The organism is Paraburkholderia sp. BR14312 (assembly GCF_040948675.1).
Taxonomy (GTDB): Bacteria; Pseudomonadota; Gammaproteobacteria; order Burkholderiales; family Burkholderiaceae; genus Paraburkholderia; species Paraburkholderia nodosa_A.
Genome location: NZ_JBFPKI010000004.1, coordinates 335,914 through 393,584, shown reverse-complemented (window position 1 = coordinate 393,584; position 57,671 = coordinate 335,914). Strand labels below are relative to the sequence as shown.

Below are 57,671 nucleotides of genomic sequence, written 5' to 3'. Positions count from 1 at the left end.
CGATCGAGAAGCCGTCGAAGTACTGCAGGAACTCTTCGGCGAGAATCGCGTTCGACGGCACTTCGCACATCATGATCAGCTTGAGGTCGTTCACGCCGCGCTTGAGGCCGAACTTCTCGAGCAGACCGACCACGCGCTCGGCCTGCTTGAGCGTGCGCACGAACGGCACCATGATCTCGACGTTCGCGAGACCCATTTCTTCACGCACGCGCTTGAGCGCCAGGCACTCCATTTCGAACGCCTGCGCGAAGTCCTCGGCGATGTAACGCGACGCGCCGCGGAAACCCAGCATCGGGTTTTCTTCGTCCGGCTCGTAGCGCGAACCGCCGATCAGCTTCTTGTACTCGTTCGACTTGAAGTCCGACAGACGAACGATCACGGGCTTCGGATAGAACGCCGCCGCGATCGTGGCGATGCCTTCCGTGAGCTTGTCGACGTAGAACGCGCGCGGCGAGGCGTGGCCGCGGGCCACGCTTTCCACGGCCTTCTTCAGGTCCGCGTCGACATTCGGGTACTCGAGAATCGCCTTCGGGTGCACGCCGATGTTGTTGTTGATGATGAACTCGAGACGCGCGAGGCCAACACCCGCGTTCGGCAGCTGCGAGAAGTCGAACGCGAGCTGCGGGTTGCCGACGTTCATCATGATCTTGACCGGAATGGCCGGCAGATCGCCACGCTGGACTTCGCTGACTTCGGTTTCCAGCAAACCGTCGTAGATGCGGCCTTCGTCGCCTTCCGCGCACGAAACCGTCACGAGCGCGCCGTCCTTCAGCACGTCGGTCGCGTCGCCGCAGCCCACCACGGCCGGCACGCCCAGCTCGCGCGCGATGATCGCCGCGTGGCAGGTACGGCCGCCACGGTTCGTGACGATCGCCGAAGCGCGCTTCATCACCGGCTCCCAGTTCGGGTCGGTCATGTCGGCGACGAGCACGTCGCCCGGCTGCACGCGTTCCATTTCGGACGGGTCGTGAATCACCTTCACGCGGCCCGCGCCGATCTTCTGGCCGATCGCGCGGCCCGTTGCGAGCACCTGCGACTGGCCCTTGAGCTTGAAGCGCTGCTCGACCTTGCCGGCGGCCTGGCTCTTCACGGTCTCCGGACGCGCCTGGAGAATGAAGATCTTGCCGTCGAGGCCGTCCTTGCCCCACTCGATGTCCATCGGACGCTGGTAGTGCTTCTCGATGATGACGGCGTACTTCGCCAGCTCGATCACGTCTTCGTCGGTGATCGAGAAGCGGTTGCGCTGTTCGTGCGAGACGTCGACCGTCTTCACGCGACCCGGCTCGCCCGGCTGCGTGAATTCCATCTTGATGAGCTTCGAGCCGATCGAGCGGCGGATGATCGGAGCCTTGCCCTGCGCGAGCGTGGTCTTGAAGACGTAGAACTCGTCCGGATTCACGGCGCCCTGCACGACCGTTTCACCGAGGCCGTAGCTCGACGTGATGAAGACGGCGTCCTTGAAGCCCGATTCCGTGTCCAGCGTGAACATCACGCCTGCGGCGCCGCGGTCCGAGCGGACCATGCGCTGCACGCCAGCCGACAGCGCGACTTCGGCGTGGGTGAAGCCCTTGTGGACGCGATAGGAAATGGCGCGGTCGTTGTAGAGCGACGCGAACACGTGCTTGAGGCGATCGAGCACGTCTTCGATGCCGACCACGTTGAGGTAGCTTTCCTGCTGACCGGCAAACGATGCGTCGGGCAGGTCTTCCGCCGTTGCCGACGAACGTACGGCGAACGAGAGCTCGGACGGCGAACCGTTTTGCAGCGTCTCGAAACCGGCGCGGATGTCCGCTTCGAGTTTCGGCTGCAGCGGCGCGTCGATGATCCACTGACGGATCTCCTTGCCAGCTTCGGCCAGCGCCTTCACGTCGTCGACGTCGAACGTCTCCAGACGAGCCGCGATCCGTTCGGTCAGGTTGTTATGTTTCAGGAAGTCGCGGAAGGCGAGCGCCGTCGTCGCGAAACCCGTGGGCACTCGCACGCCTGCCTCAGCCAACTGGCTGATCATTTCGCCGAGCGAGGCGTTCTTGCCGCCCACGATCTCGACATCGGTCATCCGCAACTGCTCGAAAGGCACTACATACGCCTGATCCTTGGCAACGGTGTTAGTCATACAAGCCCCTAAGTGTGAAAAAAATTCACGATTGCGCAAGTGGGCTCGAACGCGGTCCGCCCATTGGGGGCGGATTCACGTCTTGCGCAACCTGTTGGAGAAGCAATCGCTCAAGAGCCGAGCGAATTTCCATTCAATGGAAAAGCACGAAGATGCGCGCGATTACATGGAGTTAGACGGAATCGCTGCAAATTGACACCAGAATGCACCGCGTTAGGCGGCGGTTTGGCGCGGTTGCACTGCAATTGCTTATCCAACAGGTTGCCGCTATTCTACCGTGCCGACTCTCGAATTTGTGCCAGTCGGCGAGAATTGCCCCTCGGTCCCGCCGGACGGGGCTTTCCGGGCGCCCAAGCCTGTCCCGAGCGGCCCTGCAGCTCACGTACCCAGCCTCAACCGATGCCGCCTACCGTATTCATCGTCTCCGACGGTACCGGGATCACTGCCGAAACTTTCGCGCATTCGATCCTGTCGCAGTTCGACCAGAAATTCCGCCTCGTGCGCGTGCCCTTCGTCGATTCGTCCGAAAAGGCCTACTCGACCGCCGAGAAGATCAACGAAGCCGCCGTGCAGGAAGGCCGCCGTCCGATCGTGTTCACGACGCTCGTGGACAGCAACTCGAACGAGATCGTCAAGCGCGCGAATGCGCTCGTGATGGACATGTTCCAGACCTTCGTGGAACCGCTCGAGCAGGAGCTGGAGCTCAAGTCGAGCCACGCCATGGGCCGCGGCCACCAGAACGCCGACACCGACGAATACAAGAACCGTATCGAGGCGATCAACTTCTCCCTCGCGCACGACGACGGGCAGTCCGACCGCAATCTCGCCGACGCCGACGTGATCCTCGTTGGCGTGTCGCGCAGCGGCAAGACGCCGACGAGCCTGTATCTCGCGATGCAGTACGGTGTGAAGGCCGCGAACTACCCGCTCATCCCCGACGATTTCGAGCGCGGCAAGCTGCCGAATGCGCTGCTTTCGCATCGCACGAAGATTTTCGGCCTCTCGATCGATCCGCAGCGCCTGACCGAGATCCGCAACGAGCGGCGCCCGGGCAGCAAGTACGCCGCGCTGGAAAATTGCCGCTACGAGGTCAACGAAGCCGAGGCGATGATGCGGCGCGAAGGCATCAAGTGGCTCTCGTCGACGCACAAGTCGATCGAGGAAATCGCCACCACAATCCTGCAGGAAATCCGCATCGACAAGCCGTCGTATTGAAACGCCCGGCCAGAAACGAAAAGGCCCGCATCTGAGCGGGCTTTTTTATTGCTCTCCGGCGCGAGTGTCAACGTGCGTGACGCTGCTGCCGGCATTGCTCGAACACGCACACCGCCGCCGCCGCCGCGACGTTGAGCGACTCCATGCCGCCCGGCTGCGGGATGGTCACGCGCAGCGCGGCCGCGTCGCGCCAAACCTGCGAGACGCCCGCTCCTTCGTTGCCGAACACCCACGCGACCTGGCCCGTCAGATCGGCCTCGTCGATCGCCTGCGCGCCATGCGAATCGGTGATGACGACCGGCACGCCGAGCATCTCGACGAGCGCTTCGGCCTCCACGTTCTCGAACACCTGCAAGAGGAAATGCGCGCCCATTGCCGAGCGCAGCACCTTCGACGACCACACATAGGCCGTACCCGGCGTGCAGAATACCCTGTCGATGCCGGCGGCCGCCGCGCTGCGCAGGATCGAGCCGACGTTGCCGGCGTCCTGCAATCCGTCGAGCACGAGGCAGGTCGATGCAACGCGTTCGGGCAACGGCGCTTCAGGCATATCGACGAGCAGTAGCAGCCCTACGCCGTGCACGACGTTCGAGAGCTGCCCGAAGAGTGCATCGGGCAGTGTGATGACGCGGCGCTCGTCGACGCGGGCAACGATCGCCTGCGCTTCTTCGTGCGCGAGCGCGCCTTCGGTCACGACGCAGTACTCGGGCTGTGTGCCGCCGTCGAGCCACGCGCTCGCGAGATGGAAGCCTTCGAGCAAGGCCTGATGGCTGCGCCGCTGTTGATGCGTCGAGCCGGCGAGCGCCTTCAGACGCTTGTAGAGCGGATTGTCGCGCGAGGTAATGGCTTTCACGGGCGGCTCAGGCGTGTCAAATGAGAATCGGGAGTAAGAAAAACGGCTGCGCCGGCACCGTGCGAGACGGCGCCGGCTCGCGCGAGACGCCGTCAGCGGCGGCTCAAGGCAGCGGCGCGAAGGCGTCGTCTTCTTCGAGGCCGGCGGCGTCGCTGACCACGGTCGAAGCGTCGGGCAGGACGATGCCGTGCAGCACGTAGGCGTCGCGCACGGGAGCGAACGAGCGCCGGTGATGCTCGCACGGACCATGTACGCGCAACGCTTCGAGGTGCTGCGGCGTGCCGTAGCCCACATGGGCGTCGAAACCGTAATACGGATGGCGTTGGTGCAGATCGATCAGCATGCGGTCGCGCGTAACCTTGGCGACGATCGACGCCGCCGAAATGCTCGGCACGAGCGCGTCGCCGCCGATCACTGCCTCGCTGCGCACCGGCATCACCGGGCAGCGATTGCCGTCGATCTTCGCGAGCGTCGGCACGAGGCTCAAGCCCTCGACCGCGCGCCGCATCGCCAGCATCGTCGCGTGCAGGATGTTGAGCGTGTCGATTTCCTCGACGCTCGCCGATGCGACGCACCACGCGAGCGAGCGTTCGACGATGCGCTCGTAGAGCGTTTCCCGCGCCTGTGCCGTCAGCACCTTCGAATCGTTGAGCCCGCGAATCGGCCGGGCCGGATCGAGAATCACGGCCGCGGCAACCACGGGCCCGGCGAGCGGCCCGCGGCCGGCCTCGTCCACGCCGCAGATCACGTCGTCCGGCGATTCGAACAGCAGTCCGGCCTGGCGCGCCGCCTTGCGACGCGCGGCGAGCTTGAGCGCCGCCTGCGACGGCGGTTTTTTCTCCGCCGGCGCTGTCGTGCGCCTGGCCGTGCGCTTGATCGTGCCCTCGCTCATGCCCGCCCCTTTCGGCCTTCGACGATGCTCGCGACCACCTCGGCCGCGCGCTCCGCTGTGTTCTGGCGCAGGGTCAGATGCATCTGCGTGAACACCTCGGTCAGCGTGCGCCGGTTTGCCTCGTCCTGCAACTGCGTGAGCGTCGCGTCGGCAAGCGCGTCTGGCGTCGCGAAGTGCTGCAGAATTTCCGGCACGACGAAGCGCCCCGCGAGAATGTTCGGCAGGCCGACATACGGCAGGTAAGCCTGACGGCGCATGATCTGCCCCGTGAGCCAGGGCACCTTATAGGAGATGACCATCGGCTTCTTGAGCAGCGCCGCTTCGAGCGTGACCGTGCCGCTCTTCACGAGGATTGCGTCGGCGGCCGTCATGGCGAGTTGCGACTGGCCGTCGATGATCGTGAGCGCGAGACCCTGATGCGCGTTCGCGAGTTCCTGCAGCTGCGCGTGGATGGCCGGCGTTGCCGCCGGCATCACGAAACGCAGCGCCGGCTCGCGCCGCTGCATGATCTGCATCGCGTCGAAGAAGGTCGGCCCGATCAGGTTGATTTCCGAGCGGCGGCTGCCCGGCAGCACCGCGATCACCGGGCCGCTTTCCGGCAGGCCCAGCGTGCGGCGCGCACCGGGCATATCCGGTTCGAGCGGAATCTCGTCGGCGAGCGGATGGCCCACGTACGATGCCGCCACCCCGGCCTTCTCGAGGAGCGCCGTTTCGAACGGAAACACGCAGAGCATGTGATCCACAGCCTTCTGGATCTTCTTGATGCGACCGCCGCGCCACGCCCAGATCGACGGGCAGACGAAGTGGATGGTCGGAATACCCGCGTCGCGCAGCGCGTGCTCGAGACCGAAGTTGAAGTCAGGCGCGTCCACGCCGATGAAGGCGTCAGGCGGCTCGGCCAGCAGCTGATGCTTGAGCTCGTTGCGGATGCGCAGAATCTCGGGAATGTGCCGCAACGCCTCGACGTAGCCGCGCACCGAAAGTTTTTCCATCGGCCAGTGCGCATCGAAGCCGGCGGCCATCATGCGCGGGCCGCCGATTCCGTAGTACTGCGTAGTGTCGGGCAAGCGGGCTTTGAGACCTGCAAGCAGCGACGACGCAAGCAGGTCGCCGGACGGCTCGCCGGCGACCATTGCGAGGCGCAGCGGACGCGTTTGCAGCGCCATCGATCAGCGAATGATGCCGCGTTGCGACTGCTCGACGAAGTCGAGCAGCGCCTTCACGTGCACGTCGCCGTCGCCGCCCGCCTGCGCGAGGTCGGCGAGCTGCACCTTCGCCTCTTCGAGCGAGAGCCCGTTCTTGTAGAGCGTGCGATACGCCGAGCGCAGCGCGGAAATCGCGTCAGCCGAAAAGCCGCGACGGCGCAGACCTTCGACGTTGATGCCGTGCGGCACCGCCTTGTTGCCGGCGGCGATCACGAACGGCGGCACGTCCTGCACGAGCGCCGAGGCGCCGCCGACCATCGAATGCGCGCCGATGCGCACGAACTGGTGCACGCCGGTCATGCCGCCGACGATCGCGTGGTCTTCGACGAACACGTGGCCCGCGAGCTGCGCGTTGCTCGACATGATGACGTTGTTGCCAAGACGGCAGTCGTGGCCGACGTGAACGTAGGCCATGATCCAGTTGTCGTCGCCGATGATCGTGACGCCGGTGTCCTGCACCGTGCCCGTATGCAGCGTCGTGAACTCGCGGATGGTGTTGCGGCTGCCGATCACGAGCTTGGTGGGCTCGCCCTTGTACTTCATGTCCTGCGGACGGCCGCCGATCGACGCGTAGTGGCCGATCGTGTTGTCTTCGCCAATCGTCGTGTGGCCTTCCAGCACGCTATGCGAACCGACCTTCGTGCGTGCACCGATGGTGACGTTCGCACCGATGACCGCGAACGGTCCGATTTCGACCGATTCGTCGATCTGCGCGCCCGACTCGACGACCGCAGTGGGATGGATCCTGCTCATTCGTCCTCGCTCTCCGATTCTGTTTCCGTGCGCCGGCGCCTCGAGGTCAAGGCGCGCTGCGGCATGCGGCGGCGCTGCTTATTGCGCCGCGTCCATTTTCTTGACGGTGCACATGAGTTCCGCCTCGCAGGCCACGGAGCCTTCCACTTCGGCCACCGCCTTGAACTTCCAGATGCCGCGCATGTAGCGCTCGAACGTCACGTTGAGGATGAGCTGGTCGCCCGGCTCGACCACGCGCTTGAAGCGCGCGCCGTCGATGCCCACGAAGTAGTACAGCGTATTCTCGAAGTCCTGCTCTTCCTCCGAGAACGTGAGCAGCGCGGCGGTTTGCGCCAGCGCCTCGAGAATCATCACGCCGGGCATGACCGGACGCTGCGGGAAGTGTCCCGTGAAAAAGGGCTCGTTGACCGTCACGTTCTTCAACGCCTTGATGCTCTTGTGCGGCTCGAGCTCGATGACCCGGTCCACCATCAGGAACGGATAGCGGTGCGGCAGCAGCGTGAGAATCTTGTGGATGTCGAAGTTGAGTTTTTCGATGTTCATGGTGGTTCTGCTCACGCAGGAATTGCGCGTGTGACTTTCGATTTCGATATTCGAGGCGCCGGACCAAACACGCCCGCGCTGACGCGAAGTATGCGCCACGCCCGCGCTCCCGTGCATGCGTATTGCCCCGGGCGGGCAGCCCCGGGGCGGCCAGTCTGGCCGTCCGCGACGCAAAGCGGCGCGCCGCTCCCGCGACACGCCGCCCGCTACCTCGATACTGCTTTCTTATTCGCCCTGCGGCTTCTGGGCTACCGCCGCCTCGAGCGCCTTGATACGGTCGCGCAGCTTGTCGATGTTACGCAACAGCGCGGCGCTCTTGTTCCAGTCGGCATGATCGACCGCCGGGAAAGCGCTCGTGTAGATGCCAGCCTTCGGCAACGACTTCGAGACACCCGACTTCGCGGTGACGATCACGTAGTCGCCCAACGTGACGTGCCCCGCGATGCCCACCGCGCCGCCAATCATGCAATGACGCCCGATCGTCGTGCTGCCCGCAATGCCGGCGCAGCCCGCGATGACCGTGTACGCGCCGATCCGGCAGTTGTGGCCGATCTGCACGAGGTTATCGATCTTCACGCATTCTTCGATGATCGTATCGGCCATCGCGCCACGGTCGATCGTGGTGTTCGCGCCGATCTCGACGTCCGGCCCGATGGCCACGCCGCCCACCTGCGGAATCTTGACCCAGCTACCCGTGCGCGCGGCGCCCTCGCCCGTGAAATCGGGGGCGAAACCAAAGCCGTCCGAACCGATCACGGCGCCGGCATGCACGATGGCGCGCGGGCCAAGCTTGCAGCTGTGGTAGACGGTCACGCCCGGATACAGGTGCGAGCCCTCGTCCACCTGGGTGCCGCGGCCGATGAAGACGTTCGCGTCGAGCCGTACGTTTTCCCCGATCACGGCGCCCGCTTCGACCGTGACGTTCGGGCCGATCACCGCGCTCGCGGCAACCTGGGCCTTCGCGTCGACGTGGGCGCTGGCGTGGATGCCTGGCTGCGCCTTCGGCGCGGCGAGGTCGATATACGCCTGCGCGACACGCGCGAAGTAAGCATACGGATTCGGTGTGACGATGAAGTTGCGTCCTTCGCGCGATGCGAGCTTCTCGAGGTCGCCGGGGCTGATGAGCACCGCGCCCGCCCGGGTCGTCTCGACCTGCGCGAGATACTTCGGATTGGCGAGGAACGCGAGCTGTTGCGGACCAGCCTGGTCGAGCGGCGCCAGCGAACTGACGCGTTGCGTCGCATCGCCCACCACCTCGCCGCCGAACCGCCCGACGATGTCCTCAAGCGTAAATGCCATGCGCGTGCTGCTCCTGCCTAGTTGCTTTTCGTTGCCTTAGTTGCTGCTGCTACCGCCCGCGCTATTCGCTGCGAGCGCCTTCAGCACCTGGTCGGTGATGTCGATGCGCGGGCTCACGTACACCGCTTCCTGCACGATCAGGTCGTAATGCTGCTGCTCAGCGATCTGCTTGATCACCTTGTTCGCGCGATCGAGCACCGCAGCCAGTTCCTCATTGCGGCGCTGGTTCAGGTCTTCGCGGAATTCGCGCTGCTTGCGCTGGAAGTCGCTGTCGAGCGCGGACAGGTCGCGCTGCTTCGACGCGCGATCGGTCGGCGCCATCGACGGACCGTTCTTGTCGAGCGAATCCGACATCGACTTCAGGCGCTGCGCCATGTCCTGCAGATCCTTGTCGCGCTTGGCGAACTCGGCTTCGAGCTTGGTCTGCGCGGCCTTCGCGGGAGCGGATTCACGCAGGATGCGATCGGAGTTCACCGCCGCGATCCTGGCTTCCTGCGCCTGCGCCACGCCCATGCCAAAACCGAGGAGCGCCAGCGACACGGTCATCGCCCCGATCGTCCGTCTGGAAAACATACCCGTTAGCAAAGTCATCCTCTCGTTTCCTGGATTCCGGCGCTGTGCGCTGCGCGCGCAACCATCGCCGGGCAAAACATACGTCAGAACGCCGTCCCGATCTGGAACTGGAACTTCTGGTACTGGTCGCCCGTGTGCTTGGTCACCGGGAAGCCCAGGCTCAACTTCAGCGGGCCGATCGGCGAAATCCACGCGAGACCGAAACCGTAGCTGTAACGCAGGCCGTTGGCGCCAATGCTGTTGCCTTCCGTGCCCCAGACGTTACCACCATCGACGAACGTGAAGACGCGCAGCGTGCGGTCATAGCCCGTACCCGGCAGCGGGAAGGTCAGCTCGATGTTGCCGACCAGCATCTTCGAGCCGCCGATCGGGTCGTTCGTCGTCTTGTCGCGCGGACCCAGCGAGCTCGGCTCGTAGCCACGCACCGAACCGATACCACCGGCGTAGTAGTTCTTGAAGATCGGGTACGGCTTGCCGCTGAGGCCGTTACCGTAGCCGCCCTGGAAGTTCAGGCCCAGCACGAAGCCGCGCGCGAACGAGTAGTAGTACTGCGCCTGAATATCGGCCTTGTAGTACTGCGTACCGCCGACCGGCGTGCCGTACTCGGCGTTCGCCTGCGTGAAGTAGCCCTTGCTCGGTACGAGCGCGCTGTCACGCGCGTCGCGCGACCAGCCCACCGTGAGCGGCACGTTGTTCGACACGCGGCCAAACTGGTTCACGTAGTCGATATAGCTCTGCGGCGTGTTCGAGTCGATGTCGAGCGTGTCCTGCTCGAAGCCGGCGCCGAAGTAGACCGTGTCGACTTCCGAGAACGGGATGCCGAACTTGAGGTCGCCGCCCATCGTGATGATGCGGAAGCTCGAATCGGTCGAGTAGTACAGCGGCTGGTACGTGCGGTAGTAGACGTCGGTAATGCGCTTGATGCCGTCCACCGTGAAGTACGGGTCCACCTGCGTGAGAGCCAGCGTGCGGTACGTCTTCGCGGTGTTCACGTTCAGCGAGAGCGAGGTGCCCGAACCGAACACGTTGTCCTGCGACACGCCCGCCGACAGCACCACCTTGTCGGTCGACGAGAAGCCCGCACCCAGCGTGATCGCGCCGGTCGGCTTTTCAGCGACCTTCACGTTCACGTCCACCTGGTCGGCCGTGCCTTCCACGGGCACCGTGGTCACGTCGACGTCGGTGAAGTAGCCCAGACGGTTGATACGGTCCTTCGAGAGCGCGAGGCGGTTCGAATCGAACCAAGAGCTTTCGAGCTGGCGCATTTCGCGGCGCACGACTTCGTCGCGTGTGCGCGTGTTGCCCACCACGTTGATGCGGCGCACGTACACGCGGCGGCTCGGATCGACCTGCAGCGTGAGGTTGACCGTGTGGTTCGCCTGATCGATCTGCGGCAGCGCATTGACGGTCGCGAACGCGTAACCGTATTCGCCGAGCTTGTCGACGATGGCCTTGGTCGTGGCCTGCAGCTTCTCGGCCGAGAAGGTGTCGCCCGGCTTGATCTTGATGAGCTTCTTGAGCTCGGCCTCACGGTCGAGCAGATTGCCCGACAGCTGGATGCCCGACACCTTGTACGGCTCACCTTCGTGAATGCCGATGGTGAGGTACATGTCCTTCTTGTCGGGCGAGATCGAGACCTGCGTCGAGTCGATGTTGAACTCGAGGTATCCGTGGTTCAGGTAGTACGAGCGCACGTTCTCGAGGTCGCCCGTGAGCTTTTCCTTCGAGTACAGGTCGTTCTTCGTGTACCACGAGAACCAGTTCGGCGTGGACAGCTGCATCTCCGAGAGAAGCGTGCCGCTGCTGTACGTCTTGTTGCCGATGAAGTTGATCTGGCGGATCTTCGCGCTCGGACCTTCGACCACCGAAAACAGCAGACCGACGCGATTGCGGTCGATCGGCGTGACCGTGGTCGTGACCTCGGCGGCGTAGAAGCCGCGCGTGAGGTACTGGCGCTTGAGCTCCTGCTCGGCCTTGTCGACGAGTGCCTTGTCGTAGTAGCGGCCTTGCGAGAGACCCACGGCGCGCAGCGCCTTCGTGAGGTTGTCCTTGTCGAATTCCTTGATGCCCGCGAAGTCGATCGTGCCGATGGCCGGGCGCTCCTGCACCTGCACCACCACTACGCCGCCTTCGGTGGCGATCTTCACGTCGTTGAAGAAGCCCGTCGCATACAGTGCGCGGATGGCCTCGGACGCCTTGTCGTCGGTGAACGTGTCGCCCTGCTTGATCGGCAGGTAGGCGAACACCGTGCCCGGCTCGACGCGTTGCAGCCCTTCGATGCGGATGTCCTGAACCACGAAAGGCGTCGTTGCTGCGTGGGCAACGAGTCCATGTGCGGCGATCGCCGCGGCCGCAACCGTTTTTGGAACCAAGCGATGAGGTCTAAACAACGTGCTTCCCCAATTATGTATAGCTGCATCAGGTCAGGCGGCCCGCCCACGGACGCCGCCAGACATCTTTAAAAATGGATTAACCGAGCCAGATCGTTGAACAACGCGATCGCCGACAGTGCGACGATGCAGGCAAGTCCCGCGCGCTGCAGTACGAGCTGCCAGCGGTCCGAGACGGCTTTGCCCGTTACGGCTTCAACCGCATAATATAACAGATGCCCCCCGTCCAATACCGGAATTGGGAGCAGATTCAATACGCCGAGGCTGATGCTCACGAGAGCGAGGAACGACAGGAACGCCGAGGGACCGAGTCTCGCGCTCTTGCCGGCATAGTCGGCAATCGTCACCGGGCCTGACAGATTCTTCAGCGAGGCTTCGCCCGTGATCATGCGGCCGAACATCCTCAGCGAATACACGGCAATGTCCCACGTGCGATACGCACCGAGCCGCACGCTCTCGAGCGGCCCGTAACGCACGTCCACGGAAGGCGCCTGCGCCGAGAGCGCCGCGCCGATTCGGCCCACTTCCTCACCGGTCTGCGCGTCGCGCTGCAGGGCCGGAGTGACCGTGAGCATGAGCGTCTGCTGCGCGTGCTGGGAAGCGTCGCCGCGCGCGACCGTGAGCCGCACGGGCTTGCCCGCACGCGCCTTCACCCAGGCGATGAAAGTGCTTGCGCTGTCCACGGGCCGGCCATCGACGGCGCGCAGCTGATCGCCCGCCTGCAGCCCGGCATGTTGCGCCGCACTACCCGCCTCCACCGCCGCCACCTTGAGCGTGTTACCGCCCGCCTCGAGGCCGAGCTTCGCCATGAAGTCGTCGTCGATATCCTTGCCGGTCAGTTGCGAGAGATCGAGCGGAAAATCGTAGGTGCCCTCGCCATCGCGGGCGGCAAGGACGACATGGCCCTGGTCGAACGCCGTGGCGAGCAGTTTCCAGCGCAGGTCCGACCACGATCGCACGGGCTCGGTGCGGCTGCCGTTTGCATCGCTCACCGAAAGAATCGTTTCGCCGCCCTGGAAGCCGGCACGCGCCGCTGCCGTTTGCGCGGGCGGCGCCGCGACAATCGCCTTCTGCTCGGTCACCCCGCTCGCGTAGACCACGGAAAAGAGCGCAATGGCCAGCACGAAATTGGCGATCGGCCCCGCCGCGACGATCGCAATGCGCTTGCCAACCGACTGGCGGTTGAATGCATGTGGCAAATCGCTTGCGGGAATCTGATCGGCCGATTCGCGCTCGTCGAGCATCTTCACGTAGCCGCCGAGCGGCAGCGCTGCGATGGTCCACTCGGTGCCGCTCTTTTTGCTGACCCACTGGACGAGCGGCCGGCCAAAGCCGATCGAGAAACGCAGGACCTTCACGCCGCACAGACGCGCGACGCTGTAGTGCCCGTATTCGTGCACGACGACCAGAACGCCGATCGCCACGACGAATGCGACCAGTTCGGTAAGCAGGTTCATGAGCGCCTCCTGGGCTGGAAGCAGCGCACCGGTGCGGGAGCGGCCCCGAGGTCAGGCTCGCGTGCCAGAGGGGCCGCCAGGGCCCTTCCGCAAGCCCCTCGCTGACCTGTCAGGCCGGCACCGGCAGGCTGTCGATGATGGTGTGAGCCGCGCGGCGAGCCGCCGCGTCGGCTTCGAGCACGACTTCGAGACTCGACGCATTGCGGTTCTCGAGCGCGTTCAGTACGGCATCCACCGTCTGGGCGATGGCCATGAAGCCGATGCGCCGGTTCAAAAATGCCTCCACTGCCACTTCGTTCGCGGCGTTCAGTGCCGCGCTCGCCACGCCGCCGGCGGCCAATGCCTGCATCGCGAGTGCGAGACACGGGAAGCGCGCGTAGTCGGGTTTTTCGAACGTGAGCGTCGCGATTTGCGCGAGATCCAGCTGCGCGACGCCGGAATCGACACGGTCCGGATACGCCAGCGCGTGCGCGATCGGCGTGCGCATGTCGGGGTTGCCTAGTTGCGCGAGCACCGAACCATCGGCGTACGAAACCATCGAGTGGATCACGCTCTGCGGGTGAATCAGCACGTCGATGCGCTCGCCCGGCAGGTCGAACAGGTAGTGCGCCTCGATCACTTCGAGGCCCTTGTTCATCATCGTGGCCGAATCGACGGAGATCTTGCGGCCCATCGACCAGTTCGGGTGCTTGCAGGCCTCGTCGGGCGTCACGTTCACGAGCGTCGAGGGCTCGCGGGTGCGGAACGGGCCGCCGGAGGCGGTCAGGATGATCTTCGTGACGCCGTCGCGCTCGGCGTTTTCGCGCGGGAAGCACTGGAACACGGCGTTGTGCTCGCTGTCGAGCGGCAGCAGAACGGCGCCGCTGTCGCACACGGCATCGATGAAGATGTCGCCCGACATCACGAGCGCTTCCTTGTTGGCGAGCAGGATCTGCTTGCCGGCCTTCGCCGCTGCGAGCGTGGGCGCGAGACCCGCCGCACCGACGATGGCCGCGACCACGGTGTCGCAGCCGTCGCTCTTCGAGACTTCGACGAGCGCCTGCGGCCCGTAGGTCACGACGGTCTTCGAGCCGGTCGCGCGCAGCTTGCGCTCGACCTGTGCGGCGGTGTCGGCGTCGCCGACCACGGCCACTTCGGGGGCGAAGCGCAGGCATTGTTCGACGAGCTTCTCGCCGTTGCGATGCGCAGTGAGCGCATAGACCGAGAAGCGTTGCGGATGACGCGCGACGACGTCGAGCGTGCTGTCTCCAATCGAGCCCGTGGAACCGAGCAGTGTGAGTCGTTTTTGCATATTCAAATCTCTAACCTGGCGTCCCGGCCAGACGCCTTTAGCCGAGCAGCAGCATGGCGAGCGGCAGCACGGGCAGCAGTGCGTCGATGCGGTCGAGGACTCCGCCGTGGCCCGGCAGAAGCCCGCTCGAATCCTTCACGCCGGCCTGGCGCTTCATCATCGACTCGAACAGATCGCCGATCACGCTGAACGCGACCAGCACGGTAAGTACGAAAAGCGCACGGCCGAGCCCGATCTGGGCGGCGAGCGCGGAATACAGCGTGGGTTCGAACGCGTGCAGCGCGATTGCCGCTCCGGACACCACCATCACGGCCGCCCAGCCGCCCACGGCGCCCTCCCAGGTCTTGCCGGGGCTGATCGCAGGCGCAAGCTTATGCCTTCCGAATGCCTTACCTGCAAAGTATGCGCCGATATCGGCCAGCCAGACCACGAGCAACAGGGACAGAACAAACGCCACGCCGGCCGTGCGCGCGGCCACCAGGGCGTGCCAGCAGGCCGCGAAAACGACGAGCCCGGCGGCCAGCAGGAAGGCGCGCCAGGCGCCGGCGGCGAGCACCGGCTTGCGCAGCAGCACGTAAGGGCCGGCAATGATCCAGAACACGCCCGCCGCCTGAAAGAGCGGCCGGGGCGCCGGCAGGCGCGTACTGAGCGCCACGGCGGCCGCCGCGATCACGGCGTAGACGATCGAGCCGGTCGCGCCCGCCTTCAGCAGACGCGCCCACTCCCATGCGGCGAAGACGACCACGACGCCGATCAGCGCACCGAACGCCGCCACAGGCGCGAACAGCGTGATCGGCAGGAAGACTGCCAGCAGGACGAGCGCCGTAATGACGCGGGTCTTCAGCATGAAAGCGAATCGGCGTTCTGGGCGACGACCTGCGCGCTCGTGCGGCCGAAGCGGCGCTCGCGCTCCGCATACGAGGCAATGGCGCGGCTGAGCGCTTCGGCGTCGAAATCCGGCCAGAACGTATCGGTGAAATAGAACTCCGCGTAGGCGAGTTGCCAGAGCAGGAAGTTGCTCACCCGCTGCTCGCCGCCCGTGCGAATGAAGAGATCCGGTTCGGGCGCGTAGGCCATGGCCAGATGCTGGGACAGCGTGTCTTCGGTGACGGGAACCGGCTGGCCCGTGGCCGCGGCTTCCTCGACAAGCTTGCGCGTGGCCTGCAGGATATCCCAGCGGCCGCCGTAGTTCGCGGCGATCGTGAGGGTGAGACGGGTGTTGCGCGCGGTTTTGGTTTCCGCGCGGCGAATCAGGTCCTGGATGCGCTCATTGAACATCGACAGGTCGCCGACCACGCGCAGGCGGATGCCGTTCGCGTGCAGGCGCGCCACCTCGCGCTCGAGCGCAGTGACGAAGAGGCGCATGAGGAACGACACTTCGTCGGTCGGGCGGCGCCAGTTCTCGGAGCTGAACGCGAAGAGCGTCACGTATTCGACGCCGCGCTGCACGCACGATTCGACGACCGAGCGCACGGCGTCGACGCCGCGCGTGTGGCCCGCGACGCGCGGCAGGCGCCGCTGGGTTGCCCAACGGCCATTGCCGTCCATGATGATCGCGATGTGGCGCGGCACGGCCGCCACGTCGGGCACGCGAACGGTTGAGCTGGTATAGGTCATGGCCGTCGGACTGTAACTGCGATAAGAAAGGGAAACCGCCTGGAATCTGGCGAATCTGGAGGCCTGAGGCCTCAGACCGTCATGATCTCGGCTTCCTTCGTCTGGACGAGCTTTTCGATTTCGGTCACGAAGCGGTCGGTCAGCTTCTGGACTTCGTCGCCGCCGCGGCGCTCGTCGTCTTCGGAAATTTCCTTGTCCTTGACGAGCTTCTTGAGCTGCTCGTTGGCATCGCGACGCAGGTTGCGCACGGCGACCTTCGCCGTTTCGCCTTCGTTCTTGACGACCTTCGTGAGCTCCTTGCGGCGTTCTTCGGTCAGCGCGGGCATCGGCACGCGGATCAGGTCGCCGTGCGTGGCCGGGTTCAGGCCGAGATCCGACTCGCGGATCGCCTTTTCGATGACCGGCACCATCTTCTTTTCCCACGCCTGCACGCCGATCGTGCGCGCGTCGACGAGCGTGAGGTTCGCGACCTGCGAGATGGGCACGGGCGAGCCGTAGTAGTCGACCTGGATGTGGTCGAGCAAACCGGTATGGGCGCGGCCCGTGCGGATTTTCGCCAGATCGCTCTTGAACGCTTCGATCGAGCGCTGCATTTTCTGCTCGGCGCCCTTCTTGATGTCAGCCACAGCCATTTTGATACCTCCGAACCTTCATAACGGAACGGGCCCGCCGGCGCGCTGATGGGCGGCGCGGCCCGTGTTCGAACCTCTCGTGAAACGAGAGTTTACACGTGGACGAGCGTACCTTCGTCTTCGCCCAGAACGATGCGCTTGAGCGCACCCGGCTTGACGATGGAAAAAACCCGGATCGGCAGCTTCTGGTCGCGGCACAGCGCGAACGCGGTGGCGTCCATCACCTGCAGATTGCGGCCAATTGCCTCATCGAAGCTGATCGTCGAGTAGCGCGTGGCGGTCGGGTCCTTCTTCGGGTCGGCCGAATAGACGCCGTCGACCTTGGTGGCCTTCAGCACGACTTCGGCGCCGACTTCCGAGCCGCGCAGCGCAGCAGCCGTGTCGGTGGTGAAGAACGGGTTACCCGTGCCGGCGGCAAAGATCACGACCTTGCCTTCTTCGAGCTGGCGAATCGCGCGGGGGCGGATGTACGGCTCGACGACCTGGTCCATGCGCAGCGCCGACTGCACGCGCGCCTCGATGCCTGCGTGACGCATGGCGTCCTGCAGCGCGAGCGCGTTCATCATCGTGGCCAGCATGCCCATATAGTCGGCCGTGGCGCGGTCCATACCGGCTGCGCCGCCCGCGACACCGCGGAAAATGTTGCCGCCGCCGATCACGACTGCGAGCTGGGTGCCCAGACGCACCACCTCGGCCACGTCTGCCACCATACGTTCGATCGTGGCGCGATTGATGCCGAAGGCATCATCGCCCATCAGGGCTTCGCCGGAAAGTTTGAGCAGGACGCGTTTATAGGCGGGTGTGGGCATGGAGGTATCCAGGATCGCGCGCAAAGGGCAATAACTTGAAACTGTAGGGGTGAAATACGGCTTCGGGCAAGCGCCGCCAGAAATAGCGAAGATTTCCGACGCCGCGCACGGCGGGGGACTACCATGCGCGTCGCCGCTACGCTGCCCGCCACGGCGGATTGCTCCGCCACGGCTTACCACTGAACAAACTGCGGTGCTGCAACAACTGCAGTCGCCGCCTGCCGCGCTGGGCGCGGCGAGACGGGCTGACCGATCTTTATTGCTGCTTTGCAGCAGCGACTTGCGCGGCCACTTCGGCAGCGAAGTCGTCCTGGCGCTTCTCGATGCCTTCGCCGACCACGAAGAGGGCGAACTTCTGCACCGTCGTGCCAGCAGCCTTGAGCATCTGCTCGATCGTCTGCTTGTCGTTCTTAACGAACGGCTGGTTCAGCAGCGAGACTTCCTTCAGGTACTTCTGGACCGAACCTTCGACCATCTTCGCGACGATCTCAGCCGGCTTGCCCGATTCCGCAGCCTTCTGCTCGGCGATGCTGCGCTCCTTGGCGATCAGGTCGGCAGGCACGTCGTCCGACGACAGCGAGACCGGCTTCATCGCGGCGATGTGCATCGCGACGTCCTTGCCCACTTGCTCGTCGGCACCCGTGTACTCGACCAGCACGCCGATGCGCGTGCCGTGCAGGTACGCAGCCAGCTGGTTGGCGGTTTCGAAACGCGCGAAACGGCGGATCGAGAGGTTTTCGCCGATCTTGCCGACCAGTGCGAGGCGCACTGCGTCGACCGTCGAGCCGTCCAGCGCCAGCGCCGACAGAGCGGCGACGTCAGCCGGGTTTTGCGTGGCGACGAGTTCGGCGATCTTCTTCGAGAAGCCGATGAAGTCATCGTTCTTCGAAACGAAGTCGGTTTCGCAGTTCAGTTCGACGATCGCGCCAGCGCCGCCGCCGATGAACGACGAGATCACGCCTTCAGCCGTGACGCGCGAAGCGGCCTTGCTGGCCTTGTTGCCGAGCTTCACGCGCAGCAGTTCTTCGGCACGCGCGAGGTCGCCGTCGGCTTCCGTCAGCGCCTTCTTGCATTCCATCATCGGCGCGTCGGTCTTCGCGCGCAGTTCTGCCACCATGCTTGCGGTAATTGCCGCCATCATTCGCTCCTTGAGTCTGTCTGGTACACGCCGCCCGCCTTTCGACGCGGCCGGCAGAAATTCGTTTCCGTTTCCGCCTGCGGTGAAACGCTTTTTTACAGCTGCTTCTACAGGGCTACGGTGCCGCTCATATGACGCGGCGACGAAAGTCGCGGCTTAAAAAAAAGGGGCCTATGGAAAGCCCCCTTTTCTTGCCGGACACGGGGCAGCTTACGCCTCCGGGTTGACCTCGACGAACTCGTCGTCGCCGTCGTTGCCGCGCGCAGCGACAACCACGTCGTTGACCGCGTTCGCACGGCCTTCGAGGATCGCGTCAGCCACGCCTTGCGTGTAGAGCGCAACGGCCTTGCTCGCGTCGTCGTTGCCCGGGATCACGTAATCGATGCCTTCCGGCGAGTGGTTCGTATCGACCACGGCGATCACGGGGATGCCCAGCTTGTTCGCTTCCGTCACGGCAATCTTGTGGTAGCCGACGTCGACCACGAAGATCGCGTCCGGAATGCCGCCCATGTCCTTCACGCCGCCGATCGACTTCTGCAGCTTGGCGATTTCGCGTTCGAACAGGAGCGCTTCCTTCTTGCTCATCTTCTCGAGCTCGCCCGCTTCCACGGCTGCTTCCATGTCCTTCAGGCGCTTGATCGAAACCTTCAGCGTCTTGAAGTTGGTCAGCATGCCGCCGAGCCAGCGTGCGTTCACGAACGGCATACCAGCGCGTTGTGCCTCTTCGGCGATCGTGTCGCGCGATTGACGCTTCGTGCCGACGAACAGGATCGTGCCGCGGTTCGCTGCCAGTTGACGCACGTACTTCAGCGCGTCGTTGTACATCGGCAGCGTCTTTTCGAGGTTGATGATGTGAATCTTGTTGCGATGACCGAAGATGAAGGGGGCCATCTTCGGGTTCCAGAAGCGCGTTTGGTGACCGAAGTGGACACCGGCTTCCAGCATTTGGCGCATGGTAACTGCCATGAGAAATTCTCCGCTAGGGTTTGGGTCTGAAGCCGGCTGCCGTATCGGTGCGCCCTCCCATTTCCGGAGATCGACGCGCCCGACACCCTGGGTGCGCCGGCTTGCGAGTGTGCTGCCTGAAGAAGATGCTTCCGAATGTTCTTCGCGCACCCGCCAAAATGCGTTTTTGGCAAAGCGCTCCGCGGCAACGGCGGATTCAGCCACTTCCACGAACTCCGAACGCGAATCCGAAAGATATGGGAAGCGACTTAGCCGAAGAGTATAGCACGCAAACTGCCCCTTACTCAAGACAGCTATTACCCGCGGAATACGGCGCCATCAATGGCAATGCGGCGCGCGGCGCATTTGCCATTGATGGCGCCCCGCCTTCTCAAAAGTCAGCGACCCCTGGCATTAGGTGCGATAATTCCATATTCGACTGCATTTCCGGGCGCATACCATGGCCATTTCGATCAAGAACGAACAAGACATCGCGCAAATGCGCGTCGCCTGCCGGCTGGCGAGCGAGGTGCTCGACTACATCACGCCGTTCGTCACCGCGGGTGTGACGACGGGTGAGCTCGACCGCCTTTGCCACGAGTACATGACCAACGTGCAGGGCACGGTGCCCGCGCCGCTGAACTATCAGCCGCCGGGCTATCCGCCCTACCCAAAGGCAATCTGCACCTCTGTGAACGACGTGATCTGTCACGGTATTCCCGGCGACAAGGCGCTGAAGAACGGCGACGCGCTCAATATCGACATCACCGTCATCAAGGAAGGCTATTTCGGCGACACGAGCCGCATGTTCATCGTCGGCGAAGGCTCGATCCTCGCGAAGCGCCTCGTGCAGACCACCTATGAATGCATGTGGCTCGGCATCGACCAGGTGCGTCCCGGCGGCCATCTGGGCGACATCGGCCACGCCATTCAGCGCTACGCCGAAAGCCAGGGCTACAGCGTGGTGCGCGAATACTGCGGCCACGGCATCGGCACGGTGTTCCACGAAGACCCGCAGGTCCTGCACTACGGCCGCCCCGGCACCGGCATCGAGCTCGTGCCCGGCATGATCTTCACCGTCGAGCCGATGATCAACGCCGGCCGCCGCGACATTCGCACCATGCCGGACCAGTGGACCGTCAAGACGAAGGACCGCAGCCTCTCGGCACAGTGGGAACACACGGTACTCGTGACGGAAACCGGCTACGAAGTCCTGACGGTCTCGGCGGGTACGCCCGCTAAGCCTGCCATCGTCGCGCAGATGGCGGGCACCGCGGCCTGAGCGTCCGAAAGAGTGCCGGAAAGCGCTTCCTGGCGCGATCCGGCGCAGAATGGATAGGCTCGTAGAACATCGGCCTGCGGCCTCGAGGCAGTACGTCCAGCGCGAGCGATGCACCCAATGCGGACGCCGCCCGGCGCCCGCAGCACGATGAGGCAGCCCGCAAAGCAGCCGACGCATTAACCGACGAACCAACGCGGCCAGCCGCCATCGCGAGGCGCGCCGCGCGCACGACCAGCCGCCCGCCCAACCACGCCAGACACGACCCGAGCCCATGAGTGTTCCCGCTGTCGCCGTTCCCGATACGTCGTCGCTGAAGTCCGACTACAAGGCCGCCAAGGCCCAGTTGCTCGAGCGTTTCAAGACCGCGACCAATGTCGACTCGCTGATGCGCGCCCTCGCCCGCATCACCGACGACACCTTGCGCAGCGCCTGGGACTGGTGCGAGCTGCCGGCCACGCTGGCGCTCGTGGCGGTGGGCGGCTTCGGGCGCGGCGAGCTTGCGCCCTGGTCCGACGTCGACATCCTCGTGCTGCTGCCGGACGACGAGCCGCTCGCGCCGCTCGAAGAACGCATCGAGCGTTTTATCGGCCTTGCATGGGATCTCGGACTCGATATCGGCAGCAGCGTGCGCAGCGTCTCGCAATGCCTCGAAGAAGCCGCCAACGACGTCACCGTGCGCACGTCGCTCCTCGAGGCGCGCCGCATCACGGGCAGCGCGACGCTGTTCGGCGACTTCGCGCAGCGCTATCGCGACGCCATGGACCCGCGCGCATTCTTCCAGGCGAAGGTGCTCGAAATGCGCCAGCGCCATGCGCGCTTCCAGGACACGCCCTATTCGCTCGAACCCAACATCAAGGAAAGCCCCGGCGGCCTGCGCGACCTGCAGCTGATCCTCTGGATCACCGAGGCCGCCGCCTTCGGCAGCAGCTGGAAGGAGCTGGACCAGCGCGGCCTCATCACCGGGCGCGAGGCGCGCGAACTGCGCCGCAACGAGGCATTTCTCAAGGCGCTGCGCGCGCGCCTGCATGTGATCGCGGGCCGCCGCCAGGACATCCTCGTGTTCGACCTGCAGACGGCCGTGGCCGAAAGCTTCGGCTACAAGGCGAGCAGCGCGCGGCGCGCGAGCGAACAGCTCATGCGCCGCTACTACTGGGCCGCGAAGGCGGTCACTCAGCTTTCTACCATCCTGATCCAGAACATCGAGGCGCAGCTCTTCCCGAGCACGAGCGGCATCACGCGCACGCTCTCGGAGCACTTCGTCGAGAAGCAGGGGATGCTGGAGATCGTCAGCGACGACGTGTTCGAGCGCGAGCCGCACGCGATCCTCGAGGCGTTCCTGCTCTACGAGCAGGTGCCCGGCGTGAAGGGCCTGTCGGCGCGCACGCTGCGCGCGCTCTACAACGCGCGCGAGACCATGGACCAGAACTGGCGCCGCGACCCGGAAAACCGCCGGCTCTTCATGGAGATCCTCAAGCAGCCGGCCGGGATTACGCACGCCATGCGCCTCATGAACCAGACGAGCGTGCTCGGGCGCTATCTGCTGAATTTCCGCCGCATCGTCGGGCAGATGCAGCACGACCTCTATCACGTCTATACGGTCGATCAGCACATCCTGATGGTGCTGCGCAATATGCGCCGCTTCGCCGTGGCCGAGCATGCGCACGAGTATCCGTTCTGCAGCCAGCTCATCGCCAACTTCGAGCGTCCGTGGGTGCTCTACGTCGCGGCGCTGTTCCACGACATCGCCAAGGGCCGCGGCGGCGACCACTCGCAGCTCGGCATGGCCGACGCGCGGCGCTTTTGCCGCGAGCACGACATCACGGGCGACGACGCGGACCTGGTCGTCTGGCTCGTCCAGCAGCACCTGACGATGAGCCAGGTCGCCCAGAAGCAGGACATCACCGACCCTGAGGTCGTGAAGCGCTTCGCGGAGCTCGTCGGTACGGAGCGGCGTCTTTCGGCGCTCTACCTGCTGACGGTCGCCGACATTCGCGGCACGAGCCCAAAGGTCTGGAACAACTGGAAAGGCAAGCTGCTCGAAGACCTCTACCGCTCGACGCTCGCCGTGCTCGGCGGCGCCAAGCCCGACGCGCACTCGGAGCTCAAGACGCGTCAGGAGCTGGCGCTTGCGCTGCTGCGTCTCGAGACCGTGCCGGAGCACGCGCACCGCGCGCTCTGGGACAAGCTCGACGTCGGCTACTTCCTGCGCCACGACGCCGCCGATATCGCCTGGCAAACGCGCGTGCTCTACCGCCACGTCGAGGCGCCGGAGCCGGTCGTGCGCGCGCGCCCGTCGCCGATCGGCGAGGCGCTGCAGGTGCTCGTCTACGCGCAGGACCGCCCCGACCTGTTCGCGACGATGTGCGCGTACTTCGACCGCAGCGGTCTTTCCGTGCTCGACGCGCGCGTGAGCACCACGCGCCACGGCTACGCGCTCGACAACTTCATCGTCGCCCACACCGAGGGCGACGTGCATTACCGCGATATCGCGAACCTCGTCGAGCAGGAACTCGCGGCGCGCCTGAAGGCGACGGGCAATGCCCTGCCCGAGCCGTCGAAGGGCCGTCTCTCGCGCCTGTCACGCACCTTCCCGGTGACGCCGCGCGTCGACCTGCGGGCCGACGAGCGCGGCCAATACTACATCCTGTCCGTGTCGGCGAACGACCGGCCGGGCCTTCTCTATTCCATCGCGCGCGTGCTCGCGGAGCATCAGGTCGGCGTCCATGCGGCGCGGATCAATACGCTCGGCGAACGCGTGGAAGACGTGTTTCTGCTCGACGGCTCGGGGCTCTCCGACAACCGCCAGCAGATTCATGTCGAAACCGAATTGCTGCGCGCGATCGCAGTGTGAATGACCCAAGCGAAATACCAGATCCATGCGAGCCAAACTGACAGCCAAACATCCGCGCCCGACCACTCCGGAACGCGCCCCCGTCCGCCGCGGCAGTACGACCGCGCGTAAGCCGGTGCGGCCGGCGGAGGTGCGGGCGACGGACGCTCGGCCGACATCGGCCGCGAAGACTTCCGCCGGGAAGCCCGTGCGCGCCTCAACCGGACGCACCGCGCCTCGCACTGGCGATACGCGCCCGGGCGAGCGCCCGGCGCGGCCGGCTCGCGAAGGCGGATTCGGCGACGAGCGCCGCCCAGCCCGTCGCTCCGGCGATGAGGCGCGTGGATTTGCACGCGGCCGTGACGAAGGTGGTGCACGCCCCTTCGCGCGCCGCGCCGAGGGCGACGACCGCCGCCCGCCGCGCAGCCGTGAAGAAGGTGGCGCACGCCCCTTTGCACGACGCCCCGAGGGTGATGACCGACGTCCGCCGCGCAGCCGTGAAGAAGGTGGCGCACGCTCCTTCGCGCGCCGTGCCGAGGGTGATGATCGTCGTCCGCCACGCAGCCGTGAAGAAGGTGGCGAGCGTCGCTTCGAACGACGCACCGAAGGCGATGATCGCCGCACCGCACGTGGCCGCGATGAAGGCGGCGCACGCCCCTTCGCGCGGCGTGCCGAGGGCGACGACCGCCGCCCGCCGCGCAGCCGCGAAGATGGTGGCGAACGTCGTTTCGAACGACGCACCGAAGGCGATGACCGCCGCCCGCCGCGCAGCCGTGAAGACGGCGGTGCGCGCCCCTTCGCACGCCGCCCCGAGGGCGATGACCGCCGCCCGCCGCGCAGCCGCGAAGACGGTGGCGAACGTCGTTTCGAACGACGCACCGAAGGCGATGACCGTCGCCCCGCACGCGGCCGCGACGAAGGCGGTGCACGCCCCTTCGCGCGCCGTGCTGAGGGTGACGACCGCCGCCCGCCACGCAGCCGCGAAGACGGTGGCGACCGGCGCTTCACGCGTCGTACCGAAGGCGATGACCGCCGCCCGCCGCGCAGCCGCGAGGAAGGCAGCGAGCGTCGCTTCGAACGGCGCAGCGAAGGCGATGATCGCCGCCCGCCGCGTAGCCGCGGCGAAGGCAGCGAGGGACGCTTCGAACGGCGCAGTGACAGCGACGACCGCCGCCCCGCACGCACCCGCGACGAGGGCACGGAGCGTCGTTCCGCGCGCCCGGTGAAATCCGCCTGGAGCGATGACCGCGGCGGCGCTGCGCCGCGCGCTCGCCGCAGTACCGAAGAAGGCGGTGGCAGCCGCAAGACCGCCAGCCCTGTCAAACCGGTTGGGAAGCCCCCGCGCCGCACCGACGACGCCGAAACCGCACCGCGCCGCACACCGCGCGAAGAAGTCGATGGCGACAACACCCTGCGCCTTTCCAAGCGCATGTCCGAACTGGGCCTGTGCTCGCGCCGTGAAGCCGACGAATGGATCGAAAAAGGCTGGGTTTATGTGGACGGCGAAGTCGTCGACACGCTCGGCGCCAAGGTCACGCCGAATCAGCGCATCGAAGTCGATCCGGCCGCGCTCGCCGCGCAGGCGCGCCAGGTGACGATCCTGCTGCACAAGCCGGTGGGCTACGTGTCGGGCCAGGCCGAGGACGGCTATGAACCCGCCGCCACGCTCATCACCGGCGAGAATCATTGGGACGGCGACCACTCAGGCATCCGCTTCTCGGCGAAGCATCTGCGCACGCTCGCGCCGGCCGGCCGCCTCGACATCGACTCGACCGGCCTGCTCGTGCTGACCCAGGACGGTCGCGTGGCCAAGCAGTTGATCGGCGAGAGCTCGGACATCGACAAGGAGTACCTCGTGCGCGTCACCTACAACGACATCGAGACCGAAATCGATCAGCACTTCCCGGCCGAGTTGCTCGCTCAGCTGCGCCACGGCCTGTCGCTCGACGACGTGCCGCTCAAGCCCGCGCAGGTGAGCTGGCAAAACGGCGAGCAGTTGCGTTTCGTGCTGCGCGAAGGCAAGAAGCGCCAGATCCGTCGCATGTGCGAACTGGTCGGCCTCAAGGTCGTGGGCCTCAAGCGTGTGCGCATGGGCCGCGTGCTGCTCGGCGCGCTGCCGCAGGGCCAATGGCGCTATCTGGCCGCCAACGAAGCGTTCTAGCGCCACATCGGCGTCGAACGCCGCACTGTATGAAAAACGGGAGCCAGATGGCTCCCGTTTTTCTTGATGCTTCGACTTTCAGTCGTCGCGGTTCGGGTCGAGTTCCGGAAACAGGACCTCCGTAAAGCCGAACTTCGAGAAGTCGGTAATGCGCATGGGATACAGCTTGCCGATCAGGTGATCGCATTCGTGCTGGACGACCCGTGCGTGAAAGCCCTCGGCCACACGTTCGATGGGCGTACCGTACTGATCGAAGCCGTCGTAGCGGATCATCGAATAGCGGCTCACGGCGCCGCGCAGGCCCGGCACCGAGAGACAGCCCTCCCAGCCCTCTTCCATGTCGTGCGACAGCGGATGGATGACCGGGTTGATGAGCACCGTCTGCGGCACGGCCGGCGCCTCGGGATAGCGCTCGTTCTGCTCGAAACCGAAGATCACCACCTGCAAATCGACGCCGATCTGCGGGGCGGCGAGTCCGGCGCCGTTCGCCGCGTGCATGGTGTCGAACATATCGGCAATGAGTTCGTGCAACTCGGGCGTATCGAAGTGATCGACCGGCCTCGCAATGCCAAGCAGGCGCGGATCGCCCATTCTGAGAATTTCGCGAATCATGTCGTTTGCCCCTCCAGGAGCTTGCGCATTCCTTCTTCGTCGAGCACCGGCACGCCGAGTTCCTCGGCTTTTGCGAGCTTGCTGCCCGCGTCGGCGCCCGCCACCACGTAATCGGTCTTCTTCGATACCGAGCCGGCGACCTTCGCACCGGCTGCTTCGAGCATCTCCTTTGCCTCGTCGCGCGAGAGCGTGGGCAGCGTACCCGTGAGCACCACCGTCTTGCCGGCCAGCACGCCCACCGGCGCCTTGGGCGCGGGCGGCCCTTCCGCCCATGTCACTTTGCCCGGCGCGCGCAGTTGCTCGATCACTGTGCGGTTATGCTCTTCCGCAAAAAACTCGTGGATCGCAAGCGCGACGATAGGGCCCACATCGTTGACTTCGAGCAATTCCTCGACCGTCGCGTTCATGATCGGATCGAGCGAGCCGAAGTGCTTCGCAAGATCCTTCGCCGTCGATTCGCCCACGTGCCGGATGCCGAGCGCGTAAACGAAGCGCGCAAGCGTCGTGTTTTTGGCCTTCTCGAGCGAGTCGAGCAGGTTCTGCGCCGACTTGTCCGCCATGCGCTCGAGTTGCGCGAGCGTGCCGAAGCCGAGATTGAACAGATCGGCGGGCGTGCGCACGAGGTTCTGGTCGACCAACTGGTCGATGATCTTCTCGCCCAGGCCGTCGATATCGAGCGCGCGGCGCTGGGCGAAGTGCCAGAGCGCCTGCTTGCGCTGGGCCGGACAGAACAGGCCGCCCGTGCAACGCGCGATTGCCTCGTCGGGCAGCCGCTCGATGCGCGACCCACAGACCGGGCATGCGGTCGGCATGACGAACTCGTGGGCGTCGGCCGGACGGCGGTCCGTGAGCGCACTGACCACCTCGGGAATCACGTCGCCGGCACGCCGCACGATCACCGTGTCGCCGATGCGGATGTCCTTGCGCCGCACTTCGTCTTCGTTGTGCAGCGTGGCGTTGGTCACCGTCGCGCCGCCGACGAACACCGGCTCGAGCCGCGCCACCGGCGTAATCGCGCCCGTGCGGCCCACCTGCACGTCGATCGCCAGCAGCTTCGTGAGCGCTTCCTGGGCCGGGAACTTGTGCGCGAGCGCGAAGCGCGGCGCGCGCGAGACGAAGCCGAGCGCATCCTGCTCGTCGCGGCGGTTCACCTTGTAGACCACGCCGTCGATGTCGTACGGCAGGCCGTCGCGCTTCTCGCCCACCGTGCGGAAAAATTCCAGCAGACCGTGCGCGCCCTTCACGACCGCTCGCTCGGCATTGACCGGCAGGCCCATTTCCGCGTACCAGTCGAGCAGTTCGCTATGGGTGGCCGGCATCGGCTCGCCCTCGAGCACGCCAATGCCGTAAGCGAAAAACGAGAGCGGCCGCTGCGCCGTGATTTTCGGATCGAGCTGGCGCAGGCTGCCCGCCGCCGCGTTGCGCGGGTTCGCGAATTCCTTGTGGCCGGCATCGCGCTGACGCTGGTTCATGCGCTCGAAGTCGCGGCGGAACATCAGCACCTCGCCGCGCACGTCGAGCACCTTCGGCACGCGCTTGCCCTTCAGGCGCAAGGGCAGCGAGCGGATCGTGCGCACGTTCTCCGTGACGTTCTCGCCGGTCGCGCCATCGCCGCGCGTGGAGGCCTGGACGAACACGCCGTCGACGTAGCGCAGCGAGATGGCGAGGCCGTCGAACTTGAGTTCGGCGGCGTATTCGACCTCGACGACTCCGGCGCCTTCGATCTTGCCGAGCGCATCGGCCACGCGCTTGTCGAACGCGACGATGTCTTCGGCGGCAAAGCCGTTGTTGAGCGACAGCATCGGCACGTCGTGGACCACGGGCTCGAAGCCCCCGGCGACTTCGCCACCCACACGCTGCGTGGGCGAATCGGGCGTGATGAGGTCGGGATGATCGGCTTCGATTTGCTGAAGTTCGCCGAACAGCTTGTCGTATTCCGCGTCAGGCAGCTCCGGCTGGTCGAGCACGTAGTAGGCGTGGTTCGCACGCTCGAGTTCGGCGCGCAACCACACCGCGCGCTGTGCAGCGGTGGCTTCTTCGGGGGGACGGGCGGAAGTACGGACCATGCCTTGGGCAACTCGCTGTTGAAAATGATTTCGGACGTCAGATTATCTCAGGAAGCCGCGCGTGTCGCATCGGACGAGCGGCTATCTGCGTGCGCCGCCGAACGGGTCTCGCCAGCGTCCTGGCCGAATGGCCAACGCTGCGTGCGTCGCACTGACACCCAGGGCCCGCAGGGCGACCTTGAATGCACTGCAACACGCGTGCCGATGCCCTCTGCGCTGTACCGCCTGCGCGCAAAAAAGGCGCGGCGCCTTTACGGCGTCGCGCCTTGTCTGCAGGCCCGCTGCACGCCTTCGGCGCTACTGGCTGAACAGTCGCCGCGTGGCCGGCGAGCCCGCCGGAATACCGGCCTGCTCCAGCTTCGCGTAGAGCGTCATCAGCTGCTTGTCGATCGACTGCAGCACCGATTCCGGCAGCGGCCGGCGCTGGTCGTCGACCACGCGCCCGCCAATGCGCTCGGCAAGCGATTTCGCGTAGTCGCACATCAGGCGGAACGGCAGGATGTCTTCGTCGGCCACGGGCACGTCGAGGATCAGCGTAATCAGTTCACCGCCCTTGTACGTGAGGTCGTCGCGCAGGAAGTTGGTGTCGCCGAACTGCAGCATGAAAACGGGGCTCTGCTTCGCATCGAGCTTGACGAAGCGCGTGCCGTCGCGCGAAAGCAGCAAGCCGTCCTGCGCCGCCACCGCCTGCACGTAGTTTGCCGACCACGGCGCGCCGTCCGACATCACGTTCACGGAAAGCTGGGCGTCGCATTGCGCCGCGAAGCCGTCCAGTTCGCGCGCCATGGCGACCGTCTCCATCATGTCCGGAAACTCGGGCGCGGCGTCGAGCGCGTCGGCGAATTGCTGCACGCCGGTCACGAATTCCGAGAACTCGAGTTCGTTGAGCGGGCCGTTGCGATTCGCGAGTTGCGCAGCCGCGCGCAGTTCCTCGTAGCGCACGCCGCTCTGGAGCAACTCCCAGCCGTCGCCCCCTTCGGGTTTGCCTTCGATATGAACCGGCTTGCTGCCCGCGCGGCGCAATCGCTGCGCAAACGGAATCACCCGCTCGCCTGCCACCGGCGCACCAAGCCGGATCGGCACGATGCAGTCGATGCGACGGTCGACCACGGCGGGCGGCGCCGAAGAGATCGTCGTGGCCGCCGGCATGACCGGCTCGATGCGCTCCGCTTCGTCGCCATCGTCCTTTGCGGATTGCGGGGCAGCCGCAGTTGCAGCCGGCGCCTTGTCGGCAGCCTTCTCGGCAACTTCGTGCGCGTCGGATTCAGCTTCCGGAAAGCCGTTGGGTGTCGTCGTTTCCGCCTGGATGTCGGCTGGCGTGTCGAGCGGCGCAGCAGTGCCGAAACCCGGCTCCACGCGCCCGGCTTGCGTGCTACCCGCGAGCGACGGCTCGCGGCGCGACGGAGCATGGGCCGGTTCGATGAACGGGCTCGGCTCCTGGAACTCGTCGCGCTGCGGCGCTTCGACTGCCTCTTCGGGCATCGGGCGCGGCATGCGCCGGCGCACTCTCGCGCCCTGCCACGCGTTGTACACCACCACGCCCCCGACGACCACGGCGCCCGCGCCGATCAACCCGAGAGTCAATTCATCCATGCATGCTCCATCAGCAATTCTTTTTCGACGGCGTGCTCATTGCATGCGCCGTTGCTCTGGCGCGCGCATTGCGCGCGGCGGCTGCCTCACTGATGGCGCCGCCGGCCGCGCATCGCGCGCCGTCCGTTAGGCCGTATAAATCGATTAGACCGTATTTTGGGCGAAACCCGCTGCCGTTTCCATGTCGACCGCGACGATGCGCGAAACGCCCTGCTCCTGCATCGTCACGCCAATGAGCTGCTGCGCCATCTCCATGGCGATCTTGTTGTGCGAAATGAACAGGAACTGTGTTTTGTCCGACATCGCGCGAACAAGGTTCGCGAAGCGCTCGGTGTTCGCGTCGTCGAGCGGTGCGTCCACTTCGTCTAGCAAGCAGAACGGCGCCGGGTTGAGCTGGAACATCGCGAACACGAGGGCCGTGGCCGTGAGCGCTTTCTCGCCGCCGGAGAGCAGGTGAATCGTCGAATTCTTCTTGCCGGGCGGTTGCGCCATCACCTGCACGCCGGCGTCGAGAATCTCGTCGCCGGTCATGATGAGCTTCGCCTGACCGCCGCCGAACAGGCGCGGGAACAGCTCGCCGAAATGACGGTTCACCTCGTCGAAGGTGCCCTGCAGCAGCGTGCGCGTTTCCTGGTCGATCTTGCGGATCGCGTCTTCGAGCGTTTCGATTGCGCTCGTGAGGTCGGCCGACTGCGCGTCGAGGAAGGTCTTGCGCTCCTTCGCCGCGGCCAGTTCGTCGAGCGCGGCCATGTTCACGGGCCCAAGCGCCGTGATCGCGTTGTTGATGCGTGTAACCTCGCCTTGCAGATACGACGGCTTCATATCGGCCGTGAGCTTTTCCTGCAGCGCGGCCTCGTCGACGCCCGCGGCCTGTAGCTGCTCGACGAACTGCTCGCCGTTCAGGCGCGCGGCCTGTTCCTTGAGCTGAAGCTCGGTGATGCGGTCGCGCAACGGCTGCAGCGCGCGCTCCGCGGCGAGGCGGGTTTCGTCGGCGGCCCGCAGCTTCGCGCTCAGATCGTCGAGTTCGGCGCGCGCGGCACGCAGCGTATCTTCCTTCTGGGCGCGAATTTCCAGCGCGTCCTGCAGGCCCGTGTGCGCGGTCTGCTCGTTGATCGTTTCCAGCTCGGCGCGCGCGTCTTCGAGCGACGCGGCCACGCGTTCGCTCTGATCGTGCGCGACCTGAATGTTGCGCTTCAACTCTTCGATGCGGTTCGCCATGTTGCGCGCGGCAAAGCGCGCGTCGGCCGCCGCACGTTCGAGGTCGCGCGCCTCATTGCGCGCCGCGCCGAGTTCCTCGTCGAGCGACTCGAAGGCGAGCTGGTTGTCCTCGAAGCGCGCCTGCAGTTCGGCGAGTTCCACATCGTGGCGCTCGAAGTTCGCTTCCGATTCTGCCCGCAATGCGCGCTGCTCTTCGATCTGCGTGCGGATCTCGTCGAGCTCTTCGCGGATCTGCGTGCTGCGCGCCGTGTAGCGTTCATGCGCCTGCGTCAGCTTGAGCACATCCATCTGCAGCGCGTGCACGCGCTGGGTCGCGCGCTCGGCCTGCTGGCGCACATCCGTGAGCACCTGGGCGGCCTGCGTGTGCGCCGCTTCCGCGCGTACGACAGCCGTGCGTGCATCGTCGGCGAGCAGCGTCTGGGCGCGCACCTGGCGCTCGAGATTCTCGATTTCCTGCTGACGCGCGAGCATGCCGGCCTGCTCGGTGTCGGCGGCGTACAGCTGCACGCCTACGCGCGTCACCGTATGGCCAGCCTTCACGACGAACGCGCCGCTGCCTGGCAGCTGCGCACGCTGGGCGAGCGCTTCGGCGAGATCGTTCGCAACGTAGGTCGAGCCGAGCCATTCGGTGAGCACCGCGCGCAAGCCTGCATCGTCGATACGCACGAGCGAGAGCAGCGGCGTGAGCCCCGCGGCCGCAGCGCTTGCCTGACCCGCGGCCGGCGGCGAATAGAACGCGAGCTTCGCAGGCGGAGCGTCGCTCGCGAATGCCTTCACCCAGTCGAGGTTCGACACCTCGAGCGCGGCGAGCCGCTCGCGCAACACCGATTCGAGCGCCGTTTCCCAACCGGCTTCGACGTGCAGCTTCTTCCATAGCCGCGGCAACGCGCCCAGTTCGTGACGTTCGAGCCACGGCTGGATCTTGCCTTCCGTCTGCACGTTTTCCTGCAGTTGCTTGAGTGCAGCGAGACGGGCTTCGAACTGGTGGATCTGTGCGTTTTCCGCCTGCACGCGCTCGTGTGCGGCGCGGCGTTCCGCGTCGAGGCGCGGCACCGTTTCCTGCGCGTCGGCGAGACGCGCCTGCGCTTCGTGAAGGACTTCCTCCTGCTCGGCCAGCTGCATGCGCAGCTCTTCGAGCTGGGCTTCGTCCGGCGCGTCGAGGCCGCCTTCCTCCGACTTCAGACGCTCGTGGCGCTGCTGAAGCTGCTGAAGCATCTGGTCGGCGTTGCGTTGATGCGCGGCTTCGAGCTTGATGGCCTGCTCGGTGCGCGCGATGCCCGCGCGCTCGTCGTTCAGTTGCGCCTGCGCGTCGCGCCAGCGGTTTTCGAGCGCGGGCAGCGCTTCCTGCTTCGCCGCCGCATCTTCCTCGGCCAGCGCAGCCTTTTCCTCGGCGATCGCCAGTTGTTCTTCGGCGTCCTCGATATCGTCCTGCGCCTTCTGCGCCTGGACCTGCCATTGCTCGCGCTGCGCGGTGAGCGCGGCGATCTGCGCCTGCACGCGGTTGCGCGACTCGACGATGAACTTGATCTCGGCCTCGAGACGGCTCACCTCGGCGTTCGCTTCGTAAAGCGCGCCCTGCGCGCCCTGCATGGCGTCGCTTGCCGAGTAGTGGGCCACGCGCAGCGTTTCGAGCTGCGCTTCCACTTCGCGCAGCTGCGCGGTATGGCGCTCCAGGTCGATCTGCGCCTGCTCGATCGCGCGCTGCTGGCGTTGCTGCTCGCCCGCTGCCTCGTTCTTGCGCAAGAGCCACAGAAGGCGCTGCTTTTCCTCGCCCTCGGCCTGCAGCTCGCGATATTTCGTGGCAACGACCGCCTGGCCCTCGAGCTTTTCCAGGTTGCTGGACAGCTCGCGCACGATGTCCTCGACACGCGTCAGGTTCTCGCGCGTGTCGTGCAGGCGGTTCTCGGTCTCGCGGCGTCGTTCCTTGTATTTCGACACGCCAGCGGCTTCTTCGAGGAACACGCGAAGCTCTTCGGGCTTTGCCTCGATGATCCGCGCGATCATGCCCTGCCCGATGATCGCGTAGGCGCGCGGGCCGAGGCCAGTACCCAGGAAAATATCCTGAATGTCGCGCCGGCGCGCCGGCAGGTTGTTGATGTAGTAGCTCGACGTGCCGTCGCGCGTGAGCACGCGCTTCACGGCAATCTCGGCATACTGGCCCCACTGCCCCGCGGCGCGGCCGTCCGCATTGTCGAACACCAGTTCGACGCTCGCGCGGCTGCCCGGCTTGCGCGCGGTGGAACCGTTGAAGATGACGTCCTGCATCGACTCGCCGCGCAGCTCGGACGCCCGGGATTCACCCAGCACCCAGCGCACCGCGTCGATGATGTTGGATTTCCCACAGCCGTTTGGCCCGACCACCCCGACGAGTTGGCCCGGAACCTGGAAATGCGTGGGATCGACGAATGATTTGAAGCCAGCGAGTTTAATCGAGGTCAGACGCACGGCGATATCGCTGTTTGAATAGTGGTGAACGGGACCGCCCGTGCCGTACGTCGCTTGCCGCCGCGCATCCGGTATCGATCGCGCGACGGCGGAGTGCGCACTGGGCAGCCGCCACGGCTCGCCGTACGAACGCGCATGCACGCGTGCGGCCGGCGGGAATCAGCGGCAATCATACCATCGCACGCGCGCCATTCCGCGCGCGGGAAGGCCCTGGGCCCGTTCCGCCGCCTGCGCTGCCATCGCCATTGCCGCCGCCGTTGCCATCATCGCCGCCGGGGCCGCTGCCGTCGGCGTCGTCCGCGTCATCGGTGCGGCTGGCGTCGGCGTGGGTCATGACGCTCGCATCGGCGCTCGCGTGCGCGCCGCCCTTGCGCGCATCCTGCGCCCGGTGCACCCAGCTCGACAACAGGGAAGCCAGCACGATGCAGGCGCCGCCCGCCCATTCGCGCGGGCCCGGCGTCTCGCCGGCGAAGAGCCACGACGTGAGCGCCGTCACGACGATCTCGAACAGCATGATGATCGAGGCGCGGTTTGCCGGCACGCGGGCGAGCCCGTACTGGACGAGCATGTTGTTGCTGCCGAGCACGATGCCGAGCGCGAGCACGAGCAGCACGACGCGTGCGAGATGCTCGCCCGCCGGTGCGGCCGACATCGGCTCGAAACAGGAGGTCAGCAAGCCGAACAGCGCCGCGCCCGCGAAGATCACGGCCGTGCGCATCTCGGGCTTCATGTGCGGCAGCACGCGGCTCGTCTTTACGACGAGCACGTTGCTCATCGCGAAACCCATGCCGCCGATGAGACCGGCCCATTCGGCCGCGTTGGCGGGCAGCGGCACGCCGAGCCGCGGCGACCAGAGCATCAGCACCGCACCCAGCAGCGAGAGCGCCGCCAGCGCGCCGCCCGCCCAGTTCAGGCGCTCGTGCAGGATGAAGTGCGCGAAGATCGCCGTCCACGCCGGGGTCAGATAAAAGAGCAGCAGCACGCGCATCACTTCGCCGTGGATTGCGCCCCACACGAACCCGACGTTGGTCACGCCCGCGGCGAGTCCGAGCATCGGCAGCACCCAGTGCCAGCGCACGCTCGCGAGCGAGCGCCAGCGCAGCACCAGCACGAAGAGACAGCCGGCCGCGCTCGTTGCCGCGCTCGAGGCCGTACCGGTGAGCCCGGCGGCCGCCAGCATGCGCAGCGGATACCAGACAAAACCCCAGACGGACGCGCCAATCATGATGGCGAGCGTCGGCCAGGCGGCGCGCAAGCCCGTGCTCTGGCTCATGGCTTGCGCTGCCCTTGGCCCGGCCGCGCGTTCGCAGCGCCTGCGCCTTGGTTCGAAACGTCGTTCGAAGATTTCATGCTTTTCCTTTATTTCGTCGCCCGGCAAGCACCGGCCGCGCCAGGGCGGGATCCGGCCGGCGCCCGCAGCAGCAGCAGCGCCACGCTATAATCGACCGCTTGCAGCCGCAAGGCCGCGCCGTGCATCGGTGTTTCTACGCCGAGCGCGGTGCAACCGGCTCGCCGGCCCGCGGTGGCCACCCGAATCCTGCGCGCCATGCCATCCGTCTTTCGCCCACGCCCGTCCAGCCCCAAGTGAATCCGCTACTCGACACCCTTCAGTCCTATCCCTTCGAAAAGCTGCGCGTGCTCTTCAAGGACATCACGCCGAACGCCGGCCTGCGCCACATCAGCTTCGGGATCGGCGAGCCGAAACACCCCACGCCGGCGCTGATCCGCGACGCCATCGTCGCTTCGCTCGACGGCCTCTCGTCGTACCCGGCCACGGCGGGCACCCCGGCGCTGCGCGAGTCGATTGCGAACTGGGTGAAGGCGCGCTACGGGCTGCCGGCCATCGATGCGAACACGGAAATCCTGCCTGTGTCCGGCTCGCGCGAGGCGCTGTTCGCGCTCGCGCAGGCCGTGGTCGACCCGACAGCGGGCGTGAAAGACCCGGCAAAGCGGGCGATCGTACTCTGCCCGAACCCTTTCTACCAGATCTACGAAGGCGCCGCGCTGCTCGGAGGCGGCGAGCCGTACTTCGTAAATAGCGATCCGGCCCGCAACTTCGCCTGCGACTATTCGCAGGTTCCCGAAGAAGTCTGGGCGCGCACGCAGCTGCTGTACGTGTGCTCGCCGGGCAATCCCACGGGTGCCGTGATCACGCTCGACGACTGGCGCGAGCTGTTCGCGCTCTCCGACCGCTACGGCTTCGTGATCGCCTCGGACGAGTGCTACTCGGAGATCTACTTCGACGAGGCCACGCCGCCGCTCGGCGGTCTCGAAGCGGCGCACAAGCTGGGCCGCGGCTTCGAGCGCCTCGTCATGCTGTCGAGCCTTTCGAAGCGCTCGAACGCGCCGGGCATGCGCTCGGGGTTCGTCGCCGGGGACGCCGCCATCCTCAAGCAGTTCCTGCTGTACCGCACCTATCACGGCGCGGCACTGTCGCCGGTCTGGCAATCCGCCAGCATCGCGGCATGGGGCGACGAGGCGCACGTGCGCGAAAACCGCGCGAAATACGTGAAGAAGTTCTCGACCGTCACACCCATGCTCGCCGACGTGCTCGACGTGAAATTGCCGGACGCCGCGTTCTATCTCTGGGCCAACGTCGCGCGCACCGGCCTCGCGGACACCGCGTTCGCCCAGCGTCTCTACGCCGACTATAATGTGACGGTTCTGCCCGGCTCGTTCCTCGCGCGCGAGGCGCATGGCACGAATCCGGGTAAAGACTTCGTGCGCATGGCGCTCGTCGCCGACGTCGAGGAGTGCATCGAAGGCGCGCAGCGCATCGTCGAGTTCTGCCGCTCGCTCAAACCGTAAAGCCTTTTTCGTGCGCGCCGGGGTCCCGCCCCTTACGGCGCGCAACACCGCTTTCAACCATCAATCTCACGAAATCACCACCATGTCGCAACAACTTCAGCAGATCATCGACACCGCCTGGGAAAACCGCGCCGACTTCTCGCCCAGGTCGGCTCCGAACGACGTGCGCGAAGCCGTCGCCCATGTCATCGCCGAGCTGGACAAAGGCGCGCTGCGCTGCGCCGAGAAGAAGGACGGCGACTGGGTCGTCAACCAATGGGTGAAGAAGGCCGTGCTGCTGTCGTTCCGCCTGGAAGACAACGCACCGATGCCCGCGGGCGGCTACAGCCAGTTCTACGACAAGGTGCCCTCGAAGTTCGCCAACTACACGGCCGAAGACTTCGCCGCCGGCGGCTTTCGCGTCGTGCCGCCGGCCATCGCGCGTCGCGGCTCGTTCATCGCGAAGAACGTCGTGCTGATGCCGTCGTACACCAACATCGGCGCCTATGTCGACGAAGGCACGATGGTCGATACGTGGGCCACGGTCGGTTCGTGCGCGCAGATCGGCAAGAACGTGCACCTTTCGGGCGGCGTCGGCATCGGCGGCGTGCTGGAGCCGCTGCAGGCCAACCCGGTCATCATCGAAGACAACTGCTTCATCGGCGCGCGCTCGGAAGTCGTGGAAGGCGTGATCGTCGAAGAGAACTCGGTCATCTCGATGGGCGTCTACCTTGGCCAGTCGACCAAGATTTACGACCGCGAAACCGGCGAAGTCTCGTACGGCCGCATCCCGGCAGGCTCGGTCGTGGTCGCGGGCAACCTGCCCTCGAAGGACGGCTCGCACAGCCTGTACTGCGCCGTGATCGTCAAGAAGGTCGACGCCAAGACGCGCGCCAAGGTCGGCCTGAACGAGCTGCTGCGAGGCGACTGATGGCGAAGTCCGCCAAGACCGTCGTCTACGGCATTCCGAACTGCGACACCGTGAAGAAGGCCCGTGTGTGGCTCGAAGAGCACGGCGTCGAGTTCGAGTTTCACGACTTCAAGAAAGCGGGCGTCTCGAATGCGCTCGTCCAGGACTGGCTCAAGGACGTGTCGCTCGATCAGCTGATCAACAAGCGCGGCACGACCTGGCGCGGCCTGTCGGACGTGCACAAGGCCGAAGCCGACACGACCGCCGGCGCGATCGCGCTGATGATCCACAAGCCGTCGATCATCAAGCGGCCCGTCGTCGTGGTGAACGGCCGCGTAAAGACGCTCGGCTTTTCCGCCGACCAGTATGCGGAGCTGTTCGCTTGAGCGCCGCATGAGACCGGTGCGTCTGAACTGCTTGATGGCAGCTTGGGCGCACATGGTCATGACACGTTGTTGCCGGCCCCTGCTCCATCAGCGGCGCCGGCATTTTTATTGAAAGTGGTCTTTTTATGTCCGCCACCCTCGCCCTTACCGAAGCCCTGATCGCGCGCGCGTCCGTCACGCCCGACGACCAGCACTGCCAGCGCATCATGACCGAACGCCTTGGTGCGCTCGGCTTCGCGTGCGAAACGATCGAATCCAACGGCGTGACCAACCTGTGGGCCGTCAAGCGCGGCACTGCGGGCGCGCAAGGCCCGCTGCTCGCCTTCGCGGGCCACACCGACGTCGTGCCCACCGGCCCCATCGAGCAATGGAGTTCGCCGCCGTTCCAGCCCTCGCATCGCGACGGCATCCTCTATGGCCGCGGCGCCGCCGACATGAAAACCTCGCTCGCGGCCTTCGTGGTGGCGAGCGAAGAGTTCGTGGCGGCGCATCCGCAGCATCGCGGCGGCATCGCGTTCCTCATCACGAGCGATGAAGAAGGCCCGGCCACCGACGGGACCGTGAAGGTCGTCGAGGCGCTGGAGGCGCGCGGCGAGAAGATGGATTACTGCATCGTGGGCGAGCCGACTTCGACGCATACGCTCGGCGACTGCGTGAAGAACGGCCGCCGCGGCTCGATGTCGGGCAAGCTCGTCGTGAAGGGTGTGCAGGGGCATATCGCCTATCCGCATCTCGCGAAGAACCCGGTGCATCTCCTGGCGCCCGCGCTCGCCGAACTCGTCGCCGAAAAGTGGGACGACGGCAACGAGTACTTCCCGCCCACCACGTGGCAGGTGTCGAACATGCACAGCGGCACCGGCGCGAGCAACGTGATTCCGGGCCACGCCGATGTGATGTTCAACTTCCGCTTCTCGACCGCGAGCACGGTGGAAGGCCTGCAAAAGCGCGTCCACGCGATCCTCGACAAGCACGGCCTCGAATACGACCTGCACTGGAGCGTGAGCGGGCTGCCCTTCCTCACGCCGCGCGGCGCGCTCTCGAATGCGCTCGAAAAAGCGATCCACGACGAAACCGGCGTCACGACCGAGCTTTCGACCACAGGTGGCACATCCGATGGCCGCTTCATCGCCCGCATGTGCGAGCAAGTCGTGGAGTTCGGGCCGCCGAACGCCAGCATCCACAAGATCGATGAGCATATCGAAGTGAAATTCATCGATCCGCTCAAGAACGTCTATCGCCGCGTGCTCGAACAGCTGATCGCCTGACCGGCCCACCGAACACGCTCTGGAGTCCAGAACATGACCCATCCGCTCGCCGCTACCTTTGCCACCGTTCGCGACCTGCTGCGCTACGGTGTCTCGCGCTTTTCGGCCGCGCAACTCGCGTTCGGCCACGGCTCGAACAACGCCTACGACGAAGCCGCGTACCTGATCCTGCACACGCTGCATTTGCCGCTCGACCTGCTCGACCCGTTTCTCGACGCGCGCCTCACGAGCGAGGAAATCGACAAGGTGCTCGGCGTGATCGAGCGCCGCGCGACCGACCGCGTCCCCGCGGCCTACATCACGCAGGAAGCGTGGATGCACGGCCTGCGCTTCTACGTCGATGAGCGCGTCATCGTGCCGCGCTCGTTCATTGGCGAGCTGCTCGCAGACGGCCTGCAGCCCTACGTGGAAGATCCCGAACAGGTCACGGCGGTGCTGGAGCTATGCACCGGCTCGGCGAGCCTTGCGATTCTCGCGGCGCACGCGTTTCCGAACGCCGACATCGATGCCGTCGATCTGTCCGCACCCGCCCTCGAAGTGGCGCGGCGCAACGTGCATGAACACGATCTCGACGAGCGCATCGCCCTCTTCGAAGGCGACCTGTACGCGCCGCTGCCCGAGCGCCGCTACGACGTGATCATCACGAACCCGCCGTACGTGAACGCCGACTCGATGCAGGCGCTGCCGCCCGAATACCGCCACGAGCCGGAACTGGCGCTCGCGGGCGGCGCGGACGGCATGGACATCGTGCGCCGCATCGTCAAGGACGCACGCAACTGGCTCACCGACGACGGTGTGCTGGTGATCGAAATTGGCAACGAGCGCGAGAACGTGGAAGCGGCGTTCGGCGGCCTCGATCTCGTCTGGCTCTCGACGAGCGCCGGCGACGACCAGGTCTTCCTGATCCAGGCCTGCGACCTGCCGGTCTGATCGTCCTGTGCGAAAGAGCCGCGGCGCCTGTGCGCCGTGTCTCGCCGCGTGCAGGACCGGGGCGCTCGCCGTCATCGCAGCGGGTTCGGTAAGATTGAGCCCTCCGGCCGTGCGCTTCCCGGCGCGGGCCGGTCCTGCGTCCGGCTGAAGGAGCGTCCCACGCATCTATGCGATTCGACTGGTCACATCTCGGCACGCTGCTCGCGATCATCCATTTGCTCGGACTGATCGCAGCGTGCCACGCCATCCTCAACACGCGCACCTCGCAAGGCGCGATTGCCTGGGCCGTCTCTCTCGCGACGATGCCCTACCTCACGCTCGTCCCGTATCTCTTTCTTGGCCGCAGCAAGTTCGCGGGCTATGCGGACGCGCGGCGGCTGCGCAACGAAACCTTGCGCTCACGCGCTCACGCGCCCGACTGGGACAAGCTCGTCCGCGCGGGCGAATGGCCTGCCGACGAGCTGGGCGTACGCGTGATCCGCACATTCGCGCGCCTGGGCGGGATGCCGCTCGTGCCGGGCAACGCCGTGCGCACGCTCGTGAATGGCGAAGCGACCTTCTCCGCCATCTTCGATGCGATCGAGCAAGCCCGGCACTACGTGATCGTGCAGTTCTTCATCGTGCGCGCCGACGCGCTCGGCGACATGCTCAAGGACGTGCTGCTCGACTGCACGAAACGCGGCGTACGCGTGTACTTCCTCTACGACAGCATCGGCTCGTTCGACCTGCCCGCCAGTTACGTGCACGAGTTGCAGGACGGCGGCGTGGAAGTGCACCCGTTCTCGACGAAGCGTCACTTCGTGAATCGCTTCCAGCTCAATTTCCGCAACCACCGCAAGATCGTCGTGGTGGACGGCCAGCACGCATTCGTGGGCGGCCACAACGTGGGCATCGAATACCTGGGCGCGAACACGCGCCTTTCTCCGTGGCGCGACACGCATATCGAACTGCGCGGACCGGCGGTCGCCAACGTGCAGTTCGCCTTCACCGAGGACTGGTACTGGGCCACCCAGCAGTTGCCCGGCTGCGAGCCGCCCACGGTCGTGCCGCGGGACGGCGATGACATGTACTGCCTCGTTCTGCCCACGGGGCCGGCCGACCGCCAGGAGACCTGCTCGCTCTTCTTCGTCGAGGCGATCAACGCCGCAAAAAAACGCCTGTGGATCACGACGCCCTACCTCGTGCCCGACGAAGCCGTATTTTCGGCCCTGCGCCTCGCGGCCCTGCGCGGCGTGGACGTGCGCATCATGATCCCGAGCCGGCGCGACCATTACGTGGTCTTCGAGGCGTCGATGCTGTACGCCTTCGATGCGGTACGCGCGGGCATCCGCATCTTTCGCTACAAGCCGGGCTTTCTGCACCAGAAGGTCGTGCTGATCGACGACGTGGCTGCGGCGATCGGCAGCGCGAATCTGGATAACCGGTCGTTTCGCCTGAACTTCGAGATCATGGTGCTGACCGTGCATCGCGGCTTCGCGGCCGAAGTCGAAGCGATGCTGCTGCGCGATTTCGACGAGGCGTTCGAGATCGATCGCAGCGAATACCGCGACGCGCCCGCGTGGCGCAAGATCACGATGCATCTCGCGCGGCTCTTCGCGCCGATTCTCTAGCGCGCCTGCGCCGCCAGGCTGCGCTCAGAGCTGCTTCTCGATGTCCGCCGCAATCGCCTCGGGTTTCGTCATCGGCGCATAGCGCTTCACCACATCGCCGTTGCGGTCGACCAGAAACTTCGTGAAATTCCATTTGATGCCGCCGAGCCCGAGCAGCCCCGGCGCCTCGCCCGTGAGCCAGCGATACAGCGGATGCGCGTTCGCCCCTTTCACGTCGATCTTTTCGAACATAGGGAACGTGACGCCGTAGTTCTTCTCGCAGAAGCTGCCGATCTGCGCGGCGTCGCCGGGTTCCTGCTTGCCGAACTGGTTGCACGGAAAGCCGAGCACCGCGAGCCCGCGCGCGGCGTACTGGTCATACAGCGTTTGCAGGCCCGCGTACTGCGGCGTGAATCCGCATTCGCTCGCGGTATTGACGATCAGGAGCACCTTGCCCGTATAGCGCTCGAGGCTCACCGGCTCGCCGCCGCCGAGCGGTTGCGCCGAAAACGAATAGATCGATGTCATCTGGCTCTCCCGTGGAAAAGCGCCAGTCTACGTGAGAAAACGCGCAATTAGCACTCGACCAGGCGGCTAGCCGTTCGGCCAATGCCGGCCTGAGCGCGCCCAGGCTGCGCGCCCCGGTTTAAAATAGCGCTTTCTTTCGTTTTCTTCCTGCCGGCGCCGTCGTGATCCGCTTCAACCAATTCAGTCTTGCCCGCGGCACCAAGCCGCTTTTCGAACAGACCTCGTTCACGCTGAACCCCGGCGAAAAGGTCGGTCTCATCGGCGCGAACGGCGCGGGCAAATCGACCCTGTTCGCCGTGCTGCGCGGCGAACTGCACGCCGACGCCGGCGACTTCTCGCTGCCGCCGTCCTGGCGCATCGCGCACGTCGCGCAGGAAACGCCGGCGGTCGAGCGCACCGCGCTCGACTACGCGCTGGACGGCGACGCCGCGCTGCGCGAAATCGAGGCCCGCATCGCCGCGGCCTCGGCGGCGCACGACGGCGCGGCGGAAGCCGAAGCGCACGGTGCCTTCGCCGACGCCGACGGCTACACGGCTCCCGCGCGAGCCGAAGCGCTGCTCCTCGGCCTCGGCTTCACGCTCGAGCAAACGCGCCAGAGCGTCTCGAGCTTCTCGGGCGGCTGGCGCATGCGTCTGAACCTCGCGCAGGCGCTCATGTGCCGCTCCGACCTGCTGCTGCTCGACGAGCCCACGAACCACCTGGATCTGGACGCGATCGTCTGGCTCGAAGACTGGCTGCACCGCTATCCCGGCACGCTCGTCGTAATCTCGCACGACCGCGAATTCCTCGACTCGATCTGCAACGTCACGCTGCATCTGGAGAACCAGCAGATCAAGCGTTACGGCGGCAATTACTCGCAGTTCGAGATCCTGCGCGCGCAACGACTGGCGCTCCAGCAAAGCGCCTATGAAAAGCAGCAGCGCACCGTCGCCCATCTGCAAAACTTCATCGACCGCTTCAAGGCCAAGGCCACCAAGGCGCGCCAGGCGCAAAGCCGCGTGAAGGCGCTGGAAAAGATGGAGTTGATCGCACCGGCGCACGCCAGTTCGCCGTTCACGTTCGAATTCCGCACGCCCGACTCCGCGCCCAACCCCATGCTCGTGATGGAAGACGTGCGCTGCGGCTATCGGGCTGAAGATGGCAGCGAAACGCCCATCGTCGAGCGCGTCACGCTCTCGATCCAGAACGGCCAGCGTATCGGCCTGCTCGGTGCGAACGGCCAGGGCAAGTCCACGCTCATCAAGACGCTCGCGGGCACGCTCGCGGCGCTCTCCGGCGAGCTGAGCACGGGCAAGGGCCTGCAAATCGGCTATTTCGCGCAGCACCAGCTCGAAACGCTGCGCCCGGACGACTCGCCGCTCCAGCATCTCGCCCGTCTCGCACCCGACACGCGTGAGCAGGAGCTGCGCGACTTCCTCGGCGGCTTCAACTTCCCCGGCGAAATGGCCACGGCGCCCATCGCGCCGTTCTCGGGCGGCGAGAAGGCGCGCCTCGCGCTCGCGCTGATCATCTGGCAAAAGCCCAACCTGCTGCTGCTCGACGAGCCGACCAACCACCTCGACCTCGAAACGCGGCATGCGCTCACCATGGCGCTCGCGCAGTTCGAAGGCACGCTGATCCTCGTGTCGCACGACCGGCATTTGCTGCGCGCCACGACCGATCAGTTCATGCTGGTGGCGAAGCACCGTCTGCAGCCGTTCGACGGCGACCTCGACGACTACCGCGACTGGCTGCTGCAACACGCGGCCGAGCAACGCGCGGCGCTCAAGGAGGCCGCTTCCGGCACGGCGGATGCGGCAAATGGCGCAGGTGCCGCCGATGGCGTCAATCGCAAGGAACAGCGCCGCCAGGAAGCCGGGCAGCGCCAGAAGGTTGCGCACCTGAAGAAGCCGTTACAGGCGAAAATCGGCAAGATCGAAAAGGAAATGGATGCGCTCAACAGCGAAAAGAGCACGCTCGACACCTTCGTCGCCGACCCGGCGAGCTACGAGCCTCAGCAGAAGAGCCGCCTGACCGACGCGATTCGCCGCCAGGCCGAAGTCGCCTCGCGCCTCGAAACGCTCGAAGCCGAATGGCTCGATGCGCACGAGGAACTCGAGCAGATCGGCTAGCGCAACGCTGCTTCACCATCGCGCCACCAGGCGCTTTCGCCAGGTATTTTCGCCAGGGAGCCACGAGTGTCGTCACCCGCCGCATTGCAGGGCCTTCGCGTACTGGATCTGACCCGCCTCTTGCCTGGGCCCGTGGCCACGTTGCGGCTCGCGGAAATGGGCGCCGATGTCCTGAAAATCGAGCCGCCCGGTGCAGGCGACGCGGCGCGCGTGATGATGCAAAGCGCAGTGGACGAAGTGGCCGCGCGCCCCGGCGCGTTCTATCGCCTCGTCAACCGCGGCAAGCGCGAAACGCGAGTCGATCTGAAGACCGAGAGCGGCCGTTCGGTGTTGTTTGCGCTTGCCCGCGACGCCGACGTGCTCGTCGAAAGCTTCCGGCCCGGTGTGATGGACCGCCTCGGCGTAGGCTACGAGGCATTGCGCAAGGTCAATCCGAAACTCGTCTACTGCGCGATCACGGGCTACGGCACTACCGGCCCGTTCGCCGGCCATCCTGGCCACGACATCAACTATGTCGCCTATTCGGGCGTGCTCGACCAGTTGGCCGCGCGCGACGGCGTGCCGGTGCTGCCCAACTTCCAGATTGCCGACCTGCTTGGCGGCGCACTCAGTGCGGTCACCCAGATTCTCGCGGCGCTCTGGCAGGTGGCGCGCGGCGGCGAGGGTCGTTTCGTCGATGTTTCGATGGCGCACGCGAGCTACGCGCACAACGTGGTCGCCCAGGTCGCGCTCGCCAACGACGACGCCGCGGCGCTGCAGCCGGGCGGCGGTCTGCTCAACGGCGGCGTGCCCTGCTACAACCTCTATCGCACGCAAGACGGGCGGTGGCTCGCCGTCGGCGCGCTCGAGTTGAAGTTCTGGCAGACGCTGTGCCAGGCCCTTGGCCGCGACGACTGGGCGGAGCGGCACTGGAGTCTCGGTCAGGCGATCGGCGGCGCGGATGCCGCGGCGCTCACGCGCGAGTTGGCGGCCATCATCGAGTCGGAGTCGCTGCAGACCTGGATCGACCGTCTGGAGGCGATCGACACCTGTGTATCGCCCGTCCTCACGCCAGGCGAGGCGTCGCGCCATCCCCTCTTCAACGCCGACGTGCTGCAAGCCATGATGGACGAAATGGCCGCGAGGCAAACCCAGCAGGCCGACCCCGCTATGCAGGCGGCGCCTTCTCAGCCAGGTGTTCCTACGCATGCCGCCCAACCTGCCCGACCGGTCCAACCCGCCCAGCCAGGCCAAGGCACCGACACGCCGGGCGCGCCTGGCGGCAAGAAGCCCTTCACTTACGGCCCTTGGGGCTAGTCCTCGCCGTAACCCGCATCACCCTTGGCATAATGAAAAATGGGCGCATCGCAGCGCCCATATTTGTTTAGCGTCGCGGCAGCGTTTGCCGCGGCGACCGCTCGTCGTCGTACATGACGTACTTGCGGCCTTCCACGTGGTGCGCAATGGTGCTGCGCACTTCGGCCGCCGTCACGTCTTCTGCTACCACGCGGCGCGAAATGCGCCCGTCGCCATCGATCCACTCGACGATGCGGCACGTGCTGCCCCAAGGTTGCATGAGCGGCTCGGACACCCGGCAGCCGCGCACGACGATCGAACGACCGCCGAAGGACGTATCAGTCTGTTTCAAGTCGCTATCCTTTCCGCTCGACACGGGTTGAACACCGCGCCAAGGATAGGGAAATCGCAGTCTGAAATGGTTACAGCCGGAACCAGGGTTGTTACTAATCATTACGCGCCAGTACAGGCCATCTGCACGTGCGCGGCGCGCTCAATCCAGTTCGCGTATCCGGTCGATCGCTTCCTCGAGGCGCTCCACCGCAATCACCTGTAAACCTTCGATCGGCTGTTTCGGCGCATTGGCGCGGGGAATCAGGGCGCATGAAAAACCGAGCTTCGCCGCTTCCTTCAGACGATCCTGCCCGCGCGGCGAGGGTCGGATCTCGCCCGCGAGGCCCACTTCGCCAAAAACGATCAGACCCTTGGGCAACGCCTTGTTACGCATCGAAGAATGAATGGCGAGCAGCACGGCGAGATCGGCGGCCGGCTCCGTGATCTTCACGCCGCCCACGGCGTTGAGGAACACGTCCTGATCGAAGCACGCGATGCCGGCATGGCGATGCAGCACCGCCAGCAGCATGGCGAGCCGGTTTTGTTCGAGGCCGACGGCGAGGCGTCGTGGATTCGGCACGTGCGCCGTGTCGACGAGCGCCTGCACTTCGACGAGCAACGGACGCGAGCCTTCCTGGGTCACGAGCACGCAGGAGCCCGGCACGCTCTGCTCGTGCTGTGAGAGAAAGAGCGCCGAGGGATTCGCCACGCCGCGCAGGCCCTTCTCCGTCATCGCGAACACACCCAGCTCGTTGACCGCGCCGAAGCGGTTCTTGAACGCGCGCACGAGCCGGAACGACGAATGCGTGTCGCCTTCGAAATACAGCACGGTGTCGACGATGTGCTCGAGCACCCGCGGACCCGCCAGGTTGCCCTCCTTCGTCACGTGGCCGACCATGATGATCGCCGTGCCCGACTGCTTCGCGATGCGCGTGAGCTGCGCCGCGCACTCGCGCACCTGCGCGACCGAGCCGGGCGCGGAAGTCAGCGCTTCGGAGTAGATCGTCTGGATCGAGTCGATGACCGCGACGTCGGGCTTCTCGGCCTCGATCGTCGCCTGAATCTTTTCGAGCTGGATCTCGGCGAGCAGTTGCAGCTCGCTCGCCATGGAGCCTGGGTCGAGCAGCGCCAGTCGTTGCGCGCGCAACGCGATCTGCGCCGCCGATTCTTCGCCGCTTACATAGAGCGCACGACGCTCAGCCGCGATTTGCGCGAGCGACTGCAAGAGCAGCGTCGATTTGCCGATCCCGGGGTCGCCGCCGATCAGCACCACGCCGCCTGCAACGAGGCCGCCGCCCAGCACGCGGTCGAACTCGCCCACGCCGGTCGTAAAGCGCGGCACGTCGGACGCCTCGATATCGGCGAGACGCCGCACCGGGGCGCTCTTCGCGAGCGACTGGAAACGGTGGCTGCTCGCCGTTTCCGCAACGCCCTCCACGAGCGTGTTCCACGCGCCGCACGCGGGGCACTGGCCTTGCCACTTGGGAGCCTGCCCGCCGCATTCGGTACATGTATACAGTGTCTTGACCTTCGCCATGCTCTTTGCCATGGCGTTATTCGGCCCGCACGGGAACACGCGGCGCAACGGCGCACATCAGCTCGTAGCCGATCGTGCCGCAGGCTTTCGCGACGTCGTCGATGGGCAGATTGTTGCCCCACAGCTCCACGCGCGCGCCCACGCCCGCGGTGTGCACCGGCGTGAGGTCGACGGTAAGCATGTCCATCGAGACGCGGCCCACCACATGCGTGAGCACGCCGTCGACGATCACGGGCGTGCCTTCGGGCGCGACGCGCGGATAGCCGTCGGCGTAACCGCACGCCACCACGCCGATGCGCATGGGCTTGCGCGCCGTGAAGATCGAGCCGTAGCCGACGGTCTGTCCTTCAGCCACATGCTGCGTGGCGATGAGTTCCGACGCGAGCGTCATGGCCGGCTGCAGGCCTGTGCCTTCGAGCGCCGAGGCGAAACCCGATGGCGAAGCGCCATACAGAATGATGCCGGGGCGCACCCAGTCGAAGTGCGTCGAAGGATGCCACAGCGTGGCGGCCGAATTGGCGAGGCTGCGCGCGCCGGCAATGCCTTGCGCGCCGCGCTCGAACGTTTCCATTTGCTCGCCGACGCCGCGCGGCGTGTCGGCGTCGGCGAAGTGCGTCATCAGCGTGATCTGGCCGATGCCTGCACAGGCACGCGCACGCTCCCATGCGGCGCGGTACTTCTCCGGCGTGTAGCCGAGCCGGTTCATACCGCTGTTCATTTTGAGCTGGACGTTGACCGGCTTCGACAGACGCGCCATTTCGAGCATGCGCATCTGCTCGTCGCTGTGCACGACGGTTGTGAGGCTGTAGCGGTCGATCACGTCGATGTCGGTCGGCCGGAAGAAACCTTCGAGCAGCAGGATCGGCCCCGCCCAGCCGAGTTCGCGCAGCTTCACGGCCTCCTCGAGGTCGAGCAGGCCGAAACCGTCGGTTGCGCGCAGGCCGGGGAACGCGCGCGCAAGCCCGTGCCCGTAGGCGTTGGCCTTCACCACGGCCCAGATTTTCGACTTTGGCGCGTACTGGCGGACGACGGCGAGGTTATTGGCGAGAGCGGCGGTGTGAATCGTTGCTGAGAGGGGGCGCGGCATGGGAGATTTTTTCGCAAAGACGCTTTCGAATCAGGAGCTTACAGGGTGTTTTCAGCGCCCCGCAGGCCCGCCTGACGGGCGCTCAAGGAATGTGCTAGTCCGAATACACCTATTTTCGTGATATAAAGCCCTGCGCACAACCCATTTCGAACGTAATAAGCCCGGATGCCTCCCACCCGTCCGGGGCGGACGGACCGCAGCGAGGAAAGCATCGCATCAGATGAAAAAAGGCTTTTACACCATCATGGCCGCGCAGTTTTTTTCGTCGTTGGCCGACAATGCGCTCCTCATCGCTGCAATTGCACTGCTGAAAGACCTCCACGCCCCGAACTGGATGACGCCGCTGCTCAAGCTGTTCTTCGTCCTCTCCTACGTCGTTCTTGCCGCCTTCGTCGGCGCCTTCGCAGATTCCCGCCCTAAGGGCCGCGTGATGTTCATCACGAACACGATCAAGGTCGTGGGCTGCGCCATGATGCTGGCAGGCACCCATCCCTTGTTCGCCTATGGCGTTGTGGGTTTCGGGGCTGCGGCTTATTCTCCCGCCAAGTACGGCATCCTGACCGAGCTGCTGCCGCCTGAGCGCCTCGTCGCCGCCAACGGCTGGATCGAGGGCACGACAGTCGGCTCGATCATTCTCGGCACCGTGCTCGGCGGCGCGTTGATCAGCCCCCACATCGCGTCGCATGTGCTGCGCCATACGCCCGCCGCGATCAGCACGCCCGCCGAAGCCGCGATGGTCGTCATCATGGTGATTTACGTAATCGCCGCCCTCTTCAATCTGCGTATTCCCGACACCGGCGCACGCTACCCGCGCCAGCAGCACGGTGTCATCCGCCTCATCAGCGACTTCGCCGACTGCTTCAACACGCTCTGGCGCGACAAGCTCGGGCAGATCTCGCTCGCGGTCACGACGCTCTTCTGGGGCGCGGGCGCGACGTTGCAATTCATCGTGCTCAAGTGGGCCGAAGTCTCACTCGGCATGTCGCTCTCCGAAGGCGCTGTGCTGCAGGCCGTGGTGGCCGTGGGCGTGGCGGCCGGCGCCATGATCGCGGCCGCGCGCGTGCCGCTCAAGAAGTCGCTCTCGGTGCTGCCGGTCGGCATCATCATGGGTCTTGCGGTCATGCTCATGGCGTTCTACACGCGCCATCTCTTTCCGCCGCATTGGGGCCTGCATATCGGCCACATGCGCATTCCCGGCTACCTGATTTTTGCGTACATCTTCCTCATGGTCGTAGGCGGCCTTTCGGGCTTCTTCGTCGTGCCGATGAACGCGCTGCTCCAGCACCGCGGCCACGTGCTGCTCTCCGCGGGCCACTCCATCGCCGTGCAGAACTTCAACGAGAACCTCTCGGTGCTCGTGATGCTGTGCCTCTACGCCGTGCTCGTCTGGCTCGACGTGCCGGTGACGATCGTGATCGTGCTGTTCGGCACGTTCGTCTGTCTGATGATGTGGCTCGTGATGCGCCGCCACCAGGCGAATCAACGCTCGTTCGACTCGGTCGCGCTGATCGGCGAAAATCACAGGCATTGATGGGCGCGCCTGACCGCACACCGTCCGGCCAGCACCTCTGCTGAATCGATCCTTCCCTGCGCACGCGCGGCACGTCTTGTCGACCCGGCCGCGCGCGACGCGCACCTGACGCTGCCATGACTTCACCGATTTCCAACGTTCTCACGATCGCCGGCTCCGACTCGGGCGGCGGTGCGGGCATTCAGGCCGACCTCAAGGCGTTCTCCGCGCTCGGCGCGTACGGCGCGAGCGTCATCACGGCGCTCACCGCGCAGAACACGCGTGGCGTCACCGCGATCCACGCGCCCGACGCGGGCTTCGTCACCGCGCAGCTCGACGCCGTGTTCGACGACATCCGCATCGACGCCGTGAAGATCGGCATGCTCGCCAACGCGCAGATCGTGCGCGCCGTCGCCGACGCGCTGCGCCGCCATCAGCCGCCGCGCGTCGTGCTCGACACCGTGATGATCTCGAAGAGCAATCACGCCCTGCTCGCGCCCGAAGCCGTCGCTGCGCTGCGCGAGGAGCTGCTGCCACTAGCGGGCGTCGTCACGCCGAATCTGCCGGAGGCCGCGGCGCTGCTCGGCGTGCCGCCCGCCGCAGACGAAGCCGCGATGGTCGAGCAAGGCGAAGCGCTGCGCGCGCTCGGGGCGCAGGCGGTGCTCATGAAAGGCGGGCATCTGGGCAGCGCGGACAGCCCCGATTGGCTCATCGAAGCCGGCGGCACGCTGCGCCTGGGCGGCCCGCGCGTGCCGGTCACGAATACGCACGGCACGGGCTGCACGCTCTCGTCTGCGATTGCCGCACTGTGGCCGCAGCGCGGGACGCTCGCAACGGCCATTGGCGAAGCCAAGCAGTATCTGACGGCGGCGCTCGAGGCCAGTGAGCGGCTCGACGTCGGTCATGGCGTCGGACCCGTGCATCACTTCTGGCGCTGGTGGTGAGCGTGCTTGCGCGCGCTTATTGACGTGCAAATGCCGCGGCGCGCGCAGGCCAGTCGTCGGGAACGATGAAGCCGCGCGACTGTTCGCGGTAGCCGCCTGCGCTGTCGGGCGTGAATGCCGCAATCAGCGCGGGCTCGTCTGGCCGGGCTAACGCATCGAGTAACGCGTTGGGGTCGACGCAGGGCGCGTCCGCCAGCCTGCGCGGCGCGAGCCATGCGAGCCTCGGCAGGACGCTCCAGCCATCGGCGGCCTGTTGCCCGGCGAACGCCGGCCAGTCCGAGCACGTCACCCACCAGCCACGCCCATGATCTGCGGTCAGCTCGGGGGCGTCCTCCACCCGTGACGGCGCCCCCTCTCCCGCCCGGTAGAAGAGCCAGCCTTTCACGAACATCTGCGCGAGCCAATGGCCTTCGTAGCCCAGCGAAGCGAATTCTTCGTGTGCGCTCAAACGCAGTTGACGGTCGCGCAGATGCGTCAGTTTCAGATCAAAGCGATCGCGCAGATTCGGCCCGACGAATTCGGCGAGCGACGCACGTGCGTCATCGCCCGGTCCTGCGTGCAGGTAGCACTTCACCGCCAGCTCCCAATGCAGACGTTCGCCGGCCCGCGTGCGCACGAGAAAATCGCACTCGCCGAGCGTGAGCCCCGCACGGCGCAGCGGCACGTTCTGCGCGACGAGCTGCGCCGCCGGTCCATGCGCGAGAAACCATCCCAGCAGATTTTCGGCATAGCGGCCGAGGCGGTGCGTCGGCGCGGCCATGAGCGCTTCATGCAGCCGCGCCGGATCGCGATCGAGTTGCGCGAGCCAGTCGCGTGTGGCGCGCGCTTCATCGGCATCGGCGCACCATTGCGCCAATGGAGCTAGCGGTGGTTGCGCACGCAACAGATCCGCGCTGAAAAGCAGCCACGCGAGATCGCGCACGGCCGGATCGGCGAGGCGATCGAGTATGTCGCGGTTCGCGCCGCTACCAGGCACACGCTGAGACCCAGCATCGTCTTGCGGCCCGCCGTCGCCCCCGGCACATTGGGCGCCGGATACGTTCGCGGGCCGCGCAGCGTTCATTGCTCGCCGCCGGACGCCGCACGCCAGGTGTCGCGGGCGAGACAGAGGTCGGTCCAGGCCTTCGCCTTGTCGTGCAGGCTGCGCAGCAAATAAGCGGGGTGATAGGTGACGATGACGGGCACGCCCTCGTATTCGTGGACGCGTCCGCGCAGCGACGCGATGCTGCCATCGGTCTTGAGCAGGCTTTGCGCCGCGAAACGCCCGAGCGCGACGATGATCTTCGGCTTCACGAGCGCCACCTGCCGCTGCAGATACGGCTCGCAGCGCGCGACCTCGTCGGGTTCCGGATTGCGGTTGCCAGGCGGGCGGCACTTGATGACGTTCGCGATATAGACGTTCTCGCCACGGGCGAGCGAGAGCGCGCGCAGCATGTTGTCGAGCAGCTTGCCGGCCTGGCCGACGAAGGGCTCGCCCTGGCGGTCTTCGTTCTCGCCGGGCGCCTCGCCGATCAGCATCCAGTCGGCCTCGCGATCGCCTACGCCGAACACGGTGTTGGTGCGCTTCTCGCACAGGCGGCAGCGCGTGCACGAGGCCACGCATTCGGCGAGCGCGTCCCAGTCGAGCGTCGCGACATCGTTGCGCGGTGCGCCGTCAGCCTGCGCCGGCTCGGCGTCGTGAGGCAGAACCGGCTGGGCCACTGTGTCGAACCAGGCGAAATCTTCGTCGGTGAGGGGCGGCGGTTCGTCCGATGAACGCGGTGCGGGCGTCGATGGCGAAGCAGCGCGCGCAACGGGCTGCGGTGCTTGCGAGCGCTCCGCGGCGGCCGGGTGTATTTCGGACGGCTCCGCCGCAGCGACCGGACGATGCACGACCGGCACCACCGGCGCCGCCGGCGCCTCGGCTTGCGCGCGTGTCACCGCGGACGACGGCGCAGCGGCCTCATCTTCGCGCACTGCTTCGAGCGGCGCGGCACCCCGCGCCCCTTTGCGCACCCAGCGCGGCGCGAGCCCAAGCTCCTCCAGCGCGATCTCATCGAGCGACATCCGCGCCCTCCCCTGCAAAAGAAAAACGCATCACGAGTGCGTCCTCGCGGCTGTGATGCCGGGCCGGATAGTAGTTCTTGCGGCGGCCGATCGTGACGAAGCCGAACTGTTCGTACAGCCGGATTGCCCGGTGATTCGAAGGCCGGACTTCGAGCAGCAGGCCTTCGAGCCCCTGCGTGCGCGCAATGCGCACCGCCTCGCGCAGCATGGCGAGCCCCGCGCCCGCGCCCTGCGCCTGAGGCGCGACACACAGATTCAGCAGATGCATCTCGTCGACCACGGGCATCAGCACGCAATAACCGATCAGCGTGCCGGTGACGTGGCGCATGCACAGCCCGTAGTAGCCATTGCGCAGCGAATCCTCGAAGTTGCCGCGCGACCACGGAAACTCATAGGCGGAACGCTCGACGATCGCGACTTCGTCCAGGTCGCTTTCGGTCATCGGCGACAGGTAGCGGTCGGTCATGAGCACGCCGCTCATTGCGCGCCCTCTCCGCCTGCGCCACCGTGAGCGGCAGCCTTCGCGGCCAGGCGCTCGGCCGTGGTCTGCGCGACCTTGTTGCGCACGTATTCGGGCGCAGCCTGGTCGGCGGGTTGCGTGCGGCCCGCGCGATACGCGCGCAACGCCGCGTGCGCCAGCGGCAGCGCGTGCGGGAGCGCCTCGGCGTCGATCGTGCGCGCTGCGGCGGCGGCCGTCAGGCGCGCGCCGAACGCTGCGGCGGCGTTGCCCGCCAGCGTGAACGGCGCCTCGGGCGCGGCGATATGCTCCGGCGAGTCGAGCGATGCGGCCTGCAGCGTGCGCCAGTCGCCGGCTGCGGCATCCCACGCGTAGTCGGCCCAGTAGGCTTCGTCCATGCGCGCGTCGAGCGCGGCCAGCACGCGGGTCGCGGCAGGATCGCGCAGCCTCGCGCTCTCCGCACACACGAGCAGCGTGCCCACGGGCACCACCGGGATATCGAGGCCGAACGCAAGCCCTTGTGCCACGCCCGTCGCCGTGCGCAGCCCCGTGAAGGAGCCCGGGCCCGCGCCGAACGCGATCGCGTCGCAGTCGGCGAGCGTGAGGCCGGCTTCGTCGAACAATTCGCCAATGGCCGGCAGGAGCCGCGTGCTGGAGACGGCACCGGTGGCTTCGTGGCGCACCCAGACGCTGACTTCCGAGCGCGACGCGGTAGCAGCCTCGCCGCCGGTAGAGGGAGAAAGATCTGCGCCGCCAGGGGCGACGCGAAGCAGCGCGACCGAGCAATATTCGGTCGAAGTATCGAGGGCAAGCAGCACGGTTTCGGTCATGAGCGCTATTGTAATGCCCCGCCCTCCGCGCTGGCCCAGGGCTCTCGCCAACCGGCGGATGCACAAGCATCAGGCGTCATGGCCTCCTCTGGCCCACCCGTGCCCGGCACGAGTGGAGGAATCGCTCCAGCTTTTCCGGGGTTTGCGCTGCTACCATCGGCGCGCTGACCTGAACCACTATGCGGAGGAAACAATCATGAGCGACGTGAACACTCAGTTCGCCCAAGCCCAGCAAGACGTGCAGCAACTGCCGGAGCGCCCCGGCAATCTGACGCTGCTGCGCCTCTATGCACTCTTCAAGCAGGCCACCGAAGGCGACGTGCACGGCGACAAGCCCGGCTTCACCGATATCGTCGGCAAGTACAAGTACGAAGCGTGGGCCGCGCTGCAAGGCACCGCGCAGGAAACGGCCAGGCAGCAATACGTAGAATTGGTTGAATCGCTCAAGAGCGGCGCCACGAGCTGAACGCGCGCAACTGACAAGGCGCGCGTGACGAGTTGAGGCGCCCCGCCCACTGCGTCACACCGCCGCACCCGTGCCCTCGCGGTGCGTCGCTCTGGCGCGTCGCAACAAAACGAGATATACTGCGCGCTGCGTTGTGCTCCGGTCGCTCGTTCGATCAGCACAACGCCTCGTAGCGTTAAGCTCCAATCCAGTTTAGAACCTGTCCCCCCCTGCCATGGCCCTTTTTTTGGGGCCGTCAATATCAGGCTGGCGGCTGGCCAATCCCGGCCTGAGCCGCACCCAAAACAGCTTCTAACGAAAAATCCGCCATTGTGTGCGGATTGCCCCCGTTTTTCGATTTGTTCGCAAAATCCGACGACTTGGGTATGCCGATTGGCGCCGACGTTCTATTTCCTGTGTAACAAGGATTTTCATGACTTCGAGCAATACCCAAAGCCCCCTGGACGCAATCGCCGATCAGGCCCTCGGTCTTTCCGCCGCCGCCGACGCTTCCGTTGAAGCCCCCGCGCAGGCCGCCGATGTGACCGACGGTGCGGCGTTCGCGGCACTCGGTCTGTCGCCGGAGATCGTCTCCGCGCTGATCGCAGCGGGCTACAAGGCTCCGACGCCGGTGCAGGAACGCGCCATTCCTGTCGCCATCGCCGGACGCGACCTGCTGGTCTCGAGCCCGACCGGTTCGGGCAAGACCGCAGCCTTCATGCTGCCCGCCATCGAGCGCTTCGCGCAGATCCAGAAGGCCCTGGCCGCCCAGCCGCGCGAGCCGCGCCCGCAAGGCGCGAACGGCCCGCAAGGCGATCGCCGCCAGCGCCGTCCGCAACCGGTGGCACGCCCCGGTCTCCTCGTCCTCACGCCCACGCGTGAACTCGCGATGCAGGTGACCACGGCTGCTTCGACGTACGGCAAGCACCTGCGCCGCCTGCGCACGGTCAGCATTCTCGGCGGCGTGGCTTACGGCCAGCAGCTGATGCTGCTCGCAAAGAACCCCGAGATTCTCGTGGCGACCCCGGGCCGTCTGCTCGATCACCTCGAGCGCGGCCGCATCGACTTGTCCGAACTCAAGATGCTCGTGCTCGACGAAGCCGACCGCATGCTCGACATGGGCTTCATCGACGACATCGACACGATCGTCGCCGCAACGCCCGAAACGCGTCAGACGATGCTGTTCTCGGCCACGCTCGACGGCAAGATCGCTTCGATCACCGGCCGCCTGCTGAAGGACCCGGAGCGCATCGAGATCGTGCGCAAGGTCGAGGCAGCCTCGAACATCGCGCAAACCGTGCACTACGTGGACGACCGCGATCACAAGGATCGTCTGCTCGACCATCTGCTGCGCGACGAGAGCCTCGACCAGGCTGTCGTGTTCACGGCGACCAAGATGGACGCTGACCAGCTCGCCGGCAAGCTCGCCGACGCTGGCTTCGAAAGCGCCGCGCTGCACGGCGACCTGCCGCAAGGCGCGCGTAACCGCACGATCCGCGCGCTGCGCGAGCGTCGCGTGCGCGTGCTCGTCGCGACCGACGTCGCGGCGCGCGGTATCGACATCCCCGGCATCACGCACGTGTTCAACTACGACCTGCCGAAGTTCGCCGAAGACTACGTGCACCGTATCGGCCGTACCGGCCGTGCCGGCCGCTCGGGCACCGCGGTGAGCCTCGTGCATCACGCCGAGCAAGGCGCCCTCAAGCGTATCGAGCGCTTCGTGCGTTCGCCGCTGCCGGTGAACGTCGTGGAAGGCTTCGAGCCGCGCAAGGCGCCGCCGGCCAACCGTGGCTTTGGCGGCCGCGGTCGCCCGGGTGGCGGCAATGGCGGTGGCCGTCGCTTCGGCAACGGTAACGGCAAGCCGGGTGGCTACGGCGCCCGTGCCGGCAATGGCGGCAACGGCGGCGAGCGCAACGGCAACAGCTGGGGCAACAAGCCGGAAGGCTCGCGCGGCGGCTACGGTGCCCGCGAAGGCGGCTACAACTCGGGTTCGCGTGAAGGCGGCTTCGGCGGCGGCTCGCGCGGCGAAGGTAACCGAGGCGGCTACGGCCAGCAACGCGAAGGCTACGGCCGCTCGCGCGAAGGCGGTGGCGGTTACGGCGCGCGCCGTAACGACGGCCCGCGTGGCGCGCGTCGCGACAGCTAAATCGCCTGAAACGGCGTGGCGCGGCCTTCGAGCCGCCCCGCCGCCACAGCGAAATACCCAGGACCGGTGCTTAGGCACCGGTCTTTTTTTATCTTCGCGTAGATTTCATGATGTGAAAAATTTTTTTGCTTCGTAAAAAATCGTGCTGCGTGGCACAAAGGGACCCATTGCAAGATGGAAAATTATGTTTCACATCACAAAACGAATTGCATAACACATTGATTTTGTTTAAATAAAAAACCTTCAAAAAGCCCATTGCCCGCCTGTTGCCCGTCAATCGATTTGCCTAGACTCTTATATAAGAGTTCGCGAAACGAAACACCAGAACACCGGCGCTTGCGTTTCGCGATTCAGCGGTTCAGCAGTTTCGTTTCAGCGATCCCCTTATCAGGCAAACGAAGGAGCCCACCATGTCGACTCGTCAACAGCAAGCTCAGCAACTCCAACAGCAATGGGAAACCGATCCGCGCTGGAAGGGCATCAAGCGCAACTACACGGCGGAAGACGTGGTGCGCCTGCGCGGCTCGCTCCAGCCGGAGCACACGCTCGCGAAGCACGGCGCCGAAAAGCTCTGGAAAGGCGTGAACACCGAGCCGTTCATCAACGCACTGGGCGCGCTCACG

47 protein-coding genes and 1 pseudogene (2 of these 48 only partly in view) are annotated in these 57,671 nt (G+C 65.9%); 18 read left to right on the top strand and 30 right to left on the bottom strand.

All coding sequences use genetic code 11. The features are described from left to right. Nucleotides 1-2,113: the 5' portion of a phosphoenolpyruvate synthase gene (ppsA, locus tag AB3X98_RS13860; protein WP_069265628.1), read on the bottom strand. It extends 287 nt beyond the left edge of the window; 2,113 of the gene's 2,400 nt are visible here — the first part of the coding sequence; the start codon lies at nt 2,111-2,113; the stop codon falls past the left edge of the window. 399 nt (nt 2,114-2,512) lie between these two features. Between ppsA and AB3X98_RS13855 the strand changes: the two genes are divergently transcribed. After that, on the top strand, nt 2,513-3,328 hold the full coding sequence (locus AB3X98_RS13855) for a pyruvate, water dikinase regulatory protein (protein WP_028204047.1): 816 nt from the start codon (nt 2,513-2,515) through the stop codon (nt 3,326-3,328). Nucleotides 3,329-3,395: 67 nt separating this feature from the next. On the opposite strand, the gene AB3X98_RS13850 is transcribed toward AB3X98_RS13855, so the two are convergent. The 16 genes from AB3X98_RS13850 to rpsB form a co-directional block, all read right to left on the bottom strand. Then, on the bottom strand, nt 3,396-4,181 hold the full coding sequence (locus tag AB3X98_RS13850; RefSeq protein ID WP_368605420.1) for a TrmH family RNA methyltransferase: 786 nt from the start codon (nt 4,179-4,181) through the stop codon (nt 3,396-3,398). A 103-nt stretch (nt 4,182-4,284) separates the two neighbouring features. Next, entirely contained in the window at nt 4,285-5,073 is a 789-nt protein-coding gene (gene rnhB / locus AB3X98_RS13845; protein WP_368605421.1) for a ribonuclease HII, read from the bottom strand. Next, nucleotides 5,070-6,239 (bottom strand): lipid-A-disaccharide synthase, encoded by a 1,170-nt coding sequence (gene lpxB / locus AB3X98_RS13840; protein ID WP_368605422.1) that lies wholly within the window; start codon nt 6,237-6,239, stop codon nt 5,070-5,072. The genes rnhB and lpxB overlap by 4 nt, the downstream gene beginning before the upstream one ends. Nucleotides 6,240-6,242: 3 nt before the next feature. Continuing rightward, nucleotides 6,243-7,031, bottom strand: coding sequence for an acyl-ACP--UDP-N-acetylglucosamine O-acyltransferase (gene lpxA / locus AB3X98_RS13835; RefSeq protein WP_342921362.1), 789 nt, complete (start codon nt 7,029-7,031; stop codon nt 6,243-6,245). 78 nt (nt 7,032-7,109) lie between these two features. After that, nucleotides 7,110-7,574, bottom strand: coding sequence for a 3-hydroxyacyl-ACP dehydratase FabZ (gene fabZ, locus AB3X98_RS13830; protein WP_028204052.1), 465 nt, complete (start codon nt 7,572-7,574; stop codon nt 7,110-7,112). Nucleotides 7,575-7,799: 225 nt separating this feature from the next. Then, a complete protein-coding gene (lpxD, locus tag AB3X98_RS13825; RefSeq protein ID WP_069265624.1) occupies nt 7,800-8,873 on the bottom strand; it encodes a UDP-3-O-(3-hydroxymyristoyl)glucosamine N-acyltransferase in 1,074 nt (357 codons plus the stop codon). A 36-nt stretch (nt 8,874-8,909) separates the two neighbouring features. Further along, the gene (locus AB3X98_RS13820; protein WP_141710716.1) at nt 8,910-9,458 is read right to left on the bottom strand and encodes an OmpH family outer membrane protein; all 549 of its coding nucleotides are present in this window, start codon (nt 9,456-9,458) and stop codon (nt 8,910-8,912) included. 71 nt (nt 9,459-9,529) lie between these two features. Continuing rightward, nucleotides 9,530-11,836 (bottom strand): outer membrane protein assembly factor BamA, encoded by a 2,307-nt coding sequence (gene bamA, locus AB3X98_RS13815; RefSeq protein ID WP_342945832.1) that lies wholly within the window; start codon nt 11,834-11,836, stop codon nt 9,530-9,532. Between the two features lie 68 nt (nt 11,837-11,904). Further along, nucleotides 11,905-13,293 (bottom strand): RIP metalloprotease RseP, encoded by a 1,389-nt coding sequence (gene rseP / locus AB3X98_RS13810; RefSeq protein WP_368605423.1) that lies wholly within the window; start codon nt 13,291-13,293, stop codon nt 11,905-11,907. Between the two features lie 109 nt (nt 13,294-13,402). Further along, nucleotides 13,403-14,584, bottom strand: coding sequence for a 1-deoxy-D-xylulose-5-phosphate reductoisomerase (locus AB3X98_RS13805; protein WP_368605424.1), 1,182 nt, complete (start codon nt 14,582-14,584; stop codon nt 13,403-13,405). 37 nt (nt 14,585-14,621) lie between these two features. After that, complete coding sequence (locus AB3X98_RS13800; protein WP_069265620.1) at nt 14,622-15,431, bottom strand: phosphatidate cytidylyltransferase; 810 nt, start codon at nt 15,429-15,431, stop codon at nt 14,622-14,624. Then, on the bottom strand, nt 15,425-16,201 hold the full coding sequence (locus AB3X98_RS13795) for an isoprenyl transferase (RefSeq protein ID WP_069265619.1): 777 nt from the start codon (nt 16,199-16,201) through the stop codon (nt 15,425-15,427). The genes AB3X98_RS13800 and AB3X98_RS13795 overlap by 7 nt, the downstream gene beginning before the upstream one ends. Nucleotides 16,202-16,272: 71 nt before the next feature. Continuing rightward, the gene (frr, locus tag AB3X98_RS13790) at nt 16,273-16,833 is read right to left on the bottom strand and encodes a ribosome recycling factor (RefSeq protein ID WP_069265618.1); all 561 of its coding nucleotides are present in this window, start codon (nt 16,831-16,833) and stop codon (nt 16,273-16,275) included. A gap of 92 nt (nt 16,834-16,925) precedes the next feature. After that, nucleotides 16,926-17,642 carry a UMP kinase gene (pyrH, locus tag AB3X98_RS13785; protein WP_028204061.1) on the bottom strand — a complete coding sequence of 239 codons (717 nt, stop codon included), beginning with the start codon at nt 17,640-17,642 and terminating at the stop codon, nt 16,926-16,928. Nucleotides 17,643-17,898: 256 nt separating this feature from the next. Further along, nucleotides 17,899-18,780 carry a translation elongation factor Ts gene (gene tsf / locus AB3X98_RS13780; RefSeq protein WP_069265617.1) on the bottom strand — a complete coding sequence of 294 codons (882 nt, stop codon included), beginning with the start codon at nt 18,778-18,780 and terminating at the stop codon, nt 17,899-17,901. A 210-nt stretch (nt 18,781-18,990) separates the two neighbouring features. Further along, nucleotides 18,991-19,746 carry a 30S ribosomal protein S2 gene (rpsB, locus tag AB3X98_RS13775; RefSeq protein ID WP_069265616.1) on the bottom strand — a complete coding sequence of 252 codons (756 nt, stop codon included), beginning with the start codon at nt 19,744-19,746 and terminating at the stop codon, nt 18,991-18,993. A 439-nt stretch (nt 19,747-20,185) separates the two neighbouring features. Between rpsB and map the strand changes: the two genes are divergently transcribed. From map to AB3X98_RS13755, 4 genes and pseudogenes are all read left to right on the top strand, one after another. Then, on the top strand, nt 20,186-21,007 hold the full coding sequence (gene map, locus AB3X98_RS13770) for a type I methionyl aminopeptidase (protein WP_069265615.1): 822 nt from the start codon (nt 20,186-20,188) through the stop codon (nt 21,005-21,007). 271 nt (nt 21,008-21,278) lie between these two features. Then, nucleotides 21,279-23,858 (top strand): [protein-PII] uridylyltransferase, encoded by a 2,580-nt coding sequence (locus tag AB3X98_RS13765; RefSeq protein WP_368605425.1) that lies wholly within the window; start codon nt 21,279-21,281, stop codon nt 23,856-23,858. A gap of 25 nt (nt 23,859-23,883) precedes the next feature. Next, nucleotides 23,884-25,329, top strand: a pseudogene (locus AB3X98_RS13760) (hypothetical protein); the annotation flags it as partial. Nucleotides 25,330-25,428: 99 nt separating this feature from the next. Continuing rightward, entirely contained in the window at nt 25,429-25,998 is a 570-nt protein-coding gene (locus AB3X98_RS13755; RefSeq protein ID WP_368610271.1) for a pseudouridine synthase, read from the top strand. A 78-nt stretch (nt 25,999-26,076) separates the two neighbouring features. Here AB3X98_RS13755 and def read toward each other — a convergent pair whose 3' ends face one another. From def to AB3X98_RS13730, 5 genes are all read right to left on the bottom strand, one after another. Continuing rightward, on the bottom strand, nt 26,077-26,610 hold the full coding sequence (gene def, locus AB3X98_RS13750) for a peptide deformylase (protein ID WP_069265612.1): 534 nt from the start codon (nt 26,608-26,610) through the stop codon (nt 26,077-26,079). Continuing rightward, entirely contained in the window at nt 26,607-28,676 is a 2,070-nt protein-coding gene (gene ligA, locus AB3X98_RS13745) for an NAD-dependent DNA ligase LigA (protein WP_368605063.1), read from the bottom strand. The genes def and ligA overlap by 4 nt, the downstream gene beginning before the upstream one ends. 297 nt (nt 28,677-28,973) lie before the next feature. Then, nucleotides 28,974-30,269 (bottom strand): cell division protein ZipA C-terminal FtsZ-binding domain-containing protein, encoded by a 1,296-nt coding sequence (locus AB3X98_RS13740; protein ID WP_069265610.1) that lies wholly within the window; start codon nt 30,267-30,269, stop codon nt 28,974-28,976. Nucleotides 30,270-30,413: 144 nt separating this feature from the next. Beyond that, nucleotides 30,414-33,932 (bottom strand): chromosome segregation protein SMC, encoded by a 3,519-nt coding sequence (gene smc / locus AB3X98_RS13735; RefSeq protein WP_368605062.1) that lies wholly within the window; start codon nt 33,930-33,932, stop codon nt 30,414-30,416. Nucleotides 33,933-34,101: 169 nt separating this feature from the next. Beyond that, nucleotides 34,102-35,205 carry a DMT family transporter gene (locus AB3X98_RS13730; protein WP_342945839.1) on the bottom strand — a complete coding sequence of 368 codons (1,104 nt, stop codon included), beginning with the start codon at nt 35,203-35,205 and terminating at the stop codon, nt 34,102-34,104. Nucleotides 35,206-35,516: 311 nt separating this feature from the next. Between AB3X98_RS13730 and dapC the strand changes: the two genes are divergently transcribed. The 6 genes from dapC (at nt 35,517) to cls (ending at nt 41,820) form a co-directional block, all read left to right on the top strand. Beyond that, nucleotides 35,517-36,740 carry a succinyldiaminopimelate transaminase gene (gene dapC / locus AB3X98_RS13725; RefSeq protein ID WP_342945840.1) on the top strand — a complete coding sequence of 408 codons (1,224 nt, stop codon included), beginning with the start codon at nt 35,517-35,519 and terminating at the stop codon, nt 36,738-36,740. Nucleotides 36,741-36,822: 82 nt separating this feature from the next. Then, a complete protein-coding gene (gene dapD / locus AB3X98_RS13720; protein ID WP_069265609.1) occupies nt 36,823-37,650 on the top strand; it encodes a 2,3,4,5-tetrahydropyridine-2,6-dicarboxylate N-succinyltransferase in 828 nt (275 codons plus the stop codon). Further along, nucleotides 37,650-38,015: an ArsC family reductase gene (locus AB3X98_RS13715; RefSeq protein WP_028204073.1), complete on the top strand. Its 366-nt coding sequence runs from the start codon at nt 37,650-37,652 to the stop codon at nt 38,013-38,015. The genes dapD and AB3X98_RS13715 overlap by 1 nt, the downstream gene beginning before the upstream one ends. A 125-nt stretch (nt 38,016-38,140) precedes the next feature. Continuing rightward, nucleotides 38,141-39,280 (top strand): succinyl-diaminopimelate desuccinylase, encoded by a 1,140-nt coding sequence (dapE, locus tag AB3X98_RS13710; RefSeq protein ID WP_368605061.1) that lies wholly within the window; start codon nt 38,141-38,143, stop codon nt 39,278-39,280. A 33-nt stretch (nt 39,281-39,313) separates the two neighbouring features. Beyond that, nucleotides 39,314-40,210, top strand: coding sequence for a 50S ribosomal protein L3 N(5)-glutamine methyltransferase (gene prmB, locus AB3X98_RS13705; RefSeq protein ID WP_342945841.1), 897 nt, complete (start codon nt 39,314-39,316; stop codon nt 40,208-40,210). Nucleotides 40,211-40,377: 167 nt separating this feature from the next. After that, entirely contained in the window at nt 40,378-41,820 is a 1,443-nt protein-coding gene (cls, locus tag AB3X98_RS13700; protein ID WP_342945842.1) for a cardiolipin synthase, read from the top strand. Nucleotides 41,821-41,844: 24 nt separating this feature from the next. On the opposite strand, the gene AB3X98_RS13695 is transcribed toward cls, so the two are convergent. Continuing rightward, nucleotides 41,845-42,327 carry a glutathione peroxidase gene (locus AB3X98_RS13695; protein WP_069265605.1) on the bottom strand — a complete coding sequence of 161 codons (483 nt, stop codon included), beginning with the start codon at nt 42,325-42,327 and terminating at the stop codon, nt 41,845-41,847. A gap of 161 nt (nt 42,328-42,488) precedes the next feature. Here AB3X98_RS13695 and AB3X98_RS13690 point away from each other — a divergent pair, with 161 nt between their 5' ends. Then, the gene (locus tag AB3X98_RS13690) at nt 42,489-44,438 is read left to right on the top strand and encodes an ATP-binding cassette domain-containing protein (protein WP_368605060.1); all 1,950 of its coding nucleotides are present in this window, start codon (nt 42,489-42,491) and stop codon (nt 44,436-44,438) included. Between the two features lie 66 nt (nt 44,439-44,504). Next, complete coding sequence (locus AB3X98_RS13685) at nt 44,505-45,734, top strand: CaiB/BaiF CoA transferase family protein (protein WP_368605059.1); 1,230 nt, start codon at nt 44,505-44,507, stop codon at nt 45,732-45,734. A 67-nt stretch (nt 45,735-45,801) separates the two neighbouring features. Here the strand turns inward: AB3X98_RS13685 and AB3X98_RS13680 are convergent, their stop codons facing one another. The 3 genes from AB3X98_RS13680 to alr form a co-directional block, all read right to left on the bottom strand. Continuing rightward, on the bottom strand, nt 45,802-46,065 hold the full coding sequence (locus tag AB3X98_RS13680; RefSeq protein ID WP_042265827.1) for a DUF2866 domain-containing protein: 264 nt from the start codon (nt 46,063-46,065) through the stop codon (nt 45,802-45,804). A gap of 141 nt (nt 46,066-46,206) precedes the next feature. After that, nucleotides 46,207-47,583, bottom strand: coding sequence for a DNA repair protein RadA (gene radA, locus AB3X98_RS13675; RefSeq protein WP_069265603.1), 1,377 nt, complete (start codon nt 47,581-47,583; stop codon nt 46,207-46,209). A gap of 16 nt (nt 47,584-47,599) precedes the next feature. Then, nucleotides 47,600-48,670, bottom strand: a complete 1,071-nt coding sequence (gene alr / locus AB3X98_RS13670) for an alanine racemase (protein WP_069265602.1) — start codon at nt 48,668-48,670, stop codon at nt 47,600-47,602. A 220-nt stretch (nt 48,671-48,890) separates the two neighbouring features. On the opposite strand from alr, the gene lplT reads away from it, so the two are divergent. Together lplT and thiD are read left to right on the top strand one after the other, a co-directional pair. Further along, entirely contained in the window at nt 48,891-50,201 is a 1,311-nt protein-coding gene (lplT, locus tag AB3X98_RS13665; RefSeq protein ID WP_069265601.1) for a lysophospholipid transporter LplT, read from the top strand. Between the two features lie 116 nt (nt 50,202-50,317). After that, complete coding sequence (thiD, locus tag AB3X98_RS13660) at nt 50,318-51,124, top strand: bifunctional hydroxymethylpyrimidine kinase/phosphomethylpyrimidine kinase (protein ID WP_342945846.1); 807 nt, start codon at nt 50,318-50,320, stop codon at nt 51,122-51,124. A 16-nt stretch (nt 51,125-51,140) separates the two neighbouring features. Here thiD and AB3X98_RS13655 read toward each other — a convergent pair whose 3' ends face one another. The 4 genes from AB3X98_RS13655 to tsaB form a co-directional block, all read right to left on the bottom strand. Then, a complete protein-coding gene (locus AB3X98_RS13655) occupies nt 51,141-52,100 on the bottom strand; it encodes a DUF1853 family protein (protein ID WP_069265599.1) in 960 nt (319 codons plus the stop codon). 83 nt (nt 52,101-52,183) lie between these two features. Further along, nucleotides 52,184-53,170, bottom strand: a complete 987-nt coding sequence (locus AB3X98_RS13650; protein ID WP_368605058.1) for a uracil-DNA glycosylase family protein — start codon at nt 53,168-53,170, stop codon at nt 52,184-52,186. Beyond that, nucleotides 53,157-53,651, bottom strand: a complete 495-nt coding sequence (rimI, locus tag AB3X98_RS13645) for a ribosomal protein S18-alanine N-acetyltransferase (protein WP_069265597.1) — start codon at nt 53,649-53,651, stop codon at nt 53,157-53,159. The genes AB3X98_RS13650 and rimI overlap by 14 nt, the downstream gene beginning before the upstream one ends. Further along, complete coding sequence (gene tsaB, locus AB3X98_RS13640; RefSeq protein WP_368605057.1) at nt 53,648-54,457, bottom strand: tRNA (adenosine(37)-N6)-threonylcarbamoyltransferase complex dimerization subunit type 1 TsaB; 810 nt, start codon at nt 54,455-54,457, stop codon at nt 53,648-53,650. Before tsaB ends, rimI begins: the two co-directional genes overlap by 4 nt. Nucleotides 54,458-54,653: 196 nt before the next feature. Here tsaB and AB3X98_RS13635 point away from each other — a divergent pair, with 196 nt between their 5' ends. The 3 genes from AB3X98_RS13635 to aceA all read left to right on the top strand — a co-directional run. After that, nucleotides 54,654-54,923, top strand: a complete 270-nt coding sequence (locus AB3X98_RS13635; protein ID WP_028204087.1) for an acyl-CoA-binding protein — start codon at nt 54,654-54,656, stop codon at nt 54,921-54,923. A 412-nt stretch (nt 54,924-55,335) separates the two neighbouring features. Further along, complete coding sequence (locus tag AB3X98_RS13630; RefSeq protein WP_368605056.1) at nt 55,336-57,048, top strand: DEAD/DEAH box helicase; 1,713 nt, start codon at nt 55,336-55,338, stop codon at nt 57,046-57,048. Nucleotides 57,049-57,458: 410 nt separating this feature from the next. Beyond that, nucleotides 57,459-57,671, top strand: partial view of an isocitrate lyase gene (gene aceA / locus AB3X98_RS13625; protein ID WP_342945852.1) — the 5' end (the start) only. The gene runs 1,095 nt beyond the window's last position; only the first 213 of its 1,308 coding nucleotides appear in the window; it begins with the start codon at nt 57,459-57,461; its stop codon lies off the right edge, out of view.

Bases quoted from the DNA above. Each gene is read 5' to 3' on its own strand.
- AB3X98_RS13855 (WP_028204047.1), top strand. From the start codon at position 2,513: ATGCCGCCTACCGTATTCATCGTCTCCGACGGTACCGGGATCACTGCC.
- rnhB (WP_368605421.1), bottom strand. From the start codon at position 5,073: ATGAGCGAGGGCACGATCAAGCGCACGGCCAGGCGCACGACAGCGCCG.
- lpxB (WP_368605422.1), bottom strand. From the start codon at position 6,239: ATGGCGCTGCAAACGCGTCCGCTGCGCCTCGCAATGGTCGCCGGCGAG.
- lpxA (WP_342921362.1), bottom strand. From the start codon at position 7,031: ATGAGCAGGATCCATCCCACTGCGGTCGTCGAGTCGGGCGCGCAGATC.
- fabZ (WP_028204052.1), bottom strand. From the start codon at position 7,574: ATGAACATCGAAAAACTCAACTTCGACATCCACAAGATTCTCACGCTG.
- lpxD (WP_069265624.1), bottom strand. From the start codon at position 8,873: ATGGCATTTACGCTTGAGGACATCGTCGGGCGGTTCGGCGGCGAGGTG.
- rseP (WP_368605423.1), bottom strand. From the start codon at position 13,293: ATGAACCTGCTTACCGAACTGGTCGCATTCGTCGTGGCGATCGGCGTT.
- AB3X98_RS13805 (WP_368605424.1), bottom strand. From the start codon at position 14,584: ATGCAAAAACGACTCACACTGCTCGGTTCCACGGGCTCGATTGGAGAC.
- AB3X98_RS13800 (WP_069265620.1), bottom strand. From the start codon at position 15,431: ATGCTGAAGACCCGCGTCATTACGGCGCTCGTCCTGCTGGCAGTCTTC.
- AB3X98_RS13795 (WP_069265619.1), bottom strand. From the start codon at position 16,201: ATGACCTATACCAGCTCAACCGTTCGCGTGCCCGACGTGGCGGCCGTG.
- frr (WP_069265618.1), bottom strand. From the start codon at position 16,833: ATGGCTGTGGCTGACATCAAGAAGGGCGCCGAGCAGAAAATGCAGCGC.
- pyrH (WP_028204061.1), bottom strand. From the start codon at position 17,642: ATGCCCACACCCGCCTATAAACGCGTCCTGCTCAAACTTTCCGGCGAA.
- tsf (WP_069265617.1), bottom strand. From the start codon at position 18,780: ATGGCGGCAATTACCGCAAGCATGGTGGCAGAACTGCGCGCGAAGACC.
- rpsB (WP_069265616.1), bottom strand. From the start codon at position 19,746: ATGGCAGTTACCATGCGCCAAATGCTGGAAGCCGGTGTCCACTTCGGT.
- map (WP_069265615.1), top strand. From the start codon at position 20,186: ATGGCCATTTCGATCAAGAACGAACAAGACATCGCGCAAATGCGCGTC.
- AB3X98_RS13765 (WP_368605425.1), top strand. From the start codon at position 21,279: ATGAGTGTTCCCGCTGTCGCCGTTCCCGATACGTCGTCGCTGAAGTCC.
- def (WP_069265612.1), bottom strand. From the start codon at position 26,610: ATGATTCGCGAAATTCTCAGAATGGGCGATCCGCGCCTGCTTGGCATT.
- ligA (WP_368605063.1), bottom strand. From the start codon at position 28,676: ATGGTCCGTACTTCCGCCCGTCCCCCCGAAGAAGCCACCGCTGCACAG.
- AB3X98_RS13740 (WP_069265610.1), bottom strand. From the start codon at position 30,269: ATGGATGAATTGACTCTCGGGTTGATCGGCGCGGGCGCCGTGGTCGTC.
- AB3X98_RS13730 (WP_342945839.1), bottom strand. From the start codon at position 35,205: ATGAGCCAGAGCACGGGCTTGCGCGCCGCCTGGCCGACGCTCGCCATC.
- dapD (WP_069265609.1), top strand. From the start codon at position 36,823: ATGTCGCAACAACTTCAGCAGATCATCGACACCGCCTGGGAAAACCGC.
- AB3X98_RS13715 (WP_028204073.1), top strand. From the start codon at position 37,650: ATGGCGAAGTCCGCCAAGACCGTCGTCTACGGCATTCCGAACTGCGAC.
- dapE (WP_368605061.1), top strand. From the start codon at position 38,141: ATGTCCGCCACCCTCGCCCTTACCGAAGCCCTGATCGCGCGCGCGTCC.
- prmB (WP_342945841.1), top strand. From the start codon at position 39,314: ATGACCCATCCGCTCGCCGCTACCTTTGCCACCGTTCGCGACCTGCTG.
- cls (WP_342945842.1), top strand. From the start codon at position 40,378: ATGCGATTCGACTGGTCACATCTCGGCACGCTGCTCGCGATCATCCAT.
- AB3X98_RS13695 (WP_069265605.1), bottom strand. From the start codon at position 42,327: ATGACATCGATCTATTCGTTTTCGGCGCAACCGCTCGGCGGCGGCGAG.
- radA (WP_069265603.1), bottom strand. From the start codon at position 47,583: ATGGCGAAGGTCAAGACACTGTATACATGTACCGAATGCGGCGGGCAG.
- alr (WP_069265602.1), bottom strand. From the start codon at position 48,670: ATGCCGCGCCCCCTCTCAGCAACGATTCACACCGCCGCTCTCGCCAAT.
- lplT (WP_069265601.1), top strand. From the start codon at position 48,891: ATGAAAAAAGGCTTTTACACCATCATGGCCGCGCAGTTTTTTTCGTCG.
- thiD (WP_342945846.1), top strand. From the start codon at position 50,318: ATGACTTCACCGATTTCCAACGTTCTCACGATCGCCGGCTCCGACTCG.
- AB3X98_RS13650 (WP_368605058.1), bottom strand. From the start codon at position 53,170: ATGTCGCTCGATGAGATCGCGCTGGAGGAGCTTGGGCTCGCGCCGCGC.
- rimI (WP_069265597.1), bottom strand. From the start codon at position 53,651: ATGAGCGGCGTGCTCATGACCGACCGCTACCTGTCGCCGATGACCGAA.
- tsaB (WP_368605057.1), bottom strand. From the start codon at position 54,457: ATGACCGAAACCGTGCTGCTTGCCCTCGATACTTCGACCGAATATTGC.
- AB3X98_RS13635 (WP_028204087.1), top strand. From the start codon at position 54,654: ATGAGCGACGTGAACACTCAGTTCGCCCAAGCCCAGCAAGACGTGCAG.
- AB3X98_RS13630 (WP_368605056.1), top strand. From the start codon at position 55,336: ATGACTTCGAGCAATACCCAAAGCCCCCTGGACGCAATCGCCGATCAG.